This window comes from Metapseudomonas phytobenefica (assembly GCF_043392685.1).
Taxonomy (GTDB): domain Bacteria; phylum Pseudomonadota; class Gammaproteobacteria; order Pseudomonadales; family Pseudomonadaceae; genus Metapseudomonas.
Map to the genome: position 1 here is coordinate 56212 of NZ_JBHZGM010000002.1, position 56059 is coordinate 112270.

47 protein-coding genes and 3 pseudogenes (1 of these 50 cut by a window edge) are annotated in these 56059 nt (G+C 64.1%); 25 read left to right on the forward strand and 25 right to left on the reverse strand.

Features of this window, described 5'->3' with window-relative positions; all coding sequences use genetic code 11:
- Positions 1-634, forward strand: partial view of a DMT family transporter gene (locus ACFW0B_RS02350; protein ID WP_449146349.1) — the 3' portion only. It extends 266 nt beyond the left edge of the window; only the last 634 of its 900 coding nucleotides appear in the window; its start codon lies beyond the left edge, outside the window; the stop codon is at positions 632-634.
- 95 nt (positions 635-729) lie between these two features.
- Here ACFW0B_RS02350 and ACFW0B_RS02355 read toward each other — a convergent pair whose 3' ends face one another.
- The 3 genes from ACFW0B_RS02355 to ACFW0B_RS02365 form a co-directional block, all read right to left on the reverse strand.
- Complete coding sequence (locus ACFW0B_RS02355) at positions 730-981, reverse strand: hypothetical protein (RefSeq protein WP_449146350.1); 252 nt, start codon at positions 979-981, stop codon at positions 730-732.
- A complete protein-coding gene (locus ACFW0B_RS02360; RefSeq protein WP_449146351.1) occupies positions 959-1663 on the reverse strand; it encodes a YebC/PmpR family DNA-binding transcriptional regulator in 705 nt (234 codons plus the stop codon). The genes ACFW0B_RS02355 and ACFW0B_RS02360 overlap by 23 nt, the downstream gene beginning before the upstream one ends.
- 253 nt (positions 1664-1916) lie before the next feature.
- A complete protein-coding gene (locus ACFW0B_RS02365) occupies positions 1917-2393 on the reverse strand; it encodes a YbhB/YbcL family Raf kinase inhibitor-like protein (RefSeq protein ID WP_449146352.1) in 477 nt (158 codons plus the stop codon).
- 206 nt (positions 2394-2599) lie between these two features.
- Between ACFW0B_RS02365 and ACFW0B_RS02370 the strand changes: the two genes are divergently transcribed.
- From ACFW0B_RS02370 to ACFW0B_RS02380, 3 genes are all read left to right on the forward strand, one after another.
- On the forward strand, positions 2600-3349 hold the full coding sequence (locus ACFW0B_RS02370; RefSeq protein ID WP_449146353.1) for a TIGR01458 family HAD-type hydrolase: 750 nt from the start codon (positions 2600-2602) through the stop codon (positions 3347-3349).
- Positions 3350-3488: 139 nt separating this feature from the next.
- Entirely contained in the window at positions 3489-5252 is a 1764-nt protein-coding gene (locus ACFW0B_RS02375) for a diguanylate cyclase (RefSeq protein ID WP_449146354.1), read from the forward strand.
- A gap of 350 nt (positions 5253-5602) precedes the next feature.
- On the forward strand, positions 5603-6454 hold the full coding sequence (locus ACFW0B_RS02380) for a CAP domain-containing protein (protein ID WP_449146355.1): 852 nt from the start codon (positions 5603-5605) through the stop codon (positions 6452-6454).
- 22 nt (positions 6455-6476) lie between these two features.
- On the opposite strand, the gene ACFW0B_RS02385 is transcribed toward ACFW0B_RS02380, so the two are convergent.
- The 3 genes from ACFW0B_RS02385 to ACFW0B_RS02395 all read right to left on the reverse strand — a co-directional run bounded on the left by ACFW0B_RS02385 (position 6477) and on the right by ACFW0B_RS02395 (position 10524).
- A complete protein-coding gene (locus tag ACFW0B_RS02385; RefSeq protein WP_449146356.1) occupies positions 6477-8243 on the reverse strand; it encodes an alkaline phosphatase D family protein in 1767 nt (588 codons plus the stop codon).
- Positions 8244-8616: 373 nt separating this feature from the next.
- Complete coding sequence (locus ACFW0B_RS02390) at positions 8617-9453, reverse strand: bifunctional allantoicase/(S)-ureidoglycine aminohydrolase (protein ID WP_449146357.1); 837 nt, start codon at positions 9451-9453, stop codon at positions 8617-8619.
- A gap of 186 nt (positions 9454-9639) precedes the next feature.
- Positions 9640-10524 carry a LysR family transcriptional regulator gene (locus ACFW0B_RS02395; protein WP_449146358.1) on the reverse strand — a complete coding sequence of 295 codons (885 nt, stop codon included), beginning with the start codon at positions 10522-10524 and terminating at the stop codon, positions 9640-9642.
- Positions 10525-10651: 127 nt separating this feature from the next.
- On the opposite strand from ACFW0B_RS02395, the gene ACFW0B_RS02400 reads away from it, so the two are divergent.
- Entirely contained in the window at positions 10652-11506 is an 855-nt protein-coding gene (locus ACFW0B_RS02400) for an AraC family transcriptional regulator (protein WP_449146359.1), read from the forward strand.
- Between the two features lie 39 nt (positions 11507-11545).
- Here ACFW0B_RS02400 and ACFW0B_RS02405 read toward each other — a convergent pair whose 3' ends face one another.
- The 7 genes from ACFW0B_RS02405 to ACFW0B_RS02435 all read right to left on the reverse strand — a co-directional run bounded on the left by ACFW0B_RS02405 (position 11546) and on the right by ACFW0B_RS02435 (position 18345).
- Entirely contained in the window at positions 11546-12049 is a 504-nt protein-coding gene (locus tag ACFW0B_RS02405; protein WP_449146360.1) for a YkgB family protein, read from the reverse strand.
- Between the two features lie 416 nt (positions 12050-12465).
- Positions 12466-12696, reverse strand: coding sequence for a hypothetical protein (locus ACFW0B_RS02410; protein WP_449146361.1), 231 nt, complete (start codon positions 12694-12696; stop codon positions 12466-12468).
- A 148-nt stretch (positions 12697-12844) separates the two neighbouring features.
- A complete protein-coding gene (locus ACFW0B_RS02415) occupies positions 12845-14041 on the reverse strand; it encodes an MFS transporter (RefSeq protein ID WP_449146362.1) in 1197 nt (398 codons plus the stop codon).
- Positions 14042-14115: 74 nt separating this feature from the next.
- The gene (locus ACFW0B_RS02420) at positions 14116-15156 is read right to left on the reverse strand and encodes a heme-dependent oxidative N-demethylase family protein (protein ID WP_449146363.1); all 1041 of its coding nucleotides are present in this window, start codon (positions 15154-15156) and stop codon (positions 14116-14118) included.
- 16 nt (positions 15157-15172) lie between these two features.
- The gene (locus ACFW0B_RS02425; RefSeq protein ID WP_449146364.1) at positions 15173-16141 is read right to left on the reverse strand and encodes a PDR/VanB family oxidoreductase; all 969 of its coding nucleotides are present in this window, start codon (positions 16139-16141) and stop codon (positions 15173-15175) included.
- Positions 16138-16743, reverse strand: coding sequence for a dimethylamine monooxygenase subunit DmmA family protein (locus tag ACFW0B_RS02430; protein ID WP_449146365.1), 606 nt, complete (start codon positions 16741-16743; stop codon positions 16138-16140). The genes ACFW0B_RS02425 and ACFW0B_RS02430 overlap by 4 nt, the downstream gene beginning before the upstream one ends.
- A gap of 177 nt (positions 16744-16920) precedes the next feature.
- Positions 16921-18345, reverse strand: a complete 1425-nt coding sequence (locus tag ACFW0B_RS02435) for a gamma-aminobutyraldehyde dehydrogenase (protein WP_449146366.1) — start codon at positions 18343-18345, stop codon at positions 16921-16923.
- 240 nt (positions 18346-18585) lie between these two features.
- On the opposite strand from ACFW0B_RS02435, the gene ACFW0B_RS02440 reads away from it, so the two are divergent.
- A complete protein-coding gene (locus tag ACFW0B_RS02440) occupies positions 18586-19341 on the forward strand; it encodes a FadR/GntR family transcriptional regulator (RefSeq protein ID WP_449146367.1) in 756 nt (251 codons plus the stop codon).
- 68 nt (positions 19342-19409) lie between these two features.
- Complete coding sequence (locus ACFW0B_RS02445) at positions 19410-20153, forward strand: cache domain-containing protein (protein WP_449146368.1); 744 nt, start codon at positions 19410-19412, stop codon at positions 20151-20153.
- Positions 20154-20231: 78 nt separating this feature from the next.
- On the opposite strand, the gene ACFW0B_RS02450 is transcribed toward ACFW0B_RS02445, so the two are convergent.
- Positions 20232-20987, reverse strand: a complete 756-nt coding sequence (locus ACFW0B_RS02450; protein WP_449146369.1) for an SDR family NAD(P)-dependent oxidoreductase — start codon at positions 20985-20987, stop codon at positions 20232-20234.
- A gap of 235 nt (positions 20988-21222) precedes the next feature.
- Here ACFW0B_RS02450 and ACFW0B_RS02455 point away from each other — a divergent pair, with 235 nt between their 5' ends.
- Both ACFW0B_RS02455 and ACFW0B_RS02460 read left to right on the forward strand, forming a co-directional pair.
- Positions 21223-22119: an AraC family transcriptional regulator gene (locus ACFW0B_RS02455; protein WP_449146370.1), complete on the forward strand. Its 897-nt coding sequence runs from the start codon at positions 21223-21225 to the stop codon at positions 22117-22119.
- A 240-nt stretch (positions 22120-22359) separates the two neighbouring features.
- Positions 22360-23019: a dioxygenase family protein gene (locus ACFW0B_RS02460; protein WP_449146371.1), complete on the forward strand. Its 660-nt coding sequence runs from the start codon at positions 22360-22362 to the stop codon at positions 23017-23019.
- 479 nt (positions 23020-23498) lie between these two features.
- Here ACFW0B_RS02460 and ACFW0B_RS02465 read toward each other — a convergent pair whose 3' ends face one another.
- From ACFW0B_RS02465 to ACFW0B_RS02475, 3 genes are read right to left on the reverse strand one after another with little or no spacing between them, the layout of a single operon-like run.
- A complete protein-coding gene (locus ACFW0B_RS02465; RefSeq protein ID WP_449146372.1) occupies positions 23499-25286 on the reverse strand; it encodes an IlvD/Edd family dehydratase in 1788 nt (595 codons plus the stop codon).
- Between the two features lie 26 nt (positions 25287-25312).
- Positions 25313-26701, reverse strand: a complete 1389-nt coding sequence (locus ACFW0B_RS02470; RefSeq protein WP_449146373.1) for an MFS transporter — start codon at positions 26699-26701, stop codon at positions 25313-25315.
- A 48-nt stretch (positions 26702-26749) separates the two neighbouring features.
- A complete protein-coding gene (locus tag ACFW0B_RS02475) occupies positions 26750-27931 on the reverse strand; it encodes a fumarylacetoacetate hydrolase family protein (RefSeq protein WP_449146374.1) in 1182 nt (393 codons plus the stop codon).
- Between the two features lie 117 nt (positions 27932-28048).
- Here ACFW0B_RS02475 and ACFW0B_RS02480 point away from each other — a divergent pair, with 117 nt between their 5' ends.
- The 5 genes and pseudogenes from ACFW0B_RS02480 to ACFW0B_RS02500 all read left to right on the forward strand — a co-directional run.
- Positions 28049-28996 carry a LysR family transcriptional regulator gene (locus ACFW0B_RS02480; RefSeq protein ID WP_449146375.1) on the forward strand — a complete coding sequence of 316 codons (948 nt, stop codon included), beginning with the start codon at positions 28049-28051 and terminating at the stop codon, positions 28994-28996.
- 99 nt (positions 28997-29095) lie between these two features.
- Positions 29096-30679 carry an aldehyde dehydrogenase (NADP(+)) gene (locus ACFW0B_RS02485; RefSeq protein ID WP_449146376.1) on the forward strand — a complete coding sequence of 528 codons (1584 nt, stop codon included), beginning with the start codon at positions 29096-29098 and terminating at the stop codon, positions 30677-30679.
- A gap of 79 nt (positions 30680-30758) precedes the next feature.
- Positions 30759-32144 carry an MFS transporter gene (locus ACFW0B_RS02490; RefSeq protein ID WP_449146377.1) on the forward strand — a complete coding sequence of 462 codons (1386 nt, stop codon included), beginning with the start codon at positions 30759-30761 and terminating at the stop codon, positions 32142-32144.
- On the forward strand, positions 32141-33085 hold the full coding sequence (locus ACFW0B_RS02495; RefSeq protein WP_449146378.1) for a 2-hydroxyacid dehydrogenase: 945 nt from the start codon (positions 32141-32143) through the stop codon (positions 33083-33085). Before ACFW0B_RS02490 ends, ACFW0B_RS02495 begins: the two co-directional genes overlap by 4 nt.
- A 245-nt stretch (positions 33086-33330) precedes the next feature.
- Positions 33331-33582 (forward strand): annotated as a pseudogene (locus ACFW0B_RS02500) (transposase); the annotation flags it as partial.
- Positions 33583-33674: 92 nt separating this feature from the next.
- On the opposite strand, the gene ACFW0B_RS02505 reads toward ACFW0B_RS02500, so the two are convergent.
- From ACFW0B_RS02505 to ACFW0B_RS02515, 3 genes are all read right to left on the reverse strand, one after another.
- Positions 33675-33899 carry a DUF2188 domain-containing protein gene (locus tag ACFW0B_RS02505; protein WP_449146379.1) on the reverse strand — a complete coding sequence of 75 codons (225 nt, stop codon included), beginning with the start codon at positions 33897-33899 and terminating at the stop codon, positions 33675-33677.
- A gap of 502 nt (positions 33900-34401) precedes the next feature.
- Positions 34402-35649, reverse strand: coding sequence for a ribonucleotide-diphosphate reductase subunit beta (locus tag ACFW0B_RS02510; RefSeq protein ID WP_449146380.1), 1248 nt, complete (start codon positions 35647-35649; stop codon positions 34402-34404).
- Positions 35650-35980: 331 nt separating this feature from the next.
- Positions 35981-38863, reverse strand: coding sequence for a ribonucleoside-diphosphate reductase subunit alpha (locus ACFW0B_RS02515; protein WP_449146381.1), 2883 nt, complete (start codon positions 38861-38863; stop codon positions 35981-35983).
- 714 nt (positions 38864-39577) lie between these two features.
- Between ACFW0B_RS02515 and ACFW0B_RS02520 the strand changes: the two genes are divergently transcribed.
- On the forward strand, positions 39578-40300 hold the full coding sequence (locus ACFW0B_RS02520; protein ID WP_449146382.1) for a response regulator: 723 nt from the start codon (positions 39578-39580) through the stop codon (positions 40298-40300).
- A 27-nt stretch (positions 40301-40327) separates the two neighbouring features.
- Complete coding sequence (locus ACFW0B_RS02525; RefSeq protein WP_449146383.1) at positions 40328-41944, forward strand: ATP-binding protein; 1617 nt, start codon at positions 40328-40330, stop codon at positions 41942-41944.
- A 77-nt stretch (positions 41945-42021) separates the two neighbouring features.
- Here the strand turns inward: ACFW0B_RS02525 and nadE are convergent, their stop codons facing one another.
- Positions 42022-42852 carry an ammonia-dependent NAD(+) synthetase gene (gene nadE / locus ACFW0B_RS02530; protein ID WP_449146384.1) on the reverse strand — a complete coding sequence of 277 codons (831 nt, stop codon included), beginning with the start codon at positions 42850-42852 and terminating at the stop codon, positions 42022-42024.
- 11 nt (positions 42853-42863) lie between these two features.
- Positions 42864-44069 carry a nicotinate phosphoribosyltransferase gene (gene pncB / locus ACFW0B_RS02535; protein WP_449146385.1) on the reverse strand — a complete coding sequence of 402 codons (1206 nt, stop codon included), beginning with the start codon at positions 44067-44069 and terminating at the stop codon, positions 42864-42866.
- Positions 44070-44578: 509 nt separating this feature from the next.
- On the opposite strand from pncB, the gene arfB reads away from it, so the two are divergent.
- The 5 genes and pseudogenes from arfB to ACFW0B_RS02560 all read left to right on the forward strand — a co-directional run bounded on the left by arfB (position 44579) and on the right by ACFW0B_RS02560 (position 50733).
- Positions 44579-44992 carry an alternative ribosome rescue aminoacyl-tRNA hydrolase ArfB gene (arfB, locus tag ACFW0B_RS02540; RefSeq protein ID WP_449146386.1) on the forward strand — a complete coding sequence of 138 codons (414 nt, stop codon included), beginning with the start codon at positions 44579-44581 and terminating at the stop codon, positions 44990-44992.
- Between the two features lie 231 nt (positions 44993-45223).
- Positions 45224-45784, forward strand: a pseudogene (locus ACFW0B_RS02545) (ABC transporter permease); the annotation flags it as partial.
- Positions 45781-47460: pseudogene (locus ACFW0B_RS02550) on the forward strand (secretin N-terminal domain-containing protein); the annotation flags it as partial. The pseudogenes ACFW0B_RS02545 and ACFW0B_RS02550, both read left to right, overlap by 4 nt.
- A gap of 424 nt (positions 47461-47884) precedes the next feature.
- Complete coding sequence (locus ACFW0B_RS02555) at positions 47885-49522, forward strand: AMP-binding protein (RefSeq protein ID WP_449146387.1); 1638 nt, start codon at positions 47885-47887, stop codon at positions 49520-49522.
- A 29-nt stretch (positions 49523-49551) separates the two neighbouring features.
- A complete protein-coding gene (locus tag ACFW0B_RS02560; RefSeq protein WP_449146388.1) occupies positions 49552-50733 on the forward strand; it encodes a CaiB/BaiF CoA transferase family protein in 1182 nt (393 codons plus the stop codon).
- Between the two features lie 149 nt (positions 50734-50882).
- Here ACFW0B_RS02560 and ACFW0B_RS02565 read toward each other — a convergent pair whose 3' ends face one another.
- The 3 genes from ACFW0B_RS02565 to ACFW0B_RS02575 form a co-directional block, all read right to left on the reverse strand.
- Complete coding sequence (locus tag ACFW0B_RS02565) at positions 50883-51374, reverse strand: SprT family zinc-dependent metalloprotease (RefSeq protein WP_449146389.1); 492 nt, start codon at positions 51372-51374, stop codon at positions 50883-50885.
- A gap of 126 nt (positions 51375-51500) precedes the next feature.
- Complete coding sequence (locus tag ACFW0B_RS02570) at positions 51501-52100, reverse strand: Yip1 family protein (RefSeq protein WP_449146390.1); 600 nt, start codon at positions 52098-52100, stop codon at positions 51501-51503.
- 155 nt (positions 52101-52255) lie between these two features.
- Positions 52256-52855, reverse strand: a complete 600-nt coding sequence (locus ACFW0B_RS02575) for a DNA-J related domain-containing protein (protein ID WP_449146391.1) — start codon at positions 52853-52855, stop codon at positions 52256-52258.
- Between the two features lie 100 nt (positions 52856-52955).
- Between ACFW0B_RS02575 and ttcA the strand changes: the two genes are divergently transcribed.
- The 4 genes from ttcA to ACFW0B_RS02595 all read left to right on the forward strand — a co-directional run bounded on the left by ttcA (position 52956) and on the right by ACFW0B_RS02595 (position 56014).
- Positions 52956-53780, forward strand: a complete 825-nt coding sequence (ttcA, locus tag ACFW0B_RS02580; RefSeq protein WP_449146392.1) for a tRNA 2-thiocytidine(32) synthetase TtcA — start codon at positions 52956-52958, stop codon at positions 53778-53780.
- A 42-nt stretch (positions 53781-53822) separates the two neighbouring features.
- The gene (locus tag ACFW0B_RS02585) at positions 53823-54494 is read left to right on the forward strand and encodes a DNA-3-methyladenine glycosylase I (protein WP_449146393.1); all 672 of its coding nucleotides are present in this window, start codon (positions 53823-53825) and stop codon (positions 54492-54494) included.
- A gap of 59 nt (positions 54495-54553) precedes the next feature.
- Positions 54554-55324 (forward strand): NAD-dependent deacylase, encoded by a 771-nt coding sequence (locus ACFW0B_RS02590; protein ID WP_449146394.1) that lies wholly within the window; start codon positions 54554-54556, stop codon positions 55322-55324.
- A 69-nt stretch (positions 55325-55393) separates the two neighbouring features.
- Complete coding sequence (locus tag ACFW0B_RS02595; protein WP_449146395.1) at positions 55394-56014, forward strand: C40 family peptidase; 621 nt, start codon at positions 55394-55396, stop codon at positions 56012-56014.
- Positions 56015-56059 lie beyond the last annotated feature (45 nt).

The following is a 56059-nucleotide window of genomic DNA, read 5'->3' on the forward strand; positions in this document are numbered from 1 at the left end:
CTCGCGGGCGTCCATCTCCATCGGTACGGCGATCTACAACGTCCAGCCATTCATGCTGGTGGGGCTGGCGGCGCTGTTCCTCGGCGAGCGGATCACCGCGCGCAAGCTCGGCTGGCTGGCGGTGTCTTTTACCGGGATGCTGGCCATCGTCAGCGCCCACGGCGGGCAGGGCGAGGGCGGCAGCGACTACCTGGCGGGCATCGCCCTGGCGCTGGGGGCTGCGCTGCTCTATGCGATAGCCGCGTTGATCATCAAATGGCTGGGCGGGGTGCCGCCGCACCTGATCGCGCTGATCCAGGTCTGCACCGGTGTGCTGTTGCTGGCACCCATGGCCAATCTGTCGAGCCTGCCCCAGGGCAGCGAAACCTGGTCGATCCTGCTGACCCTTGGCGTGGTTCACACCGGCGTGATGTACGTGCTGCTCTATGGCGCGATCCAGAAACTGCCGACCGCGATGACCGGCGCGCTGTCGTTCATCTACCCGATCGCGGCGATCTTCGTCGACTGGTTCGCCTTCGGCCGGCAGCTTGAACTGCTGCAGTGGCTGGGTGTGGCGGCGATCCTCGTCGCGGCGCTGGGCATGCAGCAGGGCTGGGGCTTCAGCCTGCGCCGGGCGGTTCAGGCCCAATCGTAGGTTGGCGCCAAGCGAAGCGCGGCCCAGCGCATCGGCCCTGTTCCCGCATCGTTGGGCTTCGCCGTGCTCAGCCGCAACCTACGGGCGCGGTGCGCTCAATGCACTTCTTTCGAGGCCTGGCCGAACTGGCGGTCCGCCGTGCTCAGGCGTTCCAGCTCGCGGCGCACCATGTTGGCGAATGCCGACGGCTTGAGGTGGTAGAGCTCGGTGGCGACCCAGGCCAACCAGCGCGGGCCCATGGCCTCGCGCTGCGCCAGCAGGCGCAACGCTTCGGCAAGGGCCTGCTCGGCGTGTTCCTGGTGGAACTGCCGGCGGCTCCGGGGCTCAGTTGGCTTGCAGGCCGACATAGACGTTCTGCACGTCGTCGTGGTTGTCCAGGGCTTCGAGGAAGGCTTCCACTTCCTCCAGCTCGGCACCGGCCAGGCTGACCGGGTTCTTTGCCTTGTAGCCCAGGTTGGCCGACTGCACGGTGAAACCGAATTCCGGCAGGGCCTTGCACACGGCGTCCAGGTCGGTGGGGTCGGTGTAGAACAGGGTGGCGCCGTCTTCGGCGGCTTCGAAGTCCTGGGCGCCGGCTTCGATGGCAGCCAGTTCAGCGTCCGCGTCGGTGCTGGCCGGTTCGGCCTCGATCATGCCCAGGTGGTCGAAGTCCCAGGACACCGAGCCGGAGGTGCCCAGCTGGCCCTTGCGGAACAGCACGCGCACCTCGGCGACGGTGCGGTTCAGGTTATCGGTCAGGCACTCGACGATCACCGGCACGCGGTGCGGCGCGAAGCCTTCGTAGAGGGTGCGGTCGTAGTTGACCACTTCGCCGGAAAGACCCGCGCCTTTCTTGATGGCGCGCTCCAGGGTGTCCTTCGGCATGGAGGCTTTCCTGGCCTGATACACGGCCAGGCGCAGCTTGGGGTTCATGTCCGGATCGGCGCCGTTGCGCGCGGCGATCATGATCTCTTTCACCAGCTTGCCGAAGATCTTCCCTCGGGCGTTGGCGGCGGCTTCTTTAGGTTTGGCTTTCCACTGGGCGCCCATGTCGGCTTTCTCGCAGGTTCGGATTGGAGGTGGGCGCGGATTCTACTGGGGCCATGGGGGCGGCTGCCAGTTGGCTCGTCGGGACGCCTGACTGGAGGCGTTCGCAGGTTGGCGCGGGCGGCGCTCCGCGAGCGGAGCGAAACCCAACGCAGCAGCCTCGCCCTGCAGCGTTGGGCCTCGTTCCTCGGACCAACCTACGGGAGCTTCGCGAGTGAATTCGCCCCACAAGGCCTTATGGTGACGGCCGCCGAACCTAGCGATGCCGCTGGTAGCGGCCGATCAGCTCCGCCCGGGCGAGGATGTGTCCGTCCATCGAGTGGATCAGCATCGCCCTGGTGGGGCGGCGCATGTCGGGCAGCACCTTGTCCAGGGCGAACAGCCGGTGGAAGTAGCGGTGATTGCCGATCGGTGGGCAGGGGCCGCCGTATCCCGTGCGCTGCCAGTCGTTCAACCCTTGCAGGGTGCCCGGTGGCAGGGCGTTGTCCTGCACGCCTTCGGGCAGGATGCCGGCGGTGGGCGGCAGGTTGTAGAGCACCCAGTGGGTCCAGGTCATCTTCGGGGCGTCGGGGTCCGGAGCGTCCGGGTCTTCGACTATCAGCACCAGGCTGCGGGTGCCCGCCGGCGGTTCGGTCCAGATCAGCGGCGGCGAGAGGTTGCGGCCGTCGCAGGTGTGCAGGGCGGGAATCGTCTCGTTGTGGCTGAATGCGGTGGAGCCAAGTCGGAAGGTCATGGCCGTATCTCCCAGGTTGCCAGGTGGATTCAGCAGCCGACCGCAACGGCAACGGTCTCCGCCGCCGTCGCTACCCAAAAGCATAGTGAATCGTGCCGGGCGGACGGATGGGGCGGATAGGGCGGGAGCGGCTGCCTAGACTGTTCAGGCACGGATTCTCTGCTCGCCGGGACTCCGTCCCATCCACCTGAAGGTTCGACACGGTCATGCTGCAGGCGGTTCTGCTCGATATCAGTGGCGTGTTGCACGTGGACGCCCAGCCCCTACCGGGTGCGCTGCAAGCGGTGCGCCTGCTGCAGGAGCGGGGCGTGCCGTTGCGCCTGATCACCAATACCTCGCGCCAGGGCCGGGCGGCGCTTCATCGGCAATTGACGGCGATGGGCTTTGCCGTGGAGCCCGAGCAGATATTCACCGCGCCAAGGGCCGTGCTGCGGCATGTGCGGGAGCAGGGCCTGAGGCCGTATTGCCTGATCCATCCCGGTCTGGAGGAGGAGTTCGCCGACCTGCTGGACCTGCCTGATCCCGACGCTGTGGTACTCGGCGATGCGGAGCTGCGCTTCGACTATGCCCACCTGGACCGCGCCTTCCAGTTGCTGGTCGACGGCGCACCGCTGATCTGCATGGGCGACAACCGCTACTTCCGCAGCCAGGGCGCCCTGCACTTGGACGCCGGCCCTTTCGTGCGGGCGCTGGAATACGCGGCGGGAACCTCGGCGCTGGTGCTGGGCAAGCCTTCCGCCGCCTTCTTCGCCAGTGCGCTGGATGATCTGGGCAGCAGCGCGGCGTCCACCTTGATGATCGGCGACGATGTGGAGGCCGACATCCTGGGGGCCCAGCAGGCCGGACTGCCCGCCTGCCTGGTGCGCACGGGCAAGTACCGGGAGGGCGACGAGGCACGGGCGCCTTCGACCTGGGTAGCGGCGGATCTGGCAGAAGCGGTAAAACATTTCTGCTGAACCGGGGGCACATGGCAAATCCGCGCTAGGCCCGCTGTCGGGGCGATGTGACGTTAGATTGCCATTACGGATAGACTGCAATCCCCAAGAACGATCATCGCCAGGTGTCGTCCGAAGTCCTGGCACGACCGGAGTCCGCATGCAGCCGCTGTATTCTCTCAAGGCACCAGAGAGCGCCAACGACGAGCGATTCGATGGTCTGACCCGCCTGGCCCGGCGCCATTTCGGGGTCATGGCCGCGTTGCTGACGACCGGCGCCGGAGAGAGCCAGCAGGTCCGGACCTGTGATGGCCTGAGCCTGGGCAGCGCTTCCGGAATCTATCCCCTCGACCTTGCCTGGCGCCGCACCGACGCGGTGCTCGTGGTGCCCGATCTCCATCGCGATGAGCGCTTCCGCGATCACCACCTGGTGGCGTCGCCCGATGTGCGCTTTCTCGCCGCCTGCCCGCTGCTGGCTCCCGACGGGGCGATATTCGGCACCTTATGCCTGCTGCACGATCAACCCCTTGAGCTGGACCTGAACCAGCAGCAGGTGCTCCGCGAGCTGGCCGGGATTGCCTCCGGCCTGCTGGCGCGGGAACAGGCCGACGCCCATCTCGAGCGGGAGCTGGCGGTGCTGCGCATGAGCGAAGAACGCATGGCCCTGGCCATCGCCGGCAGCGGCACCGGCATCTGGGACCGCAATGCGGTCACTGGCGAAATCTACTATTCCAGCGGCTGGAAGGCCTTGCTGGGCTACGCCGATGACGAAGTGGGCAACCGCATCGAGGAAAGCTACACGCGCGTCCATCCGGCGGATCTGGACTACGTCAAGGCGACCATCCAGGCCCACTTCGAGCAACGCACCGAGTCGTACGAGGTCGAGCATCGCCTGCGCTGCAGGGACGGCAGTTACAAGTGGGTGTGCAGCCGCGGCAAGGTGGTCGAGCGGGATTCCGCCGGCAAGCCGCTGCGCATGATCGGTACGACCACCGACATCACCGCCATGCGTTCGATGTCTGAACAGGTGCAGCAGACCGCCGCGCTAATGACCGACCTGACCAACGAGATTCCGGGAATGGCCTTCCAGTATCGGCGCCTGGCGGACGGCCGATCCTGCTTTACCTATGTCAGTGCCGGGGTTCGGGAGATCTACGGCTTGACCCCGGAACAGCTGGCGACCAACGAGGAGGCGCTGCTGGGGATCATCCACCCGGACGACCTGGGCCGATACCGCGCGTCCTTCGATGAATCCGCCCGCACGCTGACCCGCTGGCACCTGGAATACCGGGTGCGGCTGCCTGGGCAAGGCGACTGCTGGCGGCAGGGCGATGCGCGTCCCCGCAAGCTAGAGGATGGCAGCCTGGTCTGGCACGGCTTCATCACCGATGTGACCGAGCGCAAGCAGATCGAAGCCGAGCTGCAGGTGTTCGCCACCACGGATTCCCTGACCCAGTTGTCCAACCGCCGGCACTTCATGCAGCAGCTCGGCGCCGAGCTGGCGCGGGTTCAGCGCATCGCGGGCCACCGCGCGACGATCCTGATGTTCGACCTGGACCACTTCAAGGCGATCAACGACCGCTGGGGGCATTCCGTGGGCGACCAGGCGCTGCGGCATTTCGCGGCAGTCCTCGCTTCGCAGCTGCGCAAGACCGACGCGGCAGGACGGATGGGGGGTGAGGAGTTCGCGGTGGTGCTGAGCGACGCCAGCATCGACCAGGCCGTGACCTTTGCCCGGCGCATCCAGAGCGAACTCGCCAATGCGCCCGTGCTGCTCGCCGATGCACGAATCCCGCTGGCCGTCAGCGTCGGCATCGCCGCCATCAATGCCTCGGATGTGAACACCGAAACCACGTTGTCGCGCAGCGACATGGCGCTGTACCGCGCCAAGCGGGGCGGTCGCAACCGAATCGAGTGCCATTGACGCAAGCGGGTCGGGCGAGTCCGTTTCCCCTCAGGTCACCGCATCCGGGCTGATGGCGTGTCCGACAAGCTGATTTCTGTGGGGGCGAATTCATTCGTGAAGGGCAACGCAGTTGCCCCCTGTGCCTCCCACGGGCAGCCCTTCGAGCTGCTTGGCGATTGAAATCGCCCCCACAAGGTTGAGCTTCAGCTGCGGTGGAGAACTGGAGCGTGGCAATGGGCAACAAGACCTTATCCAGGACATAAAAAGGGGTAAGAGCGCGACCCAAGCGCCGCCAATTGCCACGGAAAGTGCACAGGATGGGGCGGAATCGCGCATCATGGGCGCAGTCAGTTCGAGGGAGGTTTTTCATGGAGGTCATGTCATCCGTTCTGCGTCTTGCCGCGCTGTCGCTGGGAGTGGCTCTGGCCAGCAGCGCAGTGGCCAGTGAAGAGACGCAACTGGTGGAGTCCATCAATGCCTATCGCAGCCAGGCGCAGCCCTGCGCCGGCCAGGCTTCGATGGAGCTGCCTCCGCTCAAGCCCGACCCGCGCCTGATCCTGCCGGCTGGCAGCATCGGTGACCTGCAGCAGGCGCTGTCGCGCACGGCCTATCCGCTGGTCAACGTGCAGGCGGTCAACCTTTCCGGCCCGCGCGATGCGCAGGTGGCCATGAAGGCTCTGCAGGAAAGCTTCTGTCAGGTGGTGCTGGACCCGCAGTTCGTCGATATCGGTGTCAGCCGCGAGGGCGTTGACTGGCGCATCGTGCTGGCGCGGCCGCTGCTGGCCGGTGGCCTGGGCGACTGGCAGGTGGAAGGGCAGAAGTTGCTGGAGCAGATCAACACCGCCAGGACCCAGGCGCGCCAGTGCGGCTCGCAGTCCTTCTCCGCCGCGGGGCCCCTGACCTGGAACGCCACCCTCGCCGGCGCCGCCCAGGAACATACCCGCGCCATGGCCAACCAGAACTTCTTCGACCACAAGGACCGCGACGGCCGCACCCCCGGCGATCGCGCCGAACTGGCCGGCTACAGCGCCCAGCTGATCGGCGAGAACATCGCCGCCGGCCTGGACAGTGCCAGCAAGGTGGTGGAAGGCTGGTTGGCCAGCCCCGGCCATTGCGCCAACCTGATGAACCCGCAGTTCCGCGAGCTGGGCGCCGCCTACGCGGTGGACCCGAAAAGCGATGCGGGCATCTACTGGACGGCCATGTTCGGGGCGCAGTGAGCGCCCCGGATCTTTTCCCTGATCAGCCCAGACGCGCAGGCGGAACCGTCTGCAGGTGGTTGGAAAAGGCGGTTTCCGTCTCGCAACGCCAGGTTGCCCACAGCTTCGCCTCGTCGCTCCCCACATCCAGCTCCAATGCTAGCCAGTTGCGTGCCGGCATCACGTACTGGCTGTGCCCGGGGAACAGCATCATCTCCACGTTGTACTGCACGTCGATGGCTTGCGGCGTCCTGGCGCTGGCATTGAGCACACCCAGGAACAATCGCTCGGCCACGCCCATCAGGGACGGATGCACCACCGCCGATGAGGTGAACTGATGGATCTGCGCCCAGGTTTCACTGGCCGGCAGATCCCGTCGGTAGGCGGTACCCCAGGCGGCCACGTGGACGTCGCCGGACAGCAGTGACACCCGCAGGCGCTTCTGCCGCGCCGTTTCCGACAGCACCTCCAGCAAGCGTTTGCGTTCGCCTTCGTGGTCGTCGTGGGACCAGTGGTCCCGAAGGTCATCGGCGCTGCTGTCCAGCACATGGTCCTGGCCGACGTTGTCCAGCAGGCCTTCGGCCAGGCCCAGCTTGGGATGGGCGACGGGCACCGAGGACATGAACAGCAGGTGCTGGCAGCGAGTGCCGGGATGTTTGGGGGCGAGCGTGGTATCCAGCCTGCCCAGCCAGTCCTTGAGCTGCTTCCAGGTATACGCGCCGAGCACCTGGGTGCGCGAGCGTTCGGTGCGCAGGTCCGCGACCACCAGGGCCAGCGGGCCGGCCTGGAACACCGAGGTGAACCCGGGCTGGTTATCCAGCAAGGGCAGGGCGAGCGCGTCCTTCTTCAGTTGCGTGCTCCAGGCAATGGGCGCATGGATCGGGTCCTGCGAGGAGAATCCCGGCGGCGTGCCGTCCACCAGTTCCGGCAGGTCGTCCAGGGCATGCTGCATCTGGAATACCCAGAAGGCGCGGCGGGCGTGGCGGAAAAGCGTCTGGAACAGCGGCGAGCGCTGCATTTCCGCTGTGTAGGAGCCCCAGCCGTCGAAAATGTCGTGGTCGTCCCACATCATCACCGTGGGAATCCGCGCAAGGGCGTCGGCGGCATCGCGATTGGGTTCGCCCATCCCCCAGGGCCGGCGCTTCTCCGACAGCCAGCGCTGGCGATACAGGGTGAAGTAATAGGCTTCGATCTTGCGCTCCAGGGTGGTGGAGACGCTGAAATTCAGCTGCTCGGCGCGGGCGAGGGATACCCAGTGCTTGAGCTCGGGGATGTCTTCCCAGATGGAGTCGAAGTAGATCTGGTCGCCCCCCATCAGCAGCACATGGAAGCGTTGCAGACCCTTGTCGTGGATGCGCACCTCGTGCCACAGCTGCTCCTTGTCCAGCAGCGTCCTGCCGCGCAGCAGCCTGTCGTGGCTCACCAGCAGGTCTTCCCACACGGCATTGGCCGGACGCACCAGCCTGCGCATGCCGGAAGGGTCGGAAAAGCCATTGCAGGAGACATAGGCCATGCGTGGGGCGAAGTCCTTGCCCGGCACGGTGAAGTGCCATACCGGCCCGCCTTCGACACCGTATTCGACCCGGCGCTCATCCTTGCGCACCTTGCAGGAGAGGTCGTAGCGCAGGTAGCGCTCCTTCCGGATGACCAGCAGTTGTGTCGGCGCTGTACAGGCGCGGCCTTCCACCCGCAGCTTCGGCACCTCGGCGCCTTCCCGGATGCCGATGAGCGCCGTCACCTTCCAGGTACCGTCCTTGCCGACGCCGCGAAATGACAGCACCGGGCCGAGTAGAAAATCGTTGGCGGCCATTGGCTCAACCTCCTTGTTGTTGTGCTGGATTCCCTGACCCTGTGGCCAGGCCTGGCAGTGCGACCCATGGCGTGACCGGGCGGTTCCGCAACGCGGCGAGCAAGCCGACGAACGAGCGCGGCGCAGCTGGAAAACGTGAACTGGTTCCAGGTCTCGGCCCTTCGCACAAGGATGTTCGAGAGAGGAGGCGGGTAGCAGCCAGGGTGGAAGTCCCTTTTCACTTCCACCAGCGATGTTGTCGGCGAGCGCTGGTGGTGGATCGGTAAAGCGTGATCCACCCTTGCTAAAGCCGAGCCTGGAATCGGTGCGCACGGCGCACCCAGAAAGGCAGAAACGACAACGGGAGCCCTGGGGCTCCCGTTGAGGTGAATCATCAGTGCGGCTGGTTCAGGGTCAGGCGCATGTGACGGTTCACATCCTTGTACAGCAGGTAGCGGAAGCGGCCGGGGCCGCCCGAGTAGCAGGCCTGCGGGCAGAAGGCGCGCAGCCACATGAAGTCGCCGGCTTCCACTTCGACCCAGTCCTGGTTCAGGCGGTACACCGCCTTGCCTTCCAGCACGTACAGGCCGTGTTCCATCACGTGGGTTTCAGCGAAGGGAATCACGCCGCCCGGCTCGAAGTTCACGATGTTCACGTGCATGTCGTGGCGCATGTCGCTCATGTCCACGAAGCGGGTGGTGCTCCAGCGGCCTTCGGTATCCGGCATCACCAGCGGCTCGATGTCCTGCTCGTTGGTGACGAAGGCTTCCGGCAGCGGCACGCCGTCGACTTTCTGGTAGTGCTTGCGAATCCAGTGGAAGCGGGTGTGCTGGCCGGAGGTGTTGCGCACCTTGTAGTCGGCGCCCGGCGGAATGAAGGCGTAGCCACCCGGCTGCATGTTGTGCACCTGGCCCTGCAGGGTCAGGCTCAGTTCGCCTTCCACCACGAACAGCACGGCTTCGGCGTTCGGGTCTTGCTCAGGCTTGTCGCTGCCGCCGTTGGGGGCGAGTTCGACGATGTACTGGGAGAAGGTTTCGGCGAAACCGGACAGCGGGCGGGCGATGACCCACATGCGCATGTTGTCCCAGAAGGGCAGGTGGCTGGTGACGATGTCACGCATCACGCCCTTGGGGATCACGGCATAGGCTTCGGTGAACATCGCGCGATCGGTGAGCAGCTCGGTCTGTGCCGGGTGCCCGCCGTGCGGCGCGTAATAGCTGGATTTGGCCATGGGGGATTTCCTCATTGTTGTCTTGCTGCCTGACGCGCGGCGCCAGGCCGAACAATTCGTGCAGATCGGTGCGCCACCGGGGGCGCTGGCCGTCGCTGGAAACCACGATATCCAGCGATGAGTTCATGCACAAATTAAATGTTGGAATCCGCCGTATTCAGTTTTCAAATGTGAAATCGCGGCCGCTCAGCCCCGTGTGTCCTGGGCCAGCACCCGCGATAGCACGCGAGCGAGCTCCTTCACCATCGGGTCCGCTGCCGGGCGGTGCAGCAGCGCCACCTCGAACACATCCACCGACGGCAGGCCGGCGTTCTTCGGCACCACGGCGTGGCCCGCCGTCACCGCGCGCAGCGGCAGCAGTCCGATGCCCATGCCGTCGGCGATGGCTGACTGGATACCGGAGAGGCTCGAACTGGTGAAGCTGATGTGCCAGCGCCGGCCCACGGCTTCCAGGGCGGCGATCATCTCGTCGCGGTACACCCCGCGCGGCGGGAAGGTGACGATGGGCAGCGGGTCGAGGTCGATGCAGGGGTTTTGCGCGCTGTCCACCCAGCGGGTCTTTTCCGGCCAGCAGGCCACCGCCTCGCGGCTGTTCTGGCGCTGCTTGAGCAGTACCAGGTCCAGCTCGCCGCGGTCGTAGCTGGCGGAAAGGTCGCGGCTGAGGCCGCTGGTGACCTCCAGCTTGACCTGCGGGTAGCGCCGGTTGAAGGCTGCCAGCTGCTCGGTGGTGCGTCCGCTGGCGAAGTCATCCGGCACGCCGATGCGTACTGTCAGCGCCACGGTGGCGCCGGAGAGCGCCTCGACCATCTCGTCGTTCAGCGCCAGCAGGCGCCGCGCATAGCCCAGCAGCGTCTCGCCGGCATCGGTGGGCAACACGTCGCGGTTGCCGCGCTCCAGCAGGCGATGCCCGGCCATTTCCTCCAGGCGGCGGATTTTCTGGCTGATGGTGGATTGGGTCGAATGCAGGCGCGTCGCGGCGGTGGTGAAGCTGCCGCAGTCGGCCACCGTGACGATGGCCCGCAACAGGTCCAGGTCGAACAGGCGACTATTCGATTTTTCACTTTCGCTCATGGTGGCATCTGTTTCATGAATGGCGTTCCCGCTTTTAGCAGGTCCCCCCGGCTCCGGCAACGCGCCCATGGTGCCGGGGTGGCCGGTGCTATGCTTGCGCTTCTTTCTGGCCGGCCGTGGGGGGCCTATGGACCGTCTGTCCACCTTGCTCGCGCAGTTCGGCGTGCGCGCCAGGATGTTCTACAGCGGCAGGCTGTGCGGCACGGCCAGCTACGGTGACGCGGACCAGTGCGGCCATATCCACCTGTTGCAGGCGGGCCATCTGCGGCTGCGTGGTGCCAAGGGCAGCGACCTTGCGCTGGAGCGGCCGAGCCTGATCTTCCTGCCTCGCCCCAGCCACCACCAACTGTTGTCCGAATCGCCCGAGGGGGCTCGGCTGCTCTGCGCCTCCATGGCCTTCGATGGGGGCGTCGGCAACCCGCTCGCCGCTTCGCTGCCCGATCTGCTGGTGCTGCCCCTCGACGAGCTGCCGCAACTGGCCGAGACCCTGGATTGGCTGTTCCGTGAGGCGGCGGGCGGGCATTGCGGCCGGGAAGCGGTGCTGGACCGGCTGTTCGAACTGCTGATCATCCTGCTGCTGCGTCATCTGCTGGACCACCAGGCGCTGAACAGCGGGATGATGGCCGGGTTGGCCGATCCACGTCTTTCCCGGTCCCTGGTGCGGATGCACGAAACGCCCCGGCACCCCTGGTCGGTGGCGGAGCTGGCAGGCGAATCCAATATGTCGCGCACCGCCTATGCAGAGCATTTCCGCGCGGTGGTCGGCCAGACGCCGGCGGAGTATCTGTTGAGCTGGCGGATCAGCCTGGTGCAGAAGCGCCTGCGGGAGGGCCGCCCGATTGCGCTGATCGCCGACGAGGTGGGCTACGAAAGCCCTTCCGCCCTGGCCCGGGCCTTTCGCCGCAAGACCGGTTGCAGCCCGCGGGGCTGGCTGAAATCCGTGGAGGAGGCCGGCCGGCTGATGGACGAGGAAAGGGCCTGAACGCCTGCTGGCGTCCAGGCCCTTCCTGCCGGTGGCGTTTCAGTGGTTTTCCAGGCGGAGCAGGGAGTGGCCGGCGATGAAGATCGAGGCGGCGAGCAGACCCAGGTCCTTCAGCAGGAACTGACCGGGCGCCACGCTGATGGCGGGGAAGCCGAGGCTGGGCTCGAACGCGCCGGGGGTGGAGAGCATGAAGCTCAGCGTGGTGACGAACAACCCGGCGGACAGCGCGCCGCCCACCAGGGACAGCTTCGGCGACAACAGCCGGCCGGCTATCAGCAGGCCGATGGAGACCTCCAGGACGCCAAGCAGGCTGGAGAAGTCCCGCACGCTGAAGAGTTCATAGACCCAGCCCAGCAGCGGGCTGTTGCTCACCAGCGGCACCAGGCCCTCGGCTTCGTACTGGGTGAACTTCATGCCGCCGAACCAGAAGTAGATGACGGCGAGGGCGAAGTAGAGGCTGTAGATGCCCACGGCGGTGATCCGGGTGCCGGCTGACGGCTTGGCTGCGGCGTTGTCGTTGCGGGTGATGGTTGTGGCGATCATGGTTGTGCTTCCCGTGTTCTGGCAAAGGGGCGCCCGGCTGATGGGGCTGTGTTCAGGCTGTGTGCGATCTGCGTGGTGACGAGCGGGTCGTCGCGTTGCACCCCTCACGCCGGGGGCTCAGTCCATCCACTGCTTGCTGCCGATAAGTCATCTCCTCCGCTGCCGCGCGTTGTGCGTCGTGTTGGGGAGAGTGTCGCCATCCGCGCCGTTGCCCTGGATTCCGCACGTACGGAGTTCGCTGCAGATCGTTCAGATCTGCCGGCAACCTGGTGTTGGCGCGAGTGCGGGAATCCCTGGCGGGCGCAATTGGGGCGCTGCCATGAGCGAATGGAACGGCGAATGGCCGGGAGGAGGGCGGGAAGCCGAGGAGGCTGGTGCCCACCGATATCAGCGGGCGGGGTGGCGCCTGAGGCGGCTCAGAAGTCGCGGTTTTCGTCCCAGGGGTCGTGGCTTTCGCGCCGCCTGGCGCCTTGCCGGCGGTCCTGCTCGAAGCGGATGGTCTGGCGGCGATCGCCGGACTTGCGGCGGTCATTGCCGCTACGGGTATCGATCCTGAACACCGCCTTGCTCTTGGGCGGGGTGGAATCGCCACTGGATTCCAGGGGTTCCAGGCTGAACTCGATATCCGGAAGGTCGTCGTTGTTCATTGCATCGCTCCCCTGGGCTGGACAATGAACTGAGGGTAGACGGGAGAAATTTGCCGGGAACGCGGGGATGGAATGAGCGGACGAATGGGGGTACCGATGGGCAGGTGATGGGGTGCCAGGCACCCCATCACCGGCAAGACCTGGCCGGTCAGGCCATCGCCAGGTTCAGCGGCGCACGCTCCCGGCGAATGCTCGCCAGCGGAGGGATTACCAGCAGCAGGGTCAGCACCACGGTCACTGCGATGCCCCAGGCCGCAAGGCTGAGTCCGCCCAGCGAGATCAGGCCACCGGAAATCGCCGGACCCACGGCAAGGCCGAGGCTGAGGAAGCTGCTCGCCGCCGCCACGATACGGCCTTCGCGGTCCAGTGCCGCCGCCAGCCCGGTCAGGTAGCTCAGGGCATAGAAGTAGGTGATGCAGATGGTCATCACGCCCATGGTGTACATGGTCTTCGAATGCTCGCCGAGCACGTAGCACAGGCTGGTCGCACCGGTCGCCAGGATCGCCAGGATCACCGGGGTGCTGAGGCCAAAGCGCTTGCCGATCATCGCCGCCAGCAGCGGGCCTATCAGGCCGACGAAGGACTGGAACGACAGCAGCACACCCAGCTCTTCACCGCTGTAGCCGACCATGGTGCCGATGCGCTCGACGAAGGCCCAGCCCATGGTGTCGCGGGCCTGGAACACGAACATCGCCAGCATCATGCAGATGGCCGGCAGGCTCAGCAGGACATTGCCCGAGCCGCCCTTGGCTGCGACGGTGGATTCGACCACCGGCGCATGCTGTTCCATGACGGGAATCGCCAGCAGCATCACCGCCATGGTGGCCGCCATCGCGTAGTACAGCCCGGCCAGGCCGTGCGCCGCCATGACCTTGGCGTAGCCGAGCATCACCACGATCATCAGCACCACCGAGAGGACGTTCATGTGCCCGGCGATGCGGTCCGGGTGCTTCGCACTGGCGACGCAGGCGTTGCCGCAGGCCAGTGCCAGGCCCGCGCCGATGCCGGCCACGCAGCGCACGGCGCCCAGGGCGTAGAGGTCGGTCATGTGCGCACTGACCAGGTTGGCGATGACCGCCAGCAGGGTGCCGCCCAGCGCCAGGGTGCGACGCGGAGCGCGGCCCATGAAGGGCGACACCAGCAGGGAGGCGAGCATGGTGAAGCCGAACTCGGCCGACATCAGCAATCCGGCCTGGGCTTCGTTGAGTTTGAGGTCGTTGATGATCGCGCTGATCAGAAACGGTAGCGCCCAGAGTCCGAGCAGACCCACGCCATAGGCGGCGGCCGCTGCGGAAAACACCAGACTCCAGCTTTCGGGCAAGACATTGCGTATTGTTTTTTTCATCGGGGTTATCCCTGGTTGGCAAGCACGGCGATACAAAAAGGCGCGCCAGTATGGCGCGCCCACGGTTTGGAAACTTATTGCTGGAGGCTCTCGTCGACGGGCGTACCGTCGTCGTACTGCGACAGCCAGGTGACCATGGCATCGCGGTAGCGGGTGAAGCCCTTGTAGTCCACCAGTTCCTGGTCAAGGTCGCGGATCACCCGGTGCATGCGCTTGGCCCATTGCGGTGCGGCCTCGGCCAGTTGCCGGAGGCTGACCAGGTAGGTGCGCACCGGGAACAGCACAGCGTTGCTGCGCGGCAGGCGGTGCAGCGGTTGCAGCTCGATACGCAGGTTGACCAGGTCGCCGGCGTTCTCCGGGGTGACGATGGTGCGGTCCGGTGCCCAGTCCGGCAGGGTCTCGGCGGAGGTTTCCAGGCGCGGATTCACGGTGATCGACCAGTTGGTGCGGCGTACCGGGTGGCCCGGACGCAGGCGCAGCAGGAACTTCAGTGCGCGCTGCAGGATGCCCATTTCGTGCAGCTTCGGCACCGGACCATGGAACTCCATGAAGCTCATGCCCAGATTGAAGCGCAGCGAATAGTCGGCGCGCTGGGTGGCCATGCCGGCGCCCATTACCAGGGTGTCGTCACGCTCTTCGAGCAGGATGAACTCGCCCTGGGCCTGACGGGTGATGTACTCCATCGGCTCCATCGGCAGGGTGCTGGCGTCGCCGAAGGTGAAGGTCTGGTCGATCTGCAGCGGACGGTTGATCCAGTGCCACTGGCTGCCGTTCTTCTCCAGGGTGAAGTGCTCGGGGAAGTCCCGCGAGTACGACTCCATCAGCAGCTCCAGCAGGTCCCACTGGGCTTCCATCATGTGCGGCAGCGCGGCGTAGTGCACGCCCGGCTGGGCGGCGAGGGTTTGCGCACGGTGGTGGCACTCGGAGATGTAGTGCTCGTCGATGTCGAACTGGGCACGCAGCGCGCCCTGGCCGAAGGGGACATGAGGCTCGACGTTCATCGAGTACATGTACTGGTCTTCCGGGTACGGGAAGGGCAGGCGCAGGATGGCCTCACGGCTGTTGCTGTAGGTGTAGTCGTCGGAATAGGTTTCGATCGGCTTGAAAACGGTCATCGCTGTTGTTCTCGTCTCAGAGGTCTACGACCAGGCGGCTGCAGTTGGCTCGGGATACGCACGGCATGAACTTGCGCTTGCTCAGCTTGTCCTCTTCGCTGAGCCAGTCATCGCGGTGGTCCAGTTCGCCGTCGACTTCCAGTACTTCGGCTTCGCAGTAACCGCAGGCACCGCCGCGGCACAGGTAAGGCAGCTTGTAGCCGGCCTGTTCGGCGGCTTCGAGCATCGACTGGTCCGGCGGCACCTCGATGGTCACGCCCTGGCGGGCCAGGGTGACGCTGAACGGCTGGCCGGTGGAGCCCTGCTCGACGAAGCGCTCGTAGTGGATGTGGCTGTCGGTCCAGCCCAGGGCGTGGGCGCTGGCGACGGTGTCGTCGATCATGCCGTCCGGGCCGCAGACGTAGACGTGGCTGCCCAGCGGACGCTCGGCGAGGATCTGGCGGATATTCATCCGCGCGCCCTGGCCGTCCACGTAGAGGTGCACGCGGTCGCCGTAGCGGGCCTTGAGCTCGTGGCCCAGGGCGGCGTGGTCCGGACCGCGCACGGCCAGGTGCAGCTCGAAGTCGGCCTGCTTGATGTGCAGTTCTTCCATCTGCGAGTACACCGGAGTGATACCCACGCCGCCGGCGATGAACACGTGCTGGCGAGCATGCTTGGCCAGCGGGAAGAGGTTCGCCGGCTGGAGGATCTGCAGCACTGCGCCTTCGCTCACGCGGTCATGCAGGTAGCGCGAGCCGCCACGGCCGTCTTCGACGCGACGCACGGCGATCTGGTAGGCGCTGGAATCGTAGGGCGAGCCCATCAGCGAATAGGCGTTGCGATGGGTCTTGTCGCCATCTTCCATCACCACGACCACATGGCTGCCGCCGGAGAACGCGGGCAGGTGCTTGCCGTCCAGGGCCACCAGGGTGAAACGCTTGATTTCCGGAGTGAGGGTCTCGATGCGTGCAACCCGCACGCTGAGGGTTCCGTTGTGAGTGTTCATGTATCCAGCTCCTCGGCAGGTGGCAGTTCGCCCGGGACTTCACCGTCGGCCTTGATGCCCTGGAAGGCGGCCAGGCGGCGGGAATAGTGGTCGCGCACAACCAGGTTCAGCTGGCAGCCGGGGCAGGTGAATACGCGATGGGTGACGTTCTCGGTGTAGGTGTCGCAGTGCGCACACCAGACGCGGCGAACCAGAGTGCCGCTGTGCTCGCGCAGCACTTCGTCGCGGTTCAGGTCCACCGCGTTGGCGACCTGCATGGCGGTGCCGATGAAGCTTTCCGAACCGCTCAGGTACAGGCGGGTGCCCATGTGGGCGGTTTCCAGCAGCTGGCGCAGGCCGTCGATCAGCGCGCGGTTGCTGTCGAACACCTGCAGGTTGCCGACTTCCAGCTGGCGCAGCTCGTCCAGGCGGTTGTGTCCGGAGAAGGATTCGGTGGAGTAGAGCAGGGTGCTGGCCTGGCGCTGGGCCGGGGTCATCTCCCCGATCAGGCGCAGCATGGCCGCACCGCCGCTGCCCTGGCCGACGACGAAGTGGCGCAGGCCACCCGCCATCGGTTGCAGGCGGTCATAGACCGGACGGCTCTTGATGCCGGTGATAAGCATGGTGACACCTCACTGGAAGATGGCAGGAGAGAAAGCAGGACTCATGCCATATTACCTATTGTTTTATATGTATTAACGTAAAGGCCTGGAGAGGCAGTGTTGCATTGGGTCGGATGAACGCTGGTGTCGGGGTGAGTGCTCCTCAATGGTGCGCTCACCCCGGCATGACGCCCGCTATCAGTGCTTGAACATCACATGACGTACGCAGGTGTAGTCTTCCAGGCCGTACATGGACATGTCCTTGCCATAACCCGACTGCTTCATGCCGCCGTGAGGCATTTCGCTGACCAGCATGAAGTGGGTATTGACCCAGGTGCAGCCGTATTGCAGGCGCGAGGCCAGGCGACTGGCGCGGCCAACGTCCGAGGTCCAGACCGAGGAGGCCAGGCCGTAGTCGGAGTCGTTGGCGAACGCCAGGGCCTGGGCTTCGTCCTTGAACGGGGTGACGCTGACCACCGGGCCGAAGACCTCGCGCTGGACGATCTCGTCGTCCTGGCGAGCGTCGGCCAGTACGGTCGGCTCGAAGAAGTAGCCGGGGCCGGGCACGCGCTTGCCGCCGGTGATCACGCGGATGTGCGGCAGCGCCTTGGCGCGCTCGACGAAGCCTTCCACGCGCTCCAGGTGATCGCGGGTGATCAGCGGGCCGAGTTCGGTTTGCGGGTCGTCCTGCAGGCCGTAGCGGATGCTGCCCACGGCTTCGCCCAGTTTCTGCACGAATTGCTCATAGACGCTCTCCTGCACATACAGGCGGCAGGCGGCAGTGCAGTCCTGCCCGGCGTTGTAGAAGCCGAAGGCGCGGATGCCTTCCACGGCGGCGTCGATATCGGCGTCTTCGAAGATCAGTACCGGGGCCTTGCCACCCAGTTCCATGTGGGTGCGCTTCACGCCGCTGGCGGTGTTGGCGACGATGCGCGCGCCGGTAGCGACCGAGCCGGTCAGCGACACCATGCGGACCTTCGGGTGAGTGACCAGGGGCTCGCCGACGCTGGGGCCCTTGCCGAAGAGGATGTTGACCACGCCGGCGGGGAAGATCTCATTGATGATTCCGGCCAGCTTCAAGGCGGTCAGCGGGGTCTGCTCGGAGGGCTTGAGCACCACGGTGTTGCCGGCGGCCAGGGCCGGCGCGAGCTTCCAGGCGACCATCATCAGCGGATAGTTCCACGGCGCGATGGAGGCGACCACGCCCAGAGGGTCGCGGCGGATCATCGAGGTATGGCCGGGCAGGTACTCGCCGGCGGCGGAACCGCTCATGCAGCGACAGGCTCCGGCGAAGTAGCGGAACACATCGGCAATCGCGGGAATTTCGTCGTTCAGTGCGGCGTGGAACGGCTTGCCGCAGTTCTGCGATTCGAGGGAGGCGAAGGTTTCGGCCTCAACCTCGATGCGCTCGGCCAGAACCAGCAACAGTTCGGCGCGTTCTTTCGGCGAGGTTTGCGACCAGGCGTCGAACGCACGGTCGGCGGCCTTTACGGCGGCGTCCACCTGGGCGCTGCTGGCCTCGTTGATGTTGACCAGCACTTCGCCCAGGGAGGGGTTGTACACGGCGTGGCTTGCGCCTTCACCGGCGACCAGCTGGCCGTCGATCAGGAGGTTCGTTTGCATGGCGGGTCCCTATGAGGGTGTTGTCGTTGTGGTTCAGGCCTTAAACATATGAAAACATATCTTAATGTTTGAAGGTTGCCAACCGTTCTGGCGATAATCGGTCGCCAGCGTGATTTCCGCGCCTGGATAGAGGGGGTAGCGACCGTATCAGCTGCCACTCATTCTCTATAAGATACGGAACTGAACGTTTAACCCGTTGCCCCAGGGCCTGGTTGAACACACGGAATTAGGGAGAGTCGATTGAGTGCCCTGAATACTGCCCGCAGCACCGCATTCATCCGTCTGCGCCAGGAAGGCCGCACCGACGAGGTGGCGCGCCGGCTGGTGGAGGCAATCGAGTTGGGACTGTTCGCCGAGGGCCAGCAGTTGCCCAGTGAAAGCGAGCTGGCCCTGCAGCTGGGCGTGGCGACGGTGACCCTGCGCGAGGCGCTGGTGGTGCTGCGCCAGCGCGGGCTGATCGAGACTCGCCGGGGGCGCAACGGCGGCAGTTTCGTCTGCGCGCCGGTGGAGTTGCCCGAAGCGCTGCTGCTGCAACGCCTGCGGGACATGAGCGGCCCGGACCTGCGCGACCTCGGCGACGAGCAGATGGCGATTTCCGGCACCGCGGCACGCCTGGCTGCCCAGCGCAGTTCCCGCGAGCAGCAGGCGCGCATCGCCCAGCACATCGAATCGCTGAAGCAGGCCACCACGCGCCTGGCGCGGCACCGTGCCGATGCGCGATTCCATATCGAAGTGGCCGCCGCCGCCCAGTCGCTGCGCCTGACCCATGCCGAGATGCGCCTGCAGTCGGAAGTCGGCGAGCTCTTGTGGATGGAAGCGGCCGGTGGCTGCGACGTGAGCGTGATCGAACAGGAACACCGCGCCATTCTCGAAGCGCTGGTCAATGGCGACGCGGTACTGGCGGGCGCCCTGGCCGAGGCCCATGTGAGTCGTGGCATCAAGCGCCTGATGGCGTTGCGCCTGGAACTGCTGGCCGGTACCGAGGAGCCGGCCTGAGCCGTTCCGGCGCGCGCCAAGGCGCGTTGATTACAACAATGTAAAAAGATCCTGCGTGAGGAAATGCCATGTCAGCCGTGAGCGATAACGACCCCCTCGCTGTTTGTGTCCAGCAACTCAACAGCACGGTCGGGACCATCTTCGGCCAGGTCCGGCAACTGGTGGATGTGACGGTGGAGCTGTGGACACGTGTGCTGGCAGAGGGTCGCCAGCCGGCATCGAAGGATCTGGCGCAGCTGCGTCCGGCGATCGACGAGCAATTGCTGGCCACCGGCGCATTCGGTTGCGGTGGCGGAGTGATCGTCGAGCCGGGCTGTCTGGCCGACCGCGAAATGCACCTGGAATGGTGGTACCTGGCCGACGGCGGCAAGACGCTGCCCCTGCGCCCGAACTTCGACCGGCGCCGGGAGAACTTCTACGACTACACCAACATGCCCTGGTACGGTCGCCCGCGGGATTCGCTGAGCAGCAGCGTCGAGGGCCCCTATGTGGACCTCTACGGCACCAATATGTACGTGCTGACCTTCACCATGCCGATCATCGCTGAAGGGCGATTCATTGGCGTGGCGGGGCTGGACCTGTCGCTGCACAACGTCGAGCGGATGCTGATCCGCAGCCTCATGCGCCTGGACAATGAAGCGGTGCTGATCTCCGCCGATGGCCGGGTCATCGCGTCCAACACGGCGAACTGGATGGTCGGCGACCTGGCGCCCAAGCTGCTGGACCCGACACCGATGAAAGGCCGGCGGCTGGTGCTGGAGGAGCCGGAGGCGGGCTGGTCGCTGATCCTGCTGCCGGCCCTTCGTCAATAGAGAGCAGTCGGTGCGCTGGCAAACGAAGAAGCCCGGGAAGTTCCCGGGCTTCTTTGCGTGGGGACGCTGGCGCAGGCCTCAGATGGCCTGACCGCCCGACACTTCGATGCGCTGAGCGTTGACCCAGCGGTTGTCCGGGCTCAGCAGGCTCGCCACCATCGGGCCGATGTCATCCGGCACACCCACCCGGCCCAGCGCCGTCATTTCGGCGAATTGTTTGTTCAGGTCGGGAATGTCGCGCACCGCGCCGCCCAGGAAATCGGTCTCAATGGCGCCGGGCGCCACGGTGTTCACTGCAATGCCACGGCTGCCGAACTCTTTGGCCATGTAGACCGTGAGGACTTCGATTGCGCCTTTTGCCGCTGAATAGGCAGAAAAGCCGGCGACCGATACGCGGGTCAGGCCCGACGAGAAGTTCACGATTCGCCCGCCATCGGCGATCAGTGGCAGCAGCGCCTGGGTCAGGAAGAACACGCCTTTAACGTGGGTGTTGAACAGCGCATCGAACTGCGCTTCGGTCATCTCGGCGATGGACGCCATCTCGCCCTGGCCGGCGTTGTTGATGAGGTGGTCGAAGCTGCTGCGGTTCCAGGTGGCGCGCAGCGTTTCGGCGACGGTGCTGGCGAAGGCCGCGAAGGACGAGATATCCGTCACGTCCAGTTGCAGCGTCACCGCTTTGCGCCCGAGCGCCTCGATCTCGGCGACCACGGCTTTGGCTTCCTCGGCGCCGTTGCGGTAGGTAAGGATGACGTCGCCGCCATGACGGGCGATGCTGACAGCAGTGTTGCGGCCAAGGCCACGGTTGGCGCCGGTGATAATCGAGACGGTGGTCATCGGAGTGCTCCTGGGGTGGGGGTTGCAGGTGCTGCAACTATGGGCAGGGATGACCTTTCCAGGTTGCGTGATTGTCGCCATGTCTTGCCTATTCATACGAAGCCGCACTTGCGCACAAGGAATACGGAGGTGACTCAAGAAGGTGTAACCACTGGCTTTGCCTATTCCTCTTTGGTTGTTGCCAATTCATCCGGCTCGTATTGATCTGTAGCGACTTACCGGCAAGAGTCCTCCCATGACGAACGCCCTGCTCGAAACCGCACGCCGCTACGCCGATGCAAACCATCGGGGCGGCGTCGCGCAGACGCCATTTCCCGGCGTGGTCATCCTCCGCGAGACGATGCCCACTCCGCTGCAATACGCAATCTCGAAGCCGCTGGTTGCCCTGGTGCTGCAAGGGAGCAAGCGTGTCGCGATGGGTAACAGCACCTTCGATTTCAGTGCAGGTGAGTCGCTGCTGATCACCACCGATGTGCCAACCGTCAGCCAGATCACCCGGGCTTCCCTCGGCGAGCCGTACTACTCCTTCGTCGTTGAGCTGGACCCTGGGCTGATCGAATCACTCGTGGTCGAGATGGGCTCGGCGCCGTTCACCGTGGGCGCGCCGGTACGGGTGGACCCGACCGATGCGGAGGTCGCGGACACGGCGCTTCGCCTCATTCGCCTGCTGCAACGCCCAGCCTCAGTGCCGGTGCTGGGCAAGCAATTGCTGCGTGAGCTGCATTACTGGCTACTGTCGGGCAAGCACGGCGGGGCGATTCGCTCGCTCGGGGTCAGCAACAGCCATGCGCAGCGCGTCGGCCGCGCAGTGGCCAGGATCCGTGCCGACTTCACCAAGCCGCTGCGCATGGAGCAATTGGCGGAGGCCGCCGGGATGAGCATCTCCGCGTTCCATGCGCACTTCCGCGCCATCACCTCGCTGACCCCACTGCAATTTCAGAAGCAGCTGCGGCTGATCGAAGCCAGGCGCTCCATGCTCGAAGGCACGGCGATCTGCAAGGCCGCTTCCGATGTGGGCTACGAAAGCATCCCGCAGTTCACCCGGGAATACGGCCGAATGTTCGGCACCTCGCCCGCCAGGGACATTCGTGAAACCCGGGCGCACCTGCAGGACTCGGCTCCATCCCGCTAGTCGATCGCCTGGAGTGGTGCAGGCGCTGGGTGCCCCTTCTTTGCTGAAGCCGTCATGCCGGGCCGCTACATGGGGGTCGATCCTCACGAGGCGCCGCCGGATTCATTACTTCCCAGTCGACCAACCGGCATGGTGGGGTGCTGGCCAATGGCTAGACTTGTCAGGCACACGCCTCGTCGTCCGGGAAGTCTGGCGTGCCGTCATCACTGTGGCCGGGCCCTTGATGGGGAGGAGGCGAGTGTGGATAAGCATCCATTGGCGGGCATCTCGCGGCGTCATTTCCTGGGCGGCGGCATGGTGCTTCTGGGTGGAGGACTGTTGGCAAGGTCGGCCTTCGCACAGCAGGGTTGCCCGATCACCCAGGGCGACATCCTCGGTCCCTACTACCGCTTCGGTGCACCCTTCCAGTCACGACTGGCCGGGCCCGAAGAACCGGGGGAGCGCCTGGTGGTAACCGGCACCGTGTTCAGCGCGGATTGCCGCACGCCGGTCCCGAACGCATTGGTGGAAATCTGGCAGGCCAACAGTGCCGGCCTGTACGACACCGAAACGCCCGGTAACTACACCGACAAGGGCAAGTTCCGCCTGCGCGGCATGCTCTACACCGACGCCCAGGGCAAGTACCGCATCGAGACCGTGATGCCGGGCCGCTACCCGGTGCCACCGAACCTGCCGGGGCTGGAAAGGTACGGCGGGATCATGCGCCCCGCGCACATCCATTTCCGGGTCATGGAGTCGCTCCATGTGCCCGTGACCCTGCAGCTCTACTTCAAGGGCGACCCCTTCATCGCTGGCGACCCCTGGGCTCACGAGCGGACCACCAACACCATCGAGCTGGAGCAGGACGGCGAGTTGCGCAGAGGCGTGTTCGACATCGTGCTGGCGCGGGGCTTTGCATGACCTCGCCTGGCGGATGTGCCCTCCGAGGGTAGTCCGTAGGATGGGTAGAGCGGAGCGAAACCCATCAATGGGGCGTTATGGATGTCGTTCCTCGCCGGGCGCCGCCCGATCCATTCCGCCGCCCCGCCGATCACAGCCACTTCGCGCTTCGATCTGAAACCGCGCCTTGCCCCGTGCGGACGGCGTTGGCTCGGAAGGATCAATAGGTTTCCGGCTGAGCTTGTCGAGGTTCGGCTTGTCGTTCGTGTTCATCGCTTCTCACTCCGGTGGGGCGCCAACAACCAGAGGTTAGATCGGCGATCGCACCCTCACTTGAAGGATGGAATGAGCGGGCGAAAAGGCCTGCCGATGGGGACGGGCGAGCGCCTGCGATACGGCGCCATCCCGAAACCCACCGGCATGGAGTTGGTTTCAGGGATCAGCCGATCACCTGTGGCAGGCGCCGCACTGGAATGCGCGCCTGCCGGGTCATGCAAGGGTCAGTGAGAATGCCGTGGCATTCCACCTTCCCGGGCGATAACGCGCATGTGCAGCGTCGCCGGCTCCAGGCAGCCGCCAGTGGACAATTGCCCCACCAACTGCCGATAGAGCTCCTGCCAGGGCGTTTGCGACGCCGGAATGTTTGGCTTCCACGCCGCGCGACGGCGCGCCACCTCTTCCTCGTCCACCAGCAGGTCGACGCGCCGCTGGTTGAGATCCACCCGTAACCAGTCGTTGGTCTGCACCAGCGCCAGGCCACCGCCGACCGCCGCTTCCGGCGACATGTTGAGGATCGAAGGGCTGGCCGAAGTACCGCTCTGGCGGCCATCGCCCAGGCAGGGTAGCGAGTCGACGCCTTTCTTGATCAGCGCTGCCGGGGGCGCCATGTTGACCACTTCGGCGCTGCCGGGGTAACCCACGGTACCGGCGCCACGAATCACCAGGATGCAACGCTCGTCGATTTCCAGCTCAGGGTCGTCAATGCGCGCGTGGTAGTCCTCTGGTCCCTCGAAGACGATAGCCCGGGCCTCGAAGCTGTTTTCCTTGCCCGGTTCGGACAGGTAAGTCTTGCGGAACGCTTCACCCACCACCGACATCTTCATGATCGCGCTGTCGAAGAAGTTGCCGCTGAGCACGATGAAGCCGGCGTTGAGCTTGAGCGGGGCGTCGAATGGCAGGATCACGTCGCGGTTGCTGGTGACGCTGTCGCGCACCACCTCACCGATGGTCTTGCCGCTGACCGTCGTGCAGCCTTCGTGCAGGCGGCCGGCCTTTTGCAGTTCATGCATCACCGCCGGCACGCCGCCGGCGCGGTGGAAGCCTTCGCCCAGGTACTTGCCGGCTGGCATGCAGTTAACCAGCAGCGGCACGTCTTCACCAATGCGCTGCCAATCGTCCAGCGACAGCTCGATGCCCATATGCCGGGCGATGGCGATCAGGTGTGGCGGGCAGTTGCTCGAGGCGCCCAGGGCAGAGGCGACGGCAATGGCGTTCTCGAATGCTTCGCGGGTCATGATCGACGAGGGGCGCACATCCTCCATCACCAGCTCGCAGATGCGCCTGCCGGTGGCATAGGCCATCTGCCCACGCTCGCGGTAGGGCGCAGGGATGCTGGCGCAACCTGGCAGCGACATGCCCAGCGCTTCGGCCAGGGCGTTCATCGACAGCGCCGTGCCCATGGTGTTGCAGTGGCCAACCGACGGGGAGGCGGCGGTGGTCATTTCCATGAAGCCTTCATAGTCGATCTCGCCCGCGGCCATGAGGTTGCGCGCGTGCCACAACACCGTGCCAGAACCGATCAACTGGCCCTTGTGATGGCCGTCGAGCATCGGCCCGCCAGACAGCACGATAGCCGGCAGGTCGGTGGTGGCCGCCGCCATCAGGCAGGCCGGGGTGGTCTTGTCGCAGCCGGTGGTCAGCACCACGCCGTCCAGCGGGTAGCCGTGGAGGATTTCCACCAGACCCAGGTAGGCCAGGTTGCGGTCCAGCGCGGCGGTGGGGCGGCGGCTCTGCTCGGCAATCGGGTGTACCGGGAACTCCATGGGGATACCACCGGCATCGCGGATACCGGCCTTGACCCGTTGGGCCAGTTCCAGGTGATGGCGGTTGCACGGGGTGAGGTCGCTGCCGGTCTGGGCGATGCCGATGATCGGCCGACCCGACTGCAACTCGTCGCGGGTCAGGCCGTAGTTCATGTAGCGCTCGACATACAGCGCGGTCATGTCGGCGTGGCTCGGGTCGTCGAACCACTGCTGGCTGCGCAGCGGGCGTTTCGGGGTAGTGGTCATGTCGTTCTCTCTTTTATTCGGGGCGGTCAGCGTTGCAGAGCACCAACGCCTGCCGGCACTTGCACGGTTGAGGTGCTGCTTCCTACCGCGTCGTCCAGGACTGTGAGGTCACGACCCCGGGTTTCGGTCGACAGGAAGGTGCCGATCAAGGTCAGGCCGGTCAATGCCAGGGTATAGAGCGCCAGTACCCAGTAGGCACCGCCCGCCAGGCCGACCAGGAAGATACCCAGGATCGGCGCCAGCCCACCGGACAGCATGGCGCCCAATTCGCGGGACAGGGCCACGCCAGAATAGCGATAGCGATTGCCGAACAGTTCGGTGAAGTGTGCGCACTGGGCGCCGAGCATGCTGTTGGCGGCCAGGGCGAAACCACCCACCACAGCGATGCTCACCAAGGTCGAGTCGCCGCTGTCGATCATCCACCACGACGGGAAGGCCCACAACGCGCCGAACAAGGCGCCGCCACGGTATACCGCCAAGCGCCCGAAGCGGTCGGAAAGCGCGCCGAACAGGGGCGTGGTCAATACACTCAGGATACTCGCGGCCAACACCGCATTGGTGCCGATACTGGCCAGGTTGGCGCCGTCCTCGCCAAGGTGGCGGGTGGCGAAACCGGTGAGAAAGGCGATGGAGACCGTGGCGTAGAGTGTCGAGCAGCCGGTTTCAGCCATGCGCATCAGGGTAGTCGCCGCCAGCGGACGGCGAGCGTTGCGCAGCACAGAGCGCATCGGTGACTCGATGACCTGGTGGTTCTGGCTCAGTTGCTGGAACACCGGGCTTTCCTTGAGCTTCAGGCGTATCCACACCGCCATGAAGATCAGCACCACGCTGGCCAGGAATGGTACGCGCCAACCCCAGTCCAGCAGTTCCTCGTGGCTGAGCGAGGATTGCATCACGCGGAAGGTAATGGTGGCCAGGGCCAGGCCGCTGAATACCCCGATGAACGGCAGTGCGGCATAGAAGCCACGACGCTCACGGGGCGCCAGTTCGGCCATCAGGGTGGCGGCGCCGGTCTGTTCGGCTCCGGCACCGAAGCCCTGCAGCAGGCGCAGCAGCACCAGCAGTACGGCTCCGGCGGGCCCTGTTGGCAGCAGGCCAATCAGCGTGGTGGCGATACCCATCAGGGCGATGGTCAATAGCAGCACCAGCTTGCGCCCCTTGCGGTCGCCCAGCGAGCCGAAGAACAGCCCGCCGAACGGTCGTGCCAGAAAGCCGGCACCGTAGGTGGCGAAGCTGGCCAGCAGCGCCCCCGTGGTGCCCAGCGAAGGGAAGAAGATGTGGCCGAAGACCAGCGCCGAGGCCAGTCCATAGATGGCGAAGTCGTAGTACTCGAGGGCACTGCCGATGGCGCCGGTATAAATGGCCCGACGCAGTTGGCGCGGGTCGGGAGCGGTGTCCCTGGCTTGAGTGTGCATGTCTTGCCTCGCTTGTTGTTGTTGTGGGGCTTCGGTTGCTATGGGCGGTCAGGGCCGCAGCAGGCCTCGGGCAGCCAGGTTGCGCATCATCGCACCCAGGCCGAAGGTCCAGGGCTGTGCCTGATCGCTGGTGGTCACCTGGTTATGCAGTTGGCCGAGCAGGGGGCTGGCGATACGTACCTGGTCACCCGGTTTGTGGGTGAACCCGGCGCCTGGCTGATCGCGGTCTTCGGTGGGGGCGAACAACGTGCCGAGGAACAGCAGGAAACCGTCGGGGTACTGGTGGTTTTCATTCAATGTCTGGCGGACCAGGTCTTCAGGATCGCGGCTGATCTGCGCCATCGAGCTGCTGCCGACCAGGCGGTAGCCATCGGTGCCCTGGACGTCCAGGTTGACCACGCAGCGGCGCACGGCGTCCAGGTCGAAGGTTTCGTCGAACAGGCGAATGAACGGGCCGACGGCGCACGAAGCATTGTTGTCCTTGGCCTTGCTCAGCAGCAGTGCGCTGCGGCCTTCGAAATCGCGCAGGTTGACGTCGTTGCCCAGCGTGGCGCCATGGATGCGGCCGCGGCTGTCGACGGCCAGCACCACCTCAGGCTCGGGGTTGTTCCAGGCCGAACCTGGGTGTACGCCGATGGCGCTGCCACTGCCGACCGCGGCCAGTACCGGCGCTTTGGTGAACACTTCGGCATCCGGGCCGATGCCGACTTCCAGGTACTGCGACCACATGCCTTGTTCGATCAGCAGTGCCTTGAGTGTCATAGCCTGCGGCGAACCGGGGCGCACAGCGCGCAGATTGTCACCGATCACTGAGCGTACCGTGGCGCGAACCGCTTCGGCCTTGCTGGCATCGCCACCGGCCTGCTCTTCGATCACCCGTTCGATCATGCTGGCGGCAAAGGTGACGCCGGCGGCCTTGATCACTTGCAGATCGACCGGCGCCAGCAGGTAGGGCTGGCTGGCGTCGATTGCCTCGCCACTGTTTGCCAGCAGCGCCTCGACGCTGCACAGGAAGCGGCCCGGGGTGCTACGCACGGCCTGCAGCGGGTCATCGCTTTCGAGCAACTGGCTGAGGGTGGCGAAGCGTTCGGACAGGTCGAACACGCCGTCGCTGCGCAGGACGATCGGCGAGGGGCCGCCGGGTTCACCGGGGGTCCAGGCGCGGCCGATCAGGGTGCCGGTCAGGCCGTCCTCAGGCAGGGTATTGGCGGGGGTTAGCGTCATCGGCATGGCATCAGAGTCTCGTTGAACGGGAGAACTGCACGCTAGGCAAGACGAGTGATAAACTCCAATGGCATATTCTCACTATTCGATAACGTATGGTTATTGCAGGGGCGGTGAATTCCAATGTCGGACCTTTCCTTCTCCCACGTTTGTAACTGGCTCAAGTTCCGCCACCTGGTGCTCATCGATACCCTCGGACGCACCCACAACATGCATCTGGCAGCGCAGCAGATGAACCTCAGCCAGCCGGCGATCAGCAAGATGCTCAAGGAGATCGAGAACCTGCTCGGCTTCGCCCTGTTCGAACGCTTGCCGCGCAGCATGCCGCCCACCGCGCTGGGCGAGCAGGTGGTGCGCTATGCGCAGGTGGCGTTGAACGATGCGCGAAACTTCGTCGAGCAGATCGACAACCTGCGCCAGGGCGGCCACGGTCATCTGAAGGTGGGGGGCATCTTCGCGGCCACCGCCGTGGCACTGCCGGAGGCGATCGTGGAGATCAAGCAGCGCAAGCCGCTGCTTTCGATCGAGGTGGTGGAGCAGACCAGTGACCATCTGATGGCCATGCTCGAAGACAAGCACCTGCACCTGGCCGTGGCCCGCTTTACCGACGTGTCGCAGCGCCAGCGCTTCGACTTTCAACCGCTGGCCCCGGAACCGTTCTGCTTCGTGGTCAACAACAAGCACCCGTTGAGTTCTGCCGGGCCGGTGACCTTGCCACAATTGCTGGAGTGGCCATGGATCCTCTACCCCAAGGGCACCCCCATTCGTGGGCGCATGGAGCAGGCCTTCGCCGAGGCGGGCGTGGCGGTGCCGCGCAATACCATCGATACCATTTCCATGCAGACCTTTCTCAAGGTGCTGCTGGGTGGCCCGATGATCGGCATGCTGCCCCAGGCGATGGTCGAGCCGCACCTGACCAGCGGTGTGCTGGTCAGCCTCGACACGCCGCTGCATCTGACACCCCAGGACTACGGCATCCTCACCCGCAAAGGCGAGCCCTTGAGCGGCGTGGCGCTGGAATTCGCCGAGATCCTGTTGACCAACACCCGGCGAGTGTCGGGCGATCGATAACGCATCGTTATCGGATGATCCCTAAAGGCCATTGGGCAAGAATCGAAGAGCCGCCTAGATTAGCGCCCTATGACTTTCGCAATGCCGAGGGAATCAACCATGACGTCATACGCAGGCCAACAATTCATCGGCGGGGTCCGCCGTGCAAGCGGCCAGGCGACCTTGCACAGTTTCGATGCGCGTACCGGACAGGCGCTGCCGGGCGCGTTCCATCAAGCCACGGAAGTCGAAGTAGATGCTGCGGCCCAGGCTGCGGCCGCCGCCTATCCCATCTACCGGGCGTTGCCTGCCGCGCGCCGGGCGGAGTTCCTGGACGCCATTGCCGAAGCGCTGGATGCCCTGGATGACGACTTCATCGACACCGTTTGCCGCGAAACGGCCTTGCCGCCTGCGCGCATCCAGGGCGAACGGGCACGCACCAGTGGCCAGCTGAGGCTGTTCGCCACAGTGCTGCGCCGGGGCGATTTCGTCGGTGCGCGCATCGACCGTGCGCAGCCCGAGCGCACCCCGCTGCCTCGCCTGGACGTTCGCCAGTGCCGCATGGGCGTGGGGCCGGTCGCGGTGTTTGGCGCCAGCAACTTCCCGCTGGCGTTTTCCACCGCTGGTGGCGACACCGCAGCGGCGCTGGCAGCAGGTTGCCCAGTGGTATTCAAGGCTCACAGCGGCCACATGGCCACGGCCGAACGGGTGGCTGAGGTCATCGTTGGCGCCGCCGAGCGTTGCGGTATGCCGGCTGGGGTCTTCAACATGATCTTCGGCGCCAGGGTAGGTGAGGCGCTGGTCAAGCACCCAGCCATCCAGGCGGTGGGCTTCACCGGTTCGCTCAAGGGCGGCCGGGCCCTGTGCGACATGGCTGCGGCGCGTCCCCAGCCGATCCCGGTGTTCGCCGAAATGAGCAGTATCAACCCTGTGCTCGTCCTACCGGGAGCCCTGGCCGCCCGTGGCGAGGCGGTGGCCCGTGAGTTGACCGCCTCGGTGGTACTGGGGTGTGGGCAGTTCTGCACTAACCCCGGCCTGGTGATGGGGGTGCGTTCACCCGAGTTCAGCGCTTTCGTCGAGCACCTGCGTGCACAAATGGCCGATCAAGCGCCGCAGACCATGCTCAACACCGGCACCCTGGCCAGCTATGCCCATGGCGTAGCCACCCTCAAGGCCCGCCCGGGCATACGCCACCTGGCCGGGGCCGAGCAGCAGGGTAACCAGGCCTGGCCGCAGCTGTTCCAGGCCGAGGCACAACTGTTGTTGGACGGGGAGCCGTTGCTTCAGGAAGAGATCTTCGGCCCCACCACCGTGGTGGTCGAACTTGCCGACCAAGCCCAGCTTCTTGCCGCGCTGCACGCGCTTGGCGGGCAACTGACCGCAACCCTGATCGGTGAGCTGAGCGACTTGGCAGAAGCCGCGCCACTGGTGGCGGTGCTGGAGCAGAAGGCCGGGCGCGTGCTGGTCAACGGTTACCCCACCGGCGTCGAGGTGTGCGACGCCATGGTTCACGGTGGCCCGTACCCGGCCACCTCCGACAGCCGTGGCACCTCGGTCGGCACCCTGGCGATCGACCGCTTCCTGCGCCCGGTGTGCTACCAGAACTTCCCCGATGCGCTATTGCCCGAGGCACTGCGCGACGCCAACCCCTTGCAACTGCTGCGATTGGTCGATGGCCAGCCCAGCCGTGACCCGATTTGCTGATAGCCGCTACTGACAGGCATTACCACCGGGTGCTGTCGCACCCGGTGCTCTTTCAATAAAAACAACAGGCATGCACGACATGCCCAGAGGCTTAGCCATGGCTCATCCATCTGTCGCCCCCACCCGCGATCAGGCATTCGAAGATCGCACCTATCGCAAGGTCATTCTGCGCATCCTGCCGGTACTGCTGCTCTGCTACATAGCTGCCTACCTGGACAGGGTAAACATTGGCTTTGCCAAATTGAGCATGCTGGACGACCTGCAGTTCAGCAACACCGTGTATGCACTGGGCGCCAGTGTGTTCTTCTGGGGCTACTTCCTGTTCGAGGTTCCGAGCAACCTGCTGCTGCATCGCTATGGCGCGCGCTTCTGGATCGCGCGCATCATGCTGAGCTGGGCAATCATTTCCATGGCGGTGGCGTTCACCCAACCGCTGGCCGCGTTCTTCCACATCGAATCCAGCACCATGTTCTATGTGCTGCGTTTCCTGCTGGGCATCTGTGAGGCCGGCTTTTTCCCGGGGGTGATCCTGTACCTCAACTATTGGTTCCCGACCCATCGGCAAAGCCGGGTGATGTCGGGCTTCCTGATGGCGTTGCCGGTCAGCCTGACGCTGGGCGGCATGCTGTCGGGCTGGCTGATGACCAGCATGGATGGCTGGCATGACCTGGCGGGCTGGCAATGGATGCTGCTGATGGAAGGCGTGCCGTCGGTGATCATGGCCGTGGTGGTGTTCACTTGCCTGTGCGACAACATCGACAAGGCCCGCTGGCTGACCGATGCGCAAAAGCAACTGCTCAAGGCCAACCTGCAACAGGAAGAGCAGGGCAAGGCCTCGCGCCTGGGCGATGTGTTCTTCAATCCCCGGGTGTGGCTGCTAGTCATGATCCTGTTGACCTTCAACACCGGCTTCTACGGCCTGGCCTTCTGGATGCCATCGATCATCAAGAGCGCGGGGGTGACCAGCAGCCTGGAGATCGGCCTGCTGACCGCCATCCCCTACACCGTGGCCGTGATCGCCATGTTCCTCAACGCACGCCATTCCAACCGTACCGGCGAGCGCCGCTGGCATGCCGCGATACCTGCGTTCATCGGTGGTTGCGGCTTGATGCTCAGCGCCGCATTCGCCGATAACGTCATGCTCTCGATCCTGTTCCTGACCGTCGCGGCCTCGGGTGTGCTGAGCCTGATGCCGATCTTCTGGACGCTGCCGGGCACGGTGCTGTCGGGCGTCGCGGCGGCTGCCGGAATCGGCATGATCAACGCCATTGGCAACCTGTCGGGCTTCACCGGCTCGATGATCACTGCGGTGGCGGAAAACCTGACCGGAAATATCAACAATGGCACCTACGTGCTTGGCCTGTGCCTGTTCGCCAGCGGCGCGTTGATCCTGGCGATACCCGCTGTGATGCTCAAGCGCTCCGCTGCCGAGCAGGGCACGCCACTGGAGCTGGAGGCAGCATGAGTATTAGCGAGATGGGGAAACCGAAGCAGGCACTGCTGATGCTGGCGCCCTTGCTGGAAGAGCATGAGGCCCGGCTGGCCAGGGACTTTGAGCTGGTGCGGGCCTTCGACCCAGAAGCCCAGGCTGCGCTGCTGAACGATCGCCCCGAACGCTTTGGCGCGCTGGTCACCAATGGCGTACAGGGCGTTCCGCCCGCGCTGATGACGGCGTTGGTGAACCTGTCGCTGATTGCCGTGAACGGCGTGGGTGTCGACCGGATGGATGTGCAGCAGGCAAACGGCCGGGGCATTCGCATCGCCACCACCAATGACATCCTGACCGATGCCGTGGCCGATCAGGCCGTTGCGCTGCTGTTGGCCGTGTTGCGGCAGGTCTGCGTAGCCGACCGTTTCGTTCGCGCCGGGCATTGGCACAGGGGCGGCTTCCCGCTACTGGGCACCAGCCTGCGCGGACAGCGGGTCGGGATCATTGGCCTGGGGCGCATCGGCCAAGCGATCGCCAGTCGCCTGCAGCCATTCGGTGTCACGCTGGCCTACCACAACCGCAATGCGGTACCTGGCTGTGCTTACGCATACCACGCTGACCCGCGAAGCCTGGCCGAGGCCAGCGATATCCTGGTCGTCGCCGTTGCGGGCGGTGCTTCCACGTCGCATCTGGTCGATACCAAGGTGTTGGATGCGCTCGGGCCCCAGGGGGTCATCGTCAACGTGGCGCGGGGCACCGTGATTGACGAAGAGGAGATGGTGGCCCGTCTCCAGGACGGCCGGCTTGGTGGGGCTGCGCTGGATGTGTTCACCCATGAACCCCAGGTGCCCGTCGCATTGCTTGAACTGGACAATGTGGTGCTGCAGCCTCATCTGGGCAGTGCGACCCTGCAGACACGGCGAGCGATGGGGGATTGCGTCGTGCAGGCGGTCACCGAGCAGTACGGGCTGCAATGAAGTATCGCGCTGTGGTACCGAGTCGCTCCATGTGCTCGTGACCCTGCAGCTCTACTTCAAGGGCGACCCCTGGGCTCACGAGCGGACCACCAACACCATCGAGTTGGAGCGGGACTTTGCGTGACCCCCGCCTGGCGGATGTGGCCTCCGGGGGGAGTCCGTAGGATGGGTAGAGCCCAACAGGGGTTCTACCCCGTTATCACGGACACTTTCGAGTAAGCTCATACCGAGCTGAAGGAGTGTTCATGAAGCGCAAGAAATACAGTCCCGAATTCAAGCGGGAAGCCGTTGAACTGGCTCGTCGTTCAGAGGCCAGTTGCCGCCAAATTGCCCAAGAGATTGGAGTGGCCCCGAGCCTGCTAAACCGCTGGGTTCGGGAAGCACAACCGGGTATGGAGAAAGCCTTCCCAGGAACGGGAAGCCCGCGGGATGAGGAGCTTGCCCGTCTCAAGCGCGAATTGGCTCGAGTAACCAAGGAACGTGATTTTTTAAGGCGGCAGCGTACTTTGCCAAACCTGCAGCGCTGTTCTGCCAATGAAAAATGGCCAGCGAGCATTGCTCGCCGGCATTTTCGACTACTCCGTTTTAATCAGCCCTTAGGAGGGAAGGGGTCATCCCCATAGGTATTGCGTTCGCGAATCTGACCATCCTTGCCATGGATAAGCATTTCGCTGCCTTGGTTTTTGGCAATTTCGCGTGCTAGCTCGATGGCTTCTGCCTGGGTACCTACTACCCTGGTTGCCTTCGAATTGCCTGCGCCTTTGACGGCCCAGTCGTCGCCGTACGGAACAACGTGCTGATTTTTCTTAGACATAAAAAATGGCCTTTTCAGTGTCGATGTTTGAGCAAGGCCAATCGCCTAGCTCTCTTGCTTGTTTCGAAGATTAATCTCGTATGAGTCTCATCTCCGACGATCAGCCGTTGACACCGCTCGAAGGTCATCCATAATCACGCCCCGCATTTCCCCAAATGCTTTCGTGATTTTGGAGTTCCTCCGATCACGGCCCGTACGAGTGGGCTTTCTTCACTGGTACGGTCAAGACCCACGGCATCCGCGCGAACGGTTGCTGTGGGTTTCTTGTTTCTGCCGTCCTGAGCGGACAGCGCGCGCATCCTTGCGCGATCCCCAATCCTTTACTTTTCCTGTACTCCTGCGCCCGACTCCATGGGCATATCGGCCTTGCCCGTGTTACTAACGCCTGGATGGCGAGTGCCGCTGCCCTCCCCAGGGCAGCGGTTGTGCACCGTGTCGGTGCGCCGTTTCAACATTCAGTGAAAAGAATTTACTGATTGCTGAAAACTTACGTGACCCGGATTCAATCCCAGCTCAGCGCACCGCCGGTCTGGTATTCAATAACGCGAGTTTCGAAGAAGTTCTTCTCTTTCTTCAGGTCCATGATTTCGGACATCCACGGGAACGGGTTGGTGGCGCCCGGGTATTCCTCTTTCAGGCCGATCTGGGTCAGGCGGCGGTTGGCGATGAACTTGAGGTAGTCCTCCATCATGGCCGCGTTCATGCCCAGTACGCCGCGCGGCATGGTGTCGCGAGCGTATTCGATCTCCAGCTGGGTGCCCTGCAGGATCATCTGGGTGGCTTCGTCCTTCATCTGGGCATCCCACAGGTGCGGGTTTTCGATCTTGATCTGGTTGATCACGTCGATGCCAAAGTTCAGGTGCATGGACTCGTCACGCAGGATGTACTGAAACTGCTCGGCGGTGCCGGTCATCTTGTTGCGGCGGCCCATGGAGAGGATCTGGGTGAAGCCGCAGTAGAAGAAGATGCCTTCCAGTACGCAGTAGTAGGCGATCAGGTTGCGCAGGAACTGGCGGTCGGTCTCCGGGGTGCCGGTCTGGAAGGTCGGGTCGGAGATCGAACGGGTGTACTTCAGGCCCCAGGAGGCTTTCTTCGCGACGCTCGGAATCTCGTGGTACATGTTGAAGATTTCGCCTTCGTCCATGCCTAGGGATTCGATGCAGTACTGGTAGGCGTGGGTGTGTATCGCCTCTTCGAAGGCCTGGCGCAGGATGTACTGGCGGCACTCGGGGTTGGTGATCAGGCGGTACACGGCCAGCACCAGGTTGTTCGCCACCAGGGAGTCGGCGGTGGAGAAGAAGCCGAGGCTGCGCTTGACGATGCGGCGCTCGTCCTCGGAGAGGCCGTCGGCGCTCTTCCACAGGGCGATGTCGGCGTTCATGTTGACTTCTTGCGGCATCCAGTGGTTGGCGCAGCCATCCAGGTACTTCTGCCAGGCCCAGTCGTACTTGAAGGGGACGAGCTGGTTGAGGTCGGCGCGGGCGTTGATCATCTGCTTGTCGCCGACCTGCACGCGCGCGGCGGAGCCTTCGAGGTCGTCCAGGCCTTCCTGGATATCGAGGGCGTCGAGGGCCTTCTTGGCGCGGGCGACGGCGTCGGAGTCGGCGGCCGATACGGCGCGGGCGTCTTCAACGGAGCCGGCGGCTTCGTCGTCGAGCTTGTCGATGGTCCTGGCGGCGGCCTGGGCAACGGCGGGGGCTGCCTTGGCTTCGGTGGGGTCTTCCTTGTCGAATTCGTCCCAGCTGAGCATGGTTCCTCTCCTGGTGTCTGGATGCGTGGGTGGATGCACGCTAAGGCGTTGAATCAGGGCCGGGCGGTGGATTGCCCTGGCCTGTGCACACCCGGTTTGTGGGTGTGGCTGTTCGGATATCGGTGTTGCCTGAGGTTTCCCTCATCCGACCGCGGCCCGCCCCGGCCCCTCTCCCAGAGGGAGAGGGGAGGGAATTTCACTCCCGGTCGAGCGTGGTGCTGTGCGAGTGACCGCTAGGCGCCCGGTTGGCTGGAGCCCCCGAGCGTACGCATGTACGTGATGGGAGCCGGCCAGCCGGGCAACAACGCGGACGCCGCTCAGCGACGCGCGCTTACTGGCACGCTTCGCAGTCGGGGTTATCGATGGAGCATGCTTTCGGCACCGGAGCCGGTTGCGGTGCTGCGGCTTGCAGTGTTTCGCTGCCGCCTGCCGATACGGCGTTCAGCTTGCCGGTGTTGATGGTCGACTTCTCGGTGCTGGTGGCGGCCAGGGCACGGAGGTAGTAGGTGGTTTTCAGACCACGGTACCAGGCCATGCGGTAGGTCACGTCCAGCTTCTTGCCCGAGGCGCCGGCGATGTAGAGGTTCAGGGACTGGGCCTGATCGATCCACTTCTGGCGGCGGCTGGCGGCGTCGACGATCCAGCGGGTCTCGACTTCGAAGGCGGTGGCGTACAGGTCTTTCAGGTCTTGCGGGATGCGCTCGATCTGCTGCACGGAGCCGTCGTAGTACTTCAGGTCGTTGACCATGACCGGGTCCCACAGGCCACGAGCCTTGAGGTCGTGTACCAGGTAGGGGTTGATCACGGTGAACTCGCCGGACAGGTTCGACTTCACGTAGAGGTTCTGGTAGGTCGGCTCGATGGACTGCGATACGCCGGTGATGTTGGCGATGGTCGCGGTCGGCGCGATGGCCATGATGTTCGAGTTACGAATACCTTTCTTGACGCGCTCGCGAATCGGGGCCCAGTCCAGGGTCTCGGTCAGGTCGACGTCGATGTACTTCTGGCCACGGGCCTCGATCAGGATCTGCTGGGAGTCCAGCGGCAGGATGCCCTTGGACCACAGGGAGCCCTCGAAGGTCTCGTAGGCGCCGCGCTCGTCGGCCAGGTCGCAGGAAGCCTGGATGGCGAAGTAGCTCACCGCTTCCATGGACTTGTCGGCGAATTCGACGGCCGCTTCGGAACCGTAGGGGATGTGCTGCAGGTACAGGGCGTCCTGGAAGCCCATGATGCCCAGGCCCACCGGACGGTGCTTGAGGTTCGAGTTGCGCGCCTGCGGGACCGAGTAGTAGTTGATGTCGATTACGTTATCGAGCATGCGAACTGCGGTCTTGACGGTCTTCTCGAGCTTGGCGGTGTCCAGCTTGCCATCGATGATGTGGTTGACCAGGTTGATCGACCCCAGGTTGCAGACCGCGATCTCGTCCTTGTTGGTGTTCAGGGTGATCTCGGTGCACAGGTTCGAGCTGTGGACCACGCCCACGTGCTGCTGCGGGCTGCGCAGGTTGCACGGGTCCTTGAAGGTCAGCCAAGGGTGGCCGGTCTCGAACAGCATCGAGAGCATCTTGCGCCACAGATCCTTGGCCTGGATGGTCTTGAACAGCTTGATCTTGCCGTACTGGGTCAGGGCTTCGTAGTACTCGTAGCGCTCTTCGAAGGCCTTGCCGGTCAGGTCGTGCAGGTCCGGTACTTCGGACGGCGAGAACAGGGTCCACTGGCCATCGTCGAATACGCGCTTCATGAACAGGTCCGGAATCCAGTTCGCGGTGTTCATGTCGTGGGTACGGCGGCGATCGTCACCAGTGTTCTTGCGCAGTTCGATGAACTCTTCGATGTCCAGGTGCCAGGTTTCCAGGTAGGCGCAGACGGCGCCCTTGCGCTTGCCACCCTGGTTGACGGCGACGGCGGTGTCGTTGACCACTTTCAGGAACGGAACCACGCCCTGGGACTTGCCGTTGGTGCCCTTGATGTAGGAGCCCAGTGCACGTACCGGGGTCCAGTCGTTGCCCAGGCCGCCTGCGAATTTGGACAGCATGGCGTTGTCGTGGATGGCGCTGTAGATGCCCGACAGGTCGTCCGGAACGGTGGTCAGGTAGCAGGACGACAGCTGCGGACGCAGGGTGCCGGCGTTGAACAGGGTCGGGGTCGACGACATGTAGTCGAAGGAAGACAGCAGGTTGTAGAACTCGATGGCGCGTTCTTCTTTCTGCTTCTCTTCGATGGCCAGGCCCATGGCCACGCGCATGAAGAAGACCTGCGGCAGTTCGAAGCGGATGCCGTCCTTGTGGATGAAGTAGCGGTCGTACAGGGTCTGCAGGCCGAGGTAGGTGAACTGCTGGTCACGCTCGTGGTTGATGGCCTTGCCCAGTTTTTCCAGGTCGAAGGTCTTCAGTTGCGGGTCGAGCAGTTCGAACTCGACGCCTTTTTCCACGTAGGCCGGCAGGGCCTTGGCGTAGAGGTCGGCCATCTCGTGGTGAGTGGCGCTCTCGGCAACGCCGAGGAAGCCCAGCGCTTCGGCACGCAGGGTGTCCATCAGCAGGCGGGCAGTGACGTAGGAGTAGTTCGGCTCGCGCTCTACCAGGGTGCGGGCGGTCATCACCAGGGCGGTGTTGACGTCCTTCTCGGCGACGCCGTCGTAGAGGTTCTTCAGGGTTTCACGCTCGATCAGCGCGCCGTCGACTTCGGCCAGGGCTTCGCAGGCTTCGCTGATGATGGTGTTCAGGCGGCCCATGTCCAGTGGCTGCTGGCTGCCATCGGCGCGGGTGATGCGGATGCTCGGGTGCGGCTGGGCGACTTCGTTGCCGGCGCTGCGCTTGGAGCGCTCCAAGGCGCGGGATTCGCGGTAGATCACGTAGTCGCGGGCGACTTTCTGCTCGCCGGCGCGCATCAGGGCCAGCTCAACCTGGTCCTGGATCTCTTCGATGTGGATGGTGCCGCCGGAGGGCATGCGGCGCTTGAAAGTCGCGGTGACCTGCTCGGTCAGGCGGGCGACGGTTTCATGGATACGCGAAGAGGCCGCGGCAGTACCGCCCTCCACTGCGAGGAACGCCTTGGTGATGGCAACGGTGATCTTGTCGTCGGTGTACGGAACGACAGTACCGTTGCGTTTGATCACGCGCAGCTGGCCGGGCGCGGTGGCGGCCAGATCCTGAGTGGAATCTGCTGCCTGCGGCGCTGCGGCCTGCGGGTTCTCGCGAGTGGTGTCGGTCTGCATGGGGTTCTCCATGTTCTGATTTATCTAAGGGCGCCTGAACCGCCTTCGTACCCTTTTCACAACGCAAGACGCACGGCAGCGGTGCCGGGCGCGAATACGTGGTGCTTCGGGGCAGAAGGGCAGGACTCAAGTGCCTTCCTGGCCCTACAAGTCAATCGCCACGGTGTTGAAGAACCGTGACAACCACAATACCTAGTGGTGGGCGCTGTTGGCGCCGCACCCGCTTCCGGCCCCCAGTCACGTTCTTTGTGTCCTGGGCCGGCACCACTCGCCAGAGGCGTTTGGTGGGTGAAATACCGCATGTGACACACCGGTGGTCAGGCTCGGAAAAAGCCGTTAGCGCTTGATTCTAGTTAGTGTCCGGTGGTACGCCTCACCCCTATATGTAGGGGCTTGGCTCGATGGGAGTACAAGATAATGCGCTGTTGGGGGTATTGCAAGGCGAGCCACAATATCTAGCCTGTGGATAACTTGTGGGTGATTTGTGGGTGACTGTGGGGTAACGGAGGCAAAGCCCCGGTGGCTCTAGGCTCTGCCGTTCGTCGCCGCCGAGTGGGCGGTTTTCGGGGTTCGGCGGCACTGTCGACGGCGTCGCAAGCTAACACAATATCTTGTGTTTTCGCTCGCATCTGGTATGCGCTGTGCTATCGATCCGGCGTTGCTACAATGCGGGCCCGTTTTTCGATGGTCCTGACGCTGTCTAGGGAGTGTGTGGTGGAGCAAGAAGCCTGGCGAATCCTCATAGTCGAAGACGATCAGCGACTGGCCGATCTGACCCGTGAGTACCTGGAAGGCAACGGCCTGCAGGTGGCCATCGAGTCCGATGGCGGCCAGGCGGTGGCGCGCATCCTCAAGGAGCGGCCGGATCTGGTGGTGCTGGACCTGATGCTGCCGGGGGAGGATGGCCTGTCAATCTGCCGCAAGCTGCGCGGCCAGTACGAGGGGCCGATCCTGATGCTCACCGCGCGCACCGACGACATGGACCAGGTGCTGGGCCTGGAACTGGGTGCCGATGACTACGTGTGCAAACCGGTGCGCCCGCGTGTGCTGCTGGCACGCATCCGGGCCCTGTTGCGGCGCAGCGAGGTGGCCGCCGAGGTGCCGGTTGTGGAGAACCAGCGCCGCCTGGAGTTCGGCCCGCTGGTGATCGACAACGCCATGCGCGAGGCCTGGCTCAACGAGCGCAGCATCGAGCTGACCAGTGCCGAGTTCGACCTGCTCTGGCTGCTGGCGGTGAACGCCGGGCGCATCCTTTCCCGCGAGGAGATCTTCAATTCCCTGCGCGGCATCGAGTACGACGGCCAGGACCGTTCCATCGACGTGCGCATTTCACGCATCCGTCCGAAGATCGGTGACGACCCCATGCACCCGCGCCTGATCAAGACGGTACGCAGCAAGGGCTATCTATTTGTCAGAGAGGCCGCCGAAGGCCTCTGACGCTTCGCACCAGACGGGCGACAGTCGATGAACTCGATCTTCCTGCGCATCTACGGCGGCATGCTGGTCACCCTGGTGCTGGTAGCGCTGCTCGGCGTCTTCACCATCCACCAGGTCAACCAGGTGCGCGCCGACCAATACCGCGAGAGCCTCGCCCGCGGCACTTTCCGCCTGATGGCCGACAACCTCCAGCCCATGAATGAAGTGGAGCGCCGCCGCGCGGTGGTGCTCTGGGGACGCCTGCTGGGCATTCCCCTGGCACTGCAGCCCATGGAGGGTTCGAAGCTGGACAACAGCGCGCGCAATCGCCTGGCGCGAGGCCAGGTGCTGGTGGAACAGACCGGGCCCCATGCGGCGCGGGTGTTCGCCCTGGTGAGCGTGGGCGAGCGGCTGCTGCTCACCGGCGACGTGGAGCAGATCAGCGAGCAGTTGGCGCGGGCCACCGTCTATCTATTGATGGATGAGCTGGTGCGCTTCCCGGTGAACGAACAGCCCCAGCGCCTGGCATCCATCAAGGAAAACAAGCAGTTCGGCTTCGACATGCGGCTGATCCCGCTGAAGGACGCCGATCTGGACGTCGACCAGCGCCGCCGGGTGGACGAGGGCGATACGGTGATGGCGCTCGGCAAGGACGGCGACTCCATCCGTGTGATCGCCGGCATGGTGGACACCCCCTGGGTGCTGGAGATGGGGCCGCTGCACCAGATGAACCCTTATCCACCGCAGATGCTGGTGCTGATCGGTTTCCTCGGCCTGACCCTTATCGGCCTGACCGTGTATTTCCTGGTGCGCCAGTTGGAGCATCGCTTGATGGCGCTGGAGAGCGCTGCCACCGACATCGCCCAGGGCAAGCTGGACGCGCGGGTTCCTGCCGGGGGCGCCGACTCGGTGGGGCGTCTGGCTGCTGCATTCAATGGCATGGCCGAGCAGTTGCAGCGGCTGCTGAGCCTCCAGCGCGAGCTGATCCGCGCGGTCTCCCACGAGCTGCGTACCCCGGTGGCGCGGCTGCGCTTCGGCCTGGAGATGATCGGCGACGCCGAGGACGACCAGTCCCGGCGCAAATATATGGAGGGCATGGACGGCGACATCCAGGAACTGGACAAGCTGGTGGACGAGATGCTGACCTACGCGCGCCTGGAGCAGGGCTCGCCGGCCTTGCAATTCCAGCGCGTGGACTTGGATGCGCTGTTCGATCAGGTGATCGCCGAACTGTCCCCCCTGCGTGCATCGGTTCGCATCGAGCGGGGCTTGTGCCTGAACGTCGGCGACGACGGGGCCTGGGTCGAAGCCGAGCCGCGTTACCTGCACCGCGCGCTGCAGAACCTGGTGAGCAATGCCATGCGCCATGCGGAATCGCGGGTGCAGCTGAATTACCAGATTGGCCACAAGCGCTGCCGCATCGACGTCGAAGACGATGGCCCCGGCGTGCCGGAGAGCCAGTGGGAGAAGATCTTCAAACCCTTCATGCGGCTGGACGACAGCCGCACCCGCGCCTCCGGCGGCCACGGCCTGGGGCTTTCCATCGTGCGGCGGATCATCTACTGGCACGCCGGCCGCGCCCAGATCGGCCGCAGCGAAACCCTGGGCGGCGCACGCTTCAGCCTGGTATGGCCGCGCCGCCAGAGCGAGGCGGAGACGCTGTAACACGGCCCGTCGGGGCTATTCGCCAGGCTGGTGTGGTTCGTAGATGGGTATCGCTCCGTGCGATACCCATCAACCGATCAGGGCACCAGCGGCAGATTGCGCTTGTGCTGGGTGTTGTCGTAGGTGCGAACGATGATGTCGTAGGCACGCTGGCTGACTTCCTGGCCGTGGAGGAAGGCGTCGATCTCGGCATAGGTCACGCCGTGTGCTTCTTCGTCCGGCTTGCCGGGGCGCAGTTCTTCCAGGTCGGCTGTCGGCACCTTGTGCACTGCGCTGTCCGGTGCACCCAGGTAACGGGCGATGGCGCGCACCTGATTCTTCACCAGGCCGGAGAGGGGCGCCAGGTCGCAGGCGCCGTCGCCGAATTTGGTGAAGAAACCCATCACCGCCTCGGCGGCGTGGTCGGTGCCGATCACCAGGCCGTTGTTGGCGTTGGCGATGGCGAACTGGGCGACCATGCGGATGCGCGCCTTGATGTTGCCGGTGACGAAGTCGCGGCGGGCGTCGTTGAGATGGTGCAGGTGGGTGACCTGTTCGGCGAGGCCGATCACGCTGTCGGCGATGTTCACGGTTTCTTCTTCGTCGGCGCGAATGAAGTTCATGGCCACCTGGGCGTCCGCCTCGTCGTGCTGGACGTTGTAGGGCAGGCGCACGGCGATGAAGCGGTAGCCGTCATCGCCGGTCTCGGCACGCATTTCCTCGACGCTGAGCTGGGCCAGGCGGCCGGCGGTGGTGGAGTCGACGCCGCCGCTGATGCCGAGTACCAGCACCTTGAGGCCGGAGTTGCGCAGGCAGTCCTTGATGAAGGCCTTGCGGCGCTCGACCTCGGCCACCAGGGCGGCTTCGTCGGCGAAGGGCGGGACAACGTCCAGGGCTTTGGTGATTTCTTGCTGGCGATTGCTGCTCATGTGCGGAGTCCTTACTGGGCGTCGGTGACGCGGAAAACGTGTTTCAGGTAGGCGACGAAGTTCTCGTCGCGGCATTGGGTCTTGCCTGCTTCATCAGAAATCTTCGCCACCGGCTGGCCGTTGCAGGCCGTCATCTTGATCACGATGTTCATGGGCTCGACGCCAGGGATGTCGCAGGTCAGGTTGGTGCCGATGCCGAAACTGACTTGAATGCGCCCGCGCAAGGCACGGTAGAGCGCCATTGCCCGTGGCAGGTCGAGGCCATCGGAGAATACGAGGGTCTTGGTCAGCGGGTCTATGCCCAGTTTCTGGTAATGGCGGATGGCCTTTTCCGCCCACTCCAGCGGGGCGCCGGAGTCATGGCGCAGGCCGTCGAAGAGCTTGGCGAAGTACAGGTCGAAGGCGTTGAGGAAGGCCTGCATGTAGATGCAATCGGTCAGTGCGATGCCCAGTAGGCCGCGATACTCGCGAACCCAGCAATCGAGGGCAGCGATCTGGCTGTCGATCAGGCGCGGGCCGAACTGCTGGTGCGCCATCAGCCATTCGTGAGCCATGGTGCCGATGGGCTTGATGTCGAACTCGCGGGCCAGGTGGATGTTGCTGGTGTCGACGAAGCGGCCGGGGAAGTCACGCTTGAGAATGTGCACCACTTCTTCCTGGACCTCGTAGGAGAAGCGCCGGCGGGTGCCGAAGTCCGCCAGCTGGAAGTCCTGCAACTCTTCGTCACTGGCATTGGCCCGGAGCCAGTCGAGCTTGCGGTAGAGCTGTTCCCGCGCCTGGACCAGCTTGACGTCGCGATAGCGGCAGCGGTTGCGCACCTCGTTGATGATTGCCGGTAGGGGAATCTCGAAGAGGATCATGTGCAGCCAGGGCCCCCGCAGGCGCACGCAGAACTGGCCGTCCTCGATACCCAGTTGCAGGTAGCGCAGGTTGAAGCGGAACAGGCTGAGGAAGCGAATGAAGTCCGGCTTGATGAAGGGAATGCGTTCGAGGAAGTGCAATTGGTCGTGAGTGATGGAAATGTCCGCCAGTTGCTCGATCTGCAAGCGGATTTCCGCGAGATAGGGCGTCAGGTCCTCATTGTTGCGACAGCGGAACTCCCACTCGACTTCGGCGTTCGGGTAATTGTGCAGCACCGCCTGCATCATGGTCAGTTTATAGAAATCGGTATCCAGCAGGTTTTGGATGATGCGGCCGGAAAAGGCGCTGTCAGCCATGGTCGAGTCTCGAAACTTCGGGCGGACGGTGGAAAGAGGGCAGGATGCGGCAAGGTACCGGCGATGCGCAAGGCTACGGCAGTACCCGTTGTGGAGGCGAAATCAGTCGCTGTCCGGAGCGTATGACCAGCTGGCGAATGTGACGGGGAGCTGTGTATCCCATTGCGAATGAATTGGCGCAAGTATTGCCGGGCGCTGCATGGCCCGTAGGAACTGGCTCGCCAGCAAGCTGGCTCCTAAAGCAGGCAAGAGAAGCCAGTCCCCCATTTTTCGGACTGATGGGTGAGTGCTGCCGACAGATCCAGGGGTAGCAATGAACATGAACACTGCCTTCGATTCGGAAGTGAAACAGTGCTGCCCTCCAGATCGAGGCGGTCCATGACCACTTCCATGTCGTGGCTCGCCATGTTCGCGAGGTGATCGACCGCATCCGGTGCGAGCAAGCGCTTCTGGCAGGCGCAACGCAGCCTACGTATGCTTTGTATCCTTGCCTCTCGGTGTGCATGCCCATGCTGCTGATCTCCAACAGCGTCCACCTGCCTGACGACGAAATCGAACTGACCGCCATCCGCGCCCAGGGTGCCGGCGGACAGAACGTCAACAAGGTTTCAAGCGCGGTGCACCTGCGCTTCGACATCCGTGCTTCATCCCTGCCGGACTTCTACAAGGAACGCCTGCTGCAACTGCGCGACAGCCGCATCACCGGTGACGGCGTGATCGTCATCAAGGCCCAGCAATACCGTACCCAGGAACAGAACCGGGCCGATGCCCTAGAGCGCCTGGCCGAACTCATCCGCAGCGTGGCGAAAGTGCAGAAGGCGCGCCGGCCGACCAAACCCACGCTGGGATCAAAGAAGCGGCGGCTGGAAGGCAAGGCCAGACGGGGGGAGATAAAGGCGGGCAGGGGGAAGGTGGATTATTGAGGTGGGGTGCCGCCGGGCTCGCTTTCCGATCAGGACCAGTCTCTGACATCTTGCCCTTCGATGGGGAAGGGCTTCAGGAACGGTTTGTCCGATCCGTCGGATAATTCGTCTTCTCAGGTGGAATGTCGCCGATGGTGGCGGCGCGGCTGATTTCGCATATTTCTCGGCTTTCGTTGGGCGTCCGCCCATGCCTCAAGCAGGAGAAGCTGCGCCTTGAACGTGCCGCCATCAATGCCTGAAAAATTTGCCGACCGTTTGGGGCTCTTGCTGGCCTTGACCCGGCGCGAGGTGGAGGCACGCTATCGTGAGTCGATGCTAGGCCGCCTGTGGATCATCGCGTCCCCCATTCTCCTGCTGCTCATCTACACATTCGTTTTCGGTGTTGTACTCAAATCCCGCTGGGGCAGTGACCAGGATACCTATTCCTTTGCACTGACACTGTTCGCCGGCCTACTGCTCAATGGCATCCTCTCCGAAGGTCTTTCCCGGGCGCCGGGTATCATTTCGGCCAACGTCAATTACGTGAAGAAGCTGGTTTTCCCCTTGGAAATCCTCCCTGTGACGCCAGTGCTCGCGGCATTCGTGAATGCCGTACTTGGTTACCTGGTGCTCATCGGTTTCCTGATGGCCAAGGGCAGCGTGCCCGGATGGAGCGTGCTGTTGTTGCCGTTGCTGCTGGTTCCATTCCTGCTTTGCGTGACGGGGCTGGCATGGTTCCTGGCCGGCCTCGGCGTCTACGTCCGGGACATTGGCCAGTTCGTCCAGTTCTTTCTGATCCTGTTGCTGTTCATCAGGTCCCCATTGCCTATCGACCGGTCTTCCAGTTCATCCCGTTGCACAATGTCGATGCGCGGGATGTGATTCCTTGGCTAAACAGCGCCTATGAGAAATCCGGGCTCAGCGTGTCAGCCGACACTGCGCGCAGTGGCCTGATGCTGAAGGGGATGTCTTCGATCGTGCGACAGGCCTCTGAAGCTGTCCGCTTGCTCGATCAGCCGTTCATGCGTGGCCGCCACAGCATGCGCATAGCCCCGGCGTTCATCACTGCAGCCGACCTGGCCGAGCAACTCAAGACGCTGATTTCTGCCCAGGGATATAGCGTCAGCATCGGTCAGGCTTCCGGTTCCATTGTGCTGGTGCCGCTGGAAAGCTCGAATGGCCTGATCGTATTCGCCAATGAAGGTAGCCTGCTCGGGTTGGTTCGCGAATGGGCGCAGCAAGTTGACAGGACTCCTGTGGCCGCCGCAGTGGTGGGGCAGGGGGACGGGAGCGACAGGGAAGGTTTGTTTTATTACGAAGCGCGCAATACGCGGGTTACGGATCTTGCCCGGACACTGCGGGCTTTGGTGTCAGGACTTTCCGGAGAGGGTGCCTATGGCATCACCTCCGATCTCAAGAGTAGTGCCTCCAGTCGTGCCGCGGTCAGTACCAGCAAGCGGCAATCTGGCGACAGCGAGGCCCAAACTCCCGCACCGTCATTGCTGCGCGCCGCTGGTGTGGCTGCACTGGTTGGCGGACAGAACAACCTGCTTGAAAGCTTGGCATCGGACATCAAAGGCAGCGGAGTCATAGTGGAGGACGAGAATCGTAATGCCCTCCTGTTCCGCGGCTCGGCGCGTACCTGGCAGCAGATGCAAGAGCTCATCCGCCAGATGGACAAGCCGGCTCGTCAGGTCCTGATTGAAGTGACGGTCGCCAGTGTGAACCTCAGCGATACGAAATCTCTGGGAACGGAATGGAAATTCCTGAATGGTGATTTCAGCAGCGCCAAGCTCAGTGGAAACATGGGGGAAGCCGGATTCAATTACGTGATCAACACCGCTGGTGGCAACATGGCTGCGATTTCGGCGCTGGCGAAGGATCAACGCGTGAGAGTTCTGGCGACGCCACGCATTCTGGTCAAGAGCGGGGAGCAAGCCAACATCAACGTCGGCAGCGACATACCCGTTCCCACTGCGCAGATCAACGACGACAGCACGACCGGGGGCACTACCAACTTGCGCAATGAGATCGCCTATCGTTCCACCGGCACTATTCTGAACGTCGCACCGATCGTCTATTCGAATAACCGCATCGACCTGACCGTGAGCCAGGAGCTGAGTGACGGAGGCGGTGCATCCGGCGACAGCAGTGGCAATGGCAGTGTGACGGCGCCGATCATTTCCCGAACATCCCTTGAAACCGCCTTGACCCTGAAGAGCGGAGGCTCGGTCCTCATGGGGGGACTGATCCGGGATAACGTTTCCGACTCCAATGCTGGCGTTCCCTTACTCAAGGATCTTCCGTGGATTGGGGGGCTCTTCGGTAAGCAGCAGATAGTCAAGAACCGCGAAGAAGTCATTCTGCTCATTCAGCCTTACGTGCTTGAAAGCGACGAAGACGCCAAGGAAGTCACCAACAAGCTGCGCACAATGCTGAGCCAGTCCCTGGCATGTTCCGGCGCGCCCGGCAGTTGTGGACTTGACTGACGCACCCTGCTCATTTCATTGCCCTGTGGCGATCTGCATCGCCAGTGGTGGGATTTTTTGAATCAAACGCTCTTGGACAGGGTGTTTCATACGACCCGAAGTGCAGCGGATTCTTGCGCGCGAAAACCTGGACGATTGCGTCAATTTCCCTGAGCGCTTGCGTCATTGAGGATGCTAGCGGCAGATGCCTAACCTGCGGCACGGCTTCGGCCCGGGGAGGCATCGCCATGCAGCGCGTCTGGGCGGGCGAGGAGTGCGGCGCTGCTCGACAAGGGCCTGAGCCCGGAAAACACCATGGTCGATCTGGAGTTGCCGGACGCGGTGCGGGAGAAGTTTTTCCGGGCCAATGCGCGGAGGGTATGCAAGCTATAGAGTGATGGGCCATCGGAGATCGAGCCGAAAACAAGAACAAGAGGGCTGAAGGATGAGCGAGCAACTGCCGTTGCAGTGTTTTGCCCATTGGGTGGCGGCGACGCCGGAGCGCGTCTGGTTGCGCCAGCCGGTGGCACGGACCTGGTACCCGATTACCTGGCGCGAGGCTGACGACCGTGCCCGGCGCCTGGCCAGTGCGCTGCGTGCGCTGGGCTGCGAGCCGGGGGACCGGGTGGCGATCCTGGCGAAGAACTGCGCCGAATGGATCCTGAGCGACATGGCGATCATGCTCGCCGGGCTGGTCAGCGTGCCGCTCTATCCGCTGCAGTCGGCCGAGAGTATCGGCTATGTGCTGCGCCACTCGGCGTGCAAGGTGATCATCCTCGGCAAGCTGGACCATGCCGAAAGCCTCGAACCGGGCATTCCTGCCGAGGTGGTGCGCATCGCCATGCCTTATCCGACCTTGCGTGCCGACCATGCCTGGGGCGAACTGCTGGCCCGCCACGCACCTCTGCGCGAGGGGCACGAGCAGCGCCCCGACGACCTGCTCAGCATCCTCTATACCTCCGGCACCACCGGCCAGCCCAAGGGCGTGATGCAGACGGCGCGGGCGTTCGCCTTCGCCTCCAGCCGCTCGGTGCGGGAGTTGGGGCTGGGGCAGGAGGACCAGTTCTTCTCCTACCTGCCGCTGTCCCACGCCGCCGAGCGCTTTCTGGTGGCCACCAACAGCCTCTACTGCGGTGGTGGCATCGCCTTCGTCGAATCCCTGGATACCTTCGCCGAGGACCTGCGGGAAGTCCGCCCGACCCTGTTCTTTTCGGTGCCGCGCCTGTGGACGCGCTTCCAGCAGGGCGTGCTGGAAAAACTGGCCCAGCGTCGGCTCGACCGCCTGCTGGCGATTCCGCTGCTCGGCGCGCTGGTGGCCTGGAAGATTCGCCGCGGCCTGGGGCTGGACCGGGCGCGGGTGCTGGTGAGCGGCGCCGCGCCGATACCCGTGGCGCTGCTGGAGTGGTACCGGCGCATCGGCCTGACCATCTGCGAGGGTTATGGCATGACCGAGAACTTCGCCTACGGTAATTTCAACCGGCCGGGGCAGGTACGCTTCGGCACCGTGGGACGGGTGATGCCGGACAACCAGCTGCGCATCGCCGATGATGGTGAAATCCTCTACCGTAGCCCAGCGCTCATGACTGGCTATTACCTGGAACCGGAGAAAAGCCAGGAGACCCTGCGCGACGGTTGGCTGCACACCGGTGACAAGGGGCAGATCGACGCCGATGGCTACCTGCGCATCACCGGTCGGGTGAAGGACATCTTCAAGACCAGCAAGGGCAGGTACGTGGCGCCGGCGCCCATCGAGGGCGAGATCGCCAAGAGCCACTGGGTGGAGCAGGTGTGCCTGATGGGCAGTGGCCTGGACCAGCCGCTGGCGCTGATCGAACTCAGCCCTGCGGCCCGCGAGCAGGCCCGCGCCCAGGTGGAAACCGACCTGCTGGCCACCCTCGAACAGCTCAACAGCCGGCTGCTGCCCCATGAGCGCGTCAGTCATTTGCTGCTGGTGCGCGAGCCCTGGACAGTGGATAACGGCTGCATGACACCCACCATGAAGATTCGCCGCAACGTGCTCGAAGCCCGTTACGCCCCGGCGGTAGAGCGTCTCGATACGCGCCAGGCGCTGCATTGGGAATGACCGCCCGAACACACGCATCAGGAGTTGCCATGAAAGGCCCGCTGTCTTCGCTTAAAGTCCTCGATTTCTCCACCCTGCTGCCGGGGCCCTTCGCCTCGTTGCTGCTGGCCGACATGGGCGCCGATGTGCTGCGGGTTGAGTCGCCCACGCGCATGGATCTGGTGCGCGTGCTGCCGCCCCACGATGGCGGTCAATCCACCAGCCACGCCTACCTCAACCGCAACAAGCGCAGCATCGCCCTGGATCTGAAGCATCCGGAAGCGGTGGAGCTGGTCAAGCAACTGGTGCGCGACTACGACATCGTCCTCGAACAGTTCCGCCCCGGCGTGATGGAGCGCTTGGGATTGGGCTATGAGGCGCTGAAGGCGGTCAATCCGAAGCTGATCTACGTCTCCATCACCGGTTATGGCCAGAGCGGGCCCTATCGGGATCGCGCCGGGCATGACATCAACTACCTGGCCCTGGCCGGCATCGCTTCCTACACCGGTCGCCGTGACAGCGGGCCACTGCCGCTGGGGGTGCAGCTGGCGGACATCGGCGGCGGTTCCCTGCACGGGGTAATGGGCCTGCTGGCGGCGGTGATCCATCGCCAGGCGACGGGGGAGGGGCAGCATGTGGACGTCAGCATGACCGACTGCGCCTTCGCCCTGCACGGCATGGCCGGTGCTGGATACCTAGGGGCTGGGGTGGAGCCGGATATGGAGAATCAGGTGCTCAATGGCGGCAGCTTCTACGACTACTACCGCACTCGCGATGGTCGCTGGTTCTCGGTGGGCAGCCTGGAGCCGCAGTTCATGCAGCAGTTCTGCGCGGCCATCGGCCGTCCCGAATTGGCGGCCAAGGGACTTTCGCCGAAGCCTGAGGACCAGCAGGAGCTCAAGCGTGCCATCGAGATCGAGTTCGAGAAGCGTGATTTCGCCGAGTGGGTGGAAATCTTCTCCGCCCTGGATGCCTGCGTCGAGCCCATGCTGCCATTGTCCGAAGCGGTGGAGCATCCACAGATCAAGGCTCGCGGACTGGTAGTGGAGGTGCCGCGCGACGGCCTGCCGCCGCAGAAGCAGATCGCCTGCCCGATCAGGTTCTCCGCCGGCTTGCCTGCACCGCGCCATGCCGGTGGGCCTGTGGGTTCCCATACGGCGGAAGTGCTGGCCGAACTGGGCTTGAGCCCCGAGCGGATCGAAGCGCTGAAAGCGGCGAAGGCGGTGGGGTAGGGTGCCTGTGGCAAGGCTTGGCGAACCTTGTGAGGGCGAATTCATTCGCTGAGGACCGCATAGCAGTCCCCAAGACTCGGGGCGCCAGGCAGGCCTTCGGCCTGCTTCGCGAATGAATTCGCCCCCACAGAAAAGCAGCGACTTCGGCGTCAGTCGTGGCTCTGTTCGCCGGTGAACACCAGCGTTACCCGGCAACGCCGGCAGTAATAACGGCGGCCGCGCGCCACCAGGGCGTGGCGCTGGGCGGAGAAGGGGTGGCCGTCGGGGCAGGCGCAACGATAGAGGTAGCGCGTCACCTTGCGCCGCTTCACTTCGTAGTTGTGGCAGCGGTTGGGTGGCAGCTCGTACACCCCGCGCATGATTAGCTGCCATTCCTCGCCATGGGGCTGGATGCGCGGGCCGAACAATTGATGGGCCACCAGATGCGCCACTTCGTGGGCCACGGTCTGGCGCAGGAAGTCTTCCTGGTTCTCGCGGTAGAGCTGCGGATTGAAGCGCAGCTTGTTCTCGTCCAGATGGGCGACGCCGGCCTTCTGCCCGCGCAGCTTGAAACTCACTTCTGGGCGGGTGAAGCGGCATTTGAAAAAGGCTTCGGCCTGTTGATAGCAGGCCTCGACGCGGGCAAACAGCTGCTCGGGCATAGGGCACTCCATTGGCGCGGAATTATGCCGTAAAGCCTGGGGCTGCCGAAGTCGATGACGCCGAGTGGTCATTCCCGGACAAAAGGAAAGGCCGCCCGCAGGCGGCCTTATTGCCAGTGGATGTCGTCAGCTGGTGTACACCGGACCCAGGCCGAAGCCCCAGAGGATCACGGCGGCGGCGATCATTGCCACCAGCACTACCAGGCCTACCGCCAGCACCGAGCTAGAGAACAGGAAGCCTTCGTCCTTCGGAATGTTCATGAACGTGGGGATTCCCACATAAAGCAGGTAGACCGTGTAGCAGATGGCCAGGGTGCCCACCGTTGCGCCGAACCAGAGGTGCGGGTAAAGCGCCGCGAGGCCGCCGACGAACAGCGGGGTCGCGCAGTAGGCGGCAAAAACGATGCACTCGGTAATGCTCGGGTTGGCGTCGTAGGTGCGCGCCATCCAGTGGATGAACCCGCCCATCACCGCCACGCCGGCGAGCATCGCCAGGTACGACATGATGGACATCTGCAACGCGCTGGACTGGGTGAGCATCACGGGATCGCCCTTGCCCAGTGCCCAGCCGACCTGGGTTGTGCCGATATAGGCAGAAATTACGGGAATTGCAGCAAGGATCAGGACGTGGGTGAGGTACATGTGGCCGATGCTTTCATCTTCGCCACGGATCTCCTGCCACTCTTGATCGGGATGGGTGAAGAGCCCCCAGACGTGGTGGATCATGCTGAACACCTCCTCATTATTATGAGGTCGCCCCCCAGCGAAGCGCCGGCAGCGCGTGGACAGCGCTCACCGGTACCCGGCCGACCTATGCGACCTTATGTCGCAGTATAGGCAGGTCATCCGGGGTCGCCTTAGAGCGAATCGAAGATTCGGCCTCAGCTGTAATAGCGTTGAAGTATTTCCATGGCCTTGTTGATCGATTGCAGGCGCGATGTGCTGCCGCCCCGGTCGGGGTGATGCTGGCTCACCAGCTGGCGGTAGCGCTGCTTGATCACGGCCAGGCTCAAAGGCTGGCTGCCGCTGTGCAGGCCGAACAGTTCCAGTGCCGCGAGCTTTTCCTCGCTGCCCTGCATGCGCGTCCAGAAGCTGGCCAGCAGCCGTTCCACGTCTTCCTCCGTGGTGTCCCGCAGGTTTTTCAGGTCCAGGTAGTAGTCGCGCAGCGGGTCGAGCTCGTTGAGCGCCGCTGCGGCGCCGGGCACGTAGGGCAGCAGCTGCACGCACAGCGGGCTGATGGCGAGCTGCGCCTCGCCGTTGCCGTTCAGGCGGTCGCGGAGACGATAGAGGGCGTTGAAGACCAGGAAGTGGGTGCGGAACAGCACCAGCCTGTCGGTGAGTTCCAGGTGCGGGATGTGGGTGGAGTGGCGGGCCTTGAGGGCCTGGATCAGCTGATACTCGCTCAGGCCTTCGCGGGCCCCACGCAAGAGTTCGAGGAGCTGGTCGCTGAGGTCGAGGGCCGGGTCGAGGTCGCTGTTCATCGGCGCAAGCCTAGCACGGCCCGTCGATGGGGCTGGGGCCGCGCCCGCTTTGTGCGTAAAATAGCCAGCTTTTCGCATCTCCCCCGGATTTCAGAGCACCATGGGCACCCTTTCGGTCAACCAGAACAAACTGCAGAAACGCATCCGCCGCCTGGCCGGCGAAGCCATCACCGACTTCAACATGATCGAGGATGGCGACAAGGTCATGGTCTGCCTGTCCGGCGGCAAGGACAGTTACACCATGCTGGACGTGCTGCTGTACCTGCAGAAGGTCGCGCCGATCAAGTTCGAGATCGTGGCCGTGAACATGGACCAGAAGCAGCCCGGCTTCCCCGAACACGTGCTGCCGGCCTACCTGGAATCCATTGGCGTGCAGTACCACATCATCGAGAAGGACACCTACTCGGTGGTGAAGGAGAAGATCCCGGAAGGCAAGACCACCTGCTCGCTCTGCTCGCGCCTGCGCCGTGGCACGCTCTACACCTTCGCCGACGAGATCGGTGCAACCAAGATGGCCCTTGGACACCACCGCGACGACATCCTGGAAACCTTCTTCCTCAACATGTTCTACGGCGGCACCCTCAAGGCCATGCCGCCGAAGCTGCTGGCCGACGATGGCCGCAACGTGGTGATTCGTCCGCTGGCCTACTGCAACGAGGCTGATATCGAGGCTTACTCCAGGCTCAAGGAGTTCCCGATCATCCCGTGCAACCTCTGCGGTTCCCAGGAGAACCTGCAGCGCCAGGTGGTCAAGGAAATGCTCAACGAGTGGGAGCGCAAGTCGCCGGGCCGTACCGAGATCATGTTCCGCGCGCTGCAGAACGTGGTGCCGTCGCAACTGGCGGACCGCAACCTGTTCGACTTCGTCAACCTGCGCATCGACGAAACCGCCACGCCGCGCACCCTGGACGTGGTTCATATCTGATCCTGCTTCTTGTGGGAACGCTTCGCAGCGAAAGGACATTGCATGCGCGATTACCGCTGGCTCCATGAATACTGCCTGAACCGCTTCGGCTCGGCCGAGGCCCTGGAAGCGCGCCTGCCGCAGCCGCACAGCGATGCCGAGTTACGATCGCTCAGCGATGATCGCTACCTGTCGCTGATGGCGTTGCGGGTGTTTCGTGCAGGGCTCAAGCACAGCCTGGTGGATGCCAAGTGGCCGGCGTTCGAGGAGGTGTTCTTCGGTTTCGACCCGCAGAAGGTGGTGCTGATGGGGGCCGAGCACCTGGAGCGGCTGATGCAGGACACGCGCCTGATCCGCCACCTGGGCAAGCTCAAGAGCGTGCCGCGCAATGCCCAGTTCGTGCTGGATGTGGCGCGGGAGAAGGGCGGCTTCGGTGCCTTGATCGCCGACTGGCCAGCGACCGACATCGTCGGCCTGTGGAAATACCTGGCCAAGCACGGCAACCAGTTGGGCGGACTGTCGGCGCCGCGCTTTCTGCGCATGGTCGGCAAGGACACCTTCATCCCCACCGACGACCTGGTCGCCGCCCTCAAGGCCCAGGACATCATCGACAAGGCGCCCACCAGCCAGAAAGACCTGGCCCAGGTGCAGGCCGCCTTCAACCAGTGGCACGCCGAAAGCGGCCGTCCGCTGTGCCAGCTGTCCGTGATGCTGGCCCACACCGTCAACCACTGAGCCGGCGGTTGCAGCGCCCGCAGCTGCGGGCGGACACTGGGCGCCGAGCGGAACGGGGGATGAGCATGTCGGATATCCAGCACGTAGCCGCAGCCCTGAAGGCTGCCGAACGAATCCTGGTGATCACCGGGGCCGGGCTGTCGGCCGACTCGGGACTGCCTACCTACCGGGGGCTGGGCGGCCTCTATAACGGCGTGACGGAGGAGGGGCTGCCTATCGAAGAAGCGCTTTCCGGCCCGATGCTGCGGCGCAATCCGGCGCTCTGCTGGAAGTACCTCGCCCAGCTTGGCCGCGCCTGCCTTGGTGCCCGGCCGAACGCCGGTCACGAAGCCATCGCGCAGCTGCAACAGCTCAAGCCGGAGTGCTGGGTGCTGACCCAGAACATCGACGGCTACCACCGCCAGGCGGGTTCACCACCGGAGCGGCTGATCGAGATCCATGGCGAACTGTCGCCGCTGTTCTGCCAATCCTGCGGGGCGGAAAGTTCTGACCTTGCCCGACATCTGGCAGGAGAAATGCCTCCCAAATGCCATGATTGTGGTGGTATTCTCCGGCCACCCGTGGTGCTGTTCGAAGAAATGCTCCCCGAGCAGGCCATCGACAGCCTCTACGCCGAGCTACGCAAGGGATTCGATGCGGTGATCTCGGTGGGAACCACGGCGAGCTTTCCCTACATCATCGAGCCCGTTATCCGCACCCGCCACGCAGGCGGTTTCACTGTGGAAATCAACCCGGCGCTCACCGACCTCAGTCCCGTCGTCGATGTCCACCTCAGAGGAAAGGCCTTAGATGTTTTGCAAGGACTGCTGAGTCACATTTTGGGCGATTAAATTTGCAAATGAGGTTGATAGAAGGCATAGTCGCGCCTTCATCAAAAACTCTTCGACACGGTCGTGCCCATGCTGAAGCGCTTCGCACCCCTCGTGCCTCTTACCTTCGCTCTGTTTCTCGCCGCTTGCGCCAACAACGTGCAGCAGCAACCCCAGCTCCAGACCGAGGCTCCCGCAGCCGACGGCGCTCCCGACTCCCTGCTGGCGGATCGCGAACCCACCGCACTGGACCTGGCCAACCTCACCGACGACGAGCCCTACCAGCTGCCGTCCCTGGCCGATGGCCTGCTGGAGCGCGGTTTCGAACTGGTGGGCACCCCCTACCGCTTCGGTGGCCGTTCCCTGAAGACCGGCTTCGACTGCAGTGGCTTCGTGGGTTACCTGTTCAAGGAAGAAGCCGGTATCCAGCTGCCGCGCTCCACGCGCGAGATGATCAACCTGGATGCCCCGGTGATCGCCCGCAGCGAGCTGCAGCCGGGCGATATCGTGTTCTTCAACAACCGTGGCCGTGGCCGCGTCAGCCACACCGGCATCTATATCGGCGACGACCGCTTCATCCACTCCAGCAGCAGTCGCAGCGGCGGTGTGCGCGTCGACAGCCTCGACGACCGCTACTGGAAGGCCAGCTACATGGAAGCCAAGCGCGTCCTGGCCATGAACACCCCGACTCGTTCCCCCCTGCATCGCTGATCCAGGCGGGTTCGAGACGACAAGCTGAGGCGGCCTTCATGGCCG

What these genes read in the sequence shown, in the direction of transcription:
- pncB (WP_449146385.1), bottom strand. Translation starts at nt 44,069, where the DNA reads ATGGCTGACAGCGCCTTTTCCGGCCGCATCATCCAAAACCTGCTGGAT.
- ACFW0B_RS02365 (WP_449146352.1), bottom strand. Translation starts at nt 2,393, where the DNA reads ATGACCTTCCGACTTGGCTCCACCGCATTCAGCCACAACGAGACGATT.
- ACFW0B_RS02475 (WP_449146374.1), bottom strand. Translation starts at nt 27,931, where the DNA reads ATGCCGATGACGCTAACCCCCGCCAATACCCTGCCTGAGGACGGCCTG.
- ACFW0B_RS02480 (WP_449146375.1), top strand. Translation starts at nt 28,049, where the DNA reads ATGTCGGACCTTTCCTTCTCCCACGTTTGTAACTGGCTCAAGTTCCGC.
- ACFW0B_RS02380 (WP_449146355.1), top strand. Translation starts at nt 5,603, where the DNA reads ATGGAGGTCATGTCATCCGTTCTGCGTCTTGCCGCGCTGTCGCTGGGA.
- ACFW0B_RS02595 (WP_449146395.1), top strand. Translation starts at nt 55,394, where the DNA reads ATGCTGAAGCGCTTCGCACCCCTCGTGCCTCTTACCTTCGCTCTGTTT.
- ACFW0B_RS02455 (WP_449146370.1), top strand. Translation starts at nt 21,223, where the DNA reads ATGACGAACGCCCTGCTCGAAACCGCACGCCGCTACGCCGATGCAAAC.
- ACFW0B_RS02400 (WP_449146359.1), top strand. Translation starts at nt 10,652, where the DNA reads ATGGACCGTCTGTCCACCTTGCTCGCGCAGTTCGGCGTGCGCGCCAGG.
- ACFW0B_RS02435 (WP_449146366.1), bottom strand. Translation starts at nt 18,345, where the DNA reads ATGCAAACGAACCTCCTGATCGACGGCCAGCTGGTCGCCGGTGAAGGC.
- ACFW0B_RS02425 (WP_449146364.1), bottom strand. Translation starts at nt 16,141, where the DNA reads ATGAACACTCACAACGGAACCCTCAGCGTGCGGGTTGCACGCATCGAG.
- ACFW0B_RS02590 (WP_449146394.1), top strand. Translation starts at nt 54,554, where the DNA reads ATGAGCATGTCGGATATCCAGCACGTAGCCGCAGCCCTGAAGGCTGCC.
- ACFW0B_RS02355 (WP_449146350.1), bottom strand. Translation starts at nt 981, where the DNA reads ATGTCGGCCTGCAAGCCAACTGAGCCCCGGAGCCGCCGGCAGTTCCAC.
- ACFW0B_RS02510 (WP_449146380.1), bottom strand. Translation starts at nt 35,649, where the DNA reads ATGCTCAGCTGGGACGAATTCGACAAGGAAGACCCCACCGAAGCCAAG.
- ACFW0B_RS02415 (WP_449146362.1), bottom strand. Translation starts at nt 14,041, where the DNA reads ATGAAAAAAACAATACGCAATGTCTTGCCCGAAAGCTGGAGTCTGGTG.
- ACFW0B_RS02495 (WP_449146378.1), top strand. Translation starts at nt 32,141, where the DNA reads ATGAGTATTAGCGAGATGGGGAAACCGAAGCAGGCACTGCTGATGCTG.
- ACFW0B_RS02410 (WP_449146361.1), bottom strand. Translation starts at nt 12,696, where the DNA reads ATGAACAACGACGACCTTCCGGATATCGAGTTCAGCCTGGAACCCCTG.
- ACFW0B_RS02405 (WP_449146360.1), bottom strand. Translation starts at nt 12,049, where the DNA reads ATGATCGCCACAACCATCACCCGCAACGACAACGCCGCAGCCAAGCCG.
- ACFW0B_RS02360 (WP_449146351.1), bottom strand. Translation starts at nt 1,663, where the DNA reads ATGGGCGCCCAGTGGAAAGCCAAACCTAAAGAAGCCGCCGCCAACGCC.
- ACFW0B_RS02390 (WP_449146357.1), bottom strand. Translation starts at nt 9,453, where the DNA reads ATGGCCAAATCCAGCTATTACGCGCCGCACGGCGGGCACCCGGCACAG.
- ACFW0B_RS02585 (WP_449146393.1), top strand. Translation starts at nt 53,823, where the DNA reads ATGCGCGATTACCGCTGGCTCCATGAATACTGCCTGAACCGCTTCGGC.
- arfB (WP_449146386.1), top strand. Translation starts at nt 44,579, where the DNA reads ATGCTGCTGATCTCCAACAGCGTCCACCTGCCTGACGACGAAATCGAA.
- ACFW0B_RS02465 (WP_449146372.1), bottom strand. Translation starts at nt 25,286, where the DNA reads ATGACCACTACCCCGAAACGCCCGCTGCGCAGCCAGCAGTGGTTCGAC.
- ACFW0B_RS02505 (WP_449146379.1), bottom strand. Translation starts at nt 33,899, where the DNA reads ATGTCTAAGAAAAATCAGCACGTTGTTCCGTACGGCGACGACTGGGCC.
- ACFW0B_RS02555 (WP_449146387.1), top strand. Translation starts at nt 47,885, where the DNA reads ATGAGCGAGCAACTGCCGTTGCAGTGTTTTGCCCATTGGGTGGCGGCG.
- ACFW0B_RS02385 (WP_449146356.1), bottom strand. Translation starts at nt 8,243, where the DNA reads ATGGCCGCCAACGATTTTCTACTCGGCCCGGTGCTGTCATTTCGCGGC.
- ACFW0B_RS02395 (WP_449146358.1), bottom strand. Translation starts at nt 10,524, where the DNA reads ATGAGCGAAAGTGAAAAATCGAATAGTCGCCTGTTCGACCTGGACCTG.
- ACFW0B_RS02560 (WP_449146388.1), top strand. Translation starts at nt 49,552, where the DNA reads ATGAAAGGCCCGCTGTCTTCGCTTAAAGTCCTCGATTTCTCCACCCTG.
- ACFW0B_RS02470 (WP_449146373.1), bottom strand. Translation starts at nt 26,701, where the DNA reads ATGCACACTCAAGCCAGGGACACCGCTCCCGACCCGCGCCAACTGCGT.
- ACFW0B_RS02450 (WP_449146369.1), bottom strand. Translation starts at nt 20,987, where the DNA reads ATGACCACCGTCTCGATTATCACCGGCGCCAACCGTGGCCTTGGCCGC.
- ACFW0B_RS02445 (WP_449146368.1), top strand. Translation starts at nt 19,410, where the DNA reads ATGTCAGCCGTGAGCGATAACGACCCCCTCGCTGTTTGTGTCCAGCAA.
- ttcA (WP_449146392.1), top strand. Translation starts at nt 52,956, where the DNA reads ATGGGCACCCTTTCGGTCAACCAGAACAAACTGCAGAAACGCATCCGC.
- ACFW0B_RS02525 (WP_449146383.1), top strand. Translation starts at nt 40,328, where the DNA reads ATGAACTCGATCTTCCTGCGCATCTACGGCGGCATGCTGGTCACCCTG.
- ACFW0B_RS02375 (WP_449146354.1), top strand. Translation starts at nt 3,489, where the DNA reads ATGCAGCCGCTGTATTCTCTCAAGGCACCAGAGAGCGCCAACGACGAG.
- ACFW0B_RS02570 (WP_449146390.1), bottom strand. Translation starts at nt 52,100, where the DNA reads ATGATCCACCACGTCTGGGGGCTCTTCACCCATCCCGATCAAGAGTGG.
- ACFW0B_RS02515 (WP_449146381.1), bottom strand. Translation starts at nt 38,863, where the DNA reads ATGCAGACCGACACCACTCGCGAGAACCCGCAGGCCGCAGCGCCGCAG.
- ACFW0B_RS02565 (WP_449146389.1), bottom strand. Translation starts at nt 51,374, where the DNA reads ATGCCCGAGCAGCTGTTTGCCCGCGTCGAGGCCTGCTATCAACAGGCC.
- nadE (WP_449146384.1), bottom strand. Translation starts at nt 42,852, where the DNA reads ATGAGCAGCAATCGCCAGCAAGAAATCACCAAAGCCCTGGACGTTGTC.
- ACFW0B_RS02370 (WP_449146353.1), top strand. Translation starts at nt 2,600, where the DNA reads ATGCTGCAGGCGGTTCTGCTCGATATCAGTGGCGTGTTGCACGTGGAC.
- ACFW0B_RS02575 (WP_449146391.1), bottom strand. Translation starts at nt 52,855, where the DNA reads ATGAACAGCGACCTCGACCCGGCCCTCGACCTCAGCGACCAGCTCCTC.
- ACFW0B_RS02420 (WP_449146363.1), bottom strand. Translation starts at nt 15,156, where the DNA reads ATGACCGTTTTCAAGCCGATCGAAACCTATTCCGACGACTACACCTAC.
- ACFW0B_RS02490 (WP_449146377.1), top strand. Translation starts at nt 30,759, where the DNA reads ATGCCCAGAGGCTTAGCCATGGCTCATCCATCTGTCGCCCCCACCCGC.
- ACFW0B_RS02485 (WP_449146376.1), top strand. Translation starts at nt 29,096, where the DNA reads ATGACGTCATACGCAGGCCAACAATTCATCGGCGGGGTCCGCCGTGCA.
- ACFW0B_RS02430 (WP_449146365.1), bottom strand. Translation starts at nt 16,743, where the DNA reads ATGCTTATCACCGGCATCAAGAGCCGTCCGGTCTATGACCGCCTGCAA.